45 protein-coding genes and 1 pseudogene (1 of these 46 running past the window's edge) are annotated in these 57671 nt (G+C 62.1%); 16 read left to right on the top strand and 30 right to left on the bottom strand.

The features are described 5' to 3' along the window. Positions 1-225: 225 nt before the first annotated feature. From AACW30_RS11220 to AACW30_RS11230, 3 genes are all read right to left on the bottom strand, one after another. Positions 226-993 carry an N-acetylmuramoyl-L-alanine amidase gene (locus AACW30_RS11220; RefSeq protein ID WP_200625032.1) on the bottom strand — a complete coding sequence of 256 codons (768 nt, stop codon included), beginning with the start codon at positions 991-993 and terminating at the stop codon, positions 226-228. Between the two features lie 123 nt (positions 994-1116). Continuing rightward, on the bottom strand, positions 1117-2436 hold the full coding sequence (locus AACW30_RS11225) for an ATP-binding protein (RefSeq protein WP_106576502.1): 1320 nt from the start codon (positions 2434-2436) through the stop codon (positions 1117-1119). Beyond that, a complete protein-coding gene (locus AACW30_RS11230; protein WP_106576501.1) occupies positions 2436-3131 on the bottom strand; it encodes a response regulator in 696 nt (231 codons plus the stop codon). The genes AACW30_RS11225 and AACW30_RS11230 overlap by 1 nt, the downstream gene beginning before the upstream one ends. Positions 3132-3308: 177 nt before the next feature. Here AACW30_RS11230 and dsbD point away from each other — a divergent pair, with 177 nt between their 5' ends. The 3 genes from dsbD to dsbG are packed head-to-tail and all read left to right on the top strand — an operon-like array spanning position 3309 to position 6618. Further along, on the top strand, positions 3309-5036 hold the full coding sequence (gene dsbD, locus AACW30_RS11235) for a protein-disulfide reductase DsbD (protein WP_200625033.1): 1728 nt from the start codon (positions 3309-3311) through the stop codon (positions 5034-5036). Then, entirely contained in the window at positions 5036-5881 is an 846-nt protein-coding gene (locus AACW30_RS11240) for a TlpA disulfide reductase family protein (RefSeq protein ID WP_200625034.1), read from the top strand. Before dsbD ends, AACW30_RS11240 begins: the two co-directional genes overlap by 1 nt. Continuing rightward, positions 5857-6618, top strand: coding sequence for a thiol:disulfide interchange protein DsbG (gene dsbG / locus AACW30_RS11245; protein ID WP_200625035.1), 762 nt, complete (start codon positions 5857-5859; stop codon positions 6616-6618). The genes AACW30_RS11240 and dsbG overlap by 25 nt, the downstream gene beginning before the upstream one ends. Before the next feature lie 267 nt (positions 6619-6885). Here the strand turns inward: dsbG and AACW30_RS11250 are convergent. From AACW30_RS11250 to AACW30_RS11265, 4 genes and pseudogenes are all read right to left on the bottom strand, one after another. Further along, positions 6886-7884 (bottom strand): annotated as a pseudogene (locus AACW30_RS11250) (chitinase); the annotation flags it as partial. A 40-nt stretch (positions 7885-7924) separates the two neighbouring features. Continuing rightward, the gene (locus AACW30_RS11255) at positions 7925-8560 is read right to left on the bottom strand and encodes a lytic polysaccharide monooxygenase auxiliary activity family 9 protein (RefSeq protein WP_119742343.1); all 636 of its coding nucleotides are present in this window, start codon (positions 8558-8560) and stop codon (positions 7925-7927) included. Between the two features lie 519 nt (positions 8561-9079). Continuing rightward, complete coding sequence (locus tag AACW30_RS11260; protein ID WP_200625037.1) at positions 9080-21976, bottom strand: non-ribosomal peptide synthetase; 12897 nt, start codon at positions 21974-21976, stop codon at positions 9080-9082. 51 nt (positions 21977-22027) lie between these two features. Continuing rightward, entirely contained in the window at positions 22028-22780 is a 753-nt protein-coding gene (locus AACW30_RS11265) for a thioesterase II family protein (RefSeq protein WP_200625038.1), read from the bottom strand. 337 nt (positions 22781-23117) lie between these two features. Between AACW30_RS11265 and AACW30_RS11270 the strand changes: the two genes are divergently transcribed. Then, entirely contained in the window at positions 23118-23669 is a 552-nt protein-coding gene (locus tag AACW30_RS11270) for an RNA polymerase factor sigma-70 (protein WP_032904207.1), read from the top strand. A gap of 228 nt (positions 23670-23897) precedes the next feature. On the opposite strand, the gene AACW30_RS11275 is transcribed toward AACW30_RS11270, so the two are convergent. Together AACW30_RS11275 and AACW30_RS11280 are read right to left on the bottom strand one after the other, a co-directional pair. After that, a complete protein-coding gene (locus AACW30_RS11275) occupies positions 23898-24686 on the bottom strand; it encodes a substrate-binding periplasmic protein (protein WP_200625039.1) in 789 nt (262 codons plus the stop codon). 93 nt (positions 24687-24779) lie between these two features. Next, positions 24780-25403 (bottom strand): TetR/AcrR family transcriptional regulator, encoded by a 624-nt coding sequence (locus AACW30_RS11280; RefSeq protein WP_106576492.1) that lies wholly within the window; start codon positions 25401-25403, stop codon positions 24780-24782. 153 nt (positions 25404-25556) lie between these two features. Here AACW30_RS11280 and AACW30_RS11285 point away from each other — a divergent pair, with 153 nt between their 5' ends. From AACW30_RS11285 to ppnP, 8 genes are all read left to right on the top strand, one after another. Next, entirely contained in the window at positions 25557-27335 is a 1779-nt protein-coding gene (locus AACW30_RS11285) for an acyclic terpene utilization AtuA family protein (protein ID WP_200625040.1), read from the top strand. Between the two features lie 13 nt (positions 27336-27348). After that, the gene (locus AACW30_RS11290) at positions 27349-28221 is read left to right on the top strand and encodes an SDR family oxidoreductase (protein WP_169367328.1); all 873 of its coding nucleotides are present in this window, start codon (positions 27349-27351) and stop codon (positions 28219-28221) included. 3 nt (positions 28222-28224) lie between these two features. Next, entirely contained in the window at positions 28225-29841 is a 1617-nt protein-coding gene (gene atuC / locus AACW30_RS11295) for a geranyl-CoA carboxylase subunit beta (RefSeq protein WP_200625041.1), read from the top strand. Between the two features lie 15 nt (positions 29842-29856). Further along, on the top strand, positions 29857-31014 hold the full coding sequence (gene atuD / locus AACW30_RS11300; protein WP_200625042.1) for a citronellyl-CoA dehydrogenase: 1158 nt from the start codon (positions 29857-29859) through the stop codon (positions 31012-31014). Further along, complete coding sequence (locus tag AACW30_RS11305; RefSeq protein WP_200625043.1) at positions 31011-31778, top strand: enoyl-CoA hydratase/isomerase family protein; 768 nt, start codon at positions 31011-31013, stop codon at positions 31776-31778. Before atuD ends, AACW30_RS11305 begins: the two co-directional genes overlap by 4 nt. A 111-nt stretch (positions 31779-31889) precedes the next feature. After that, positions 31890-33818, top strand: coding sequence for an acetyl/propionyl/methylcrotonyl-CoA carboxylase subunit alpha (locus AACW30_RS11310; protein WP_200625044.1), 1929 nt, complete (start codon positions 31890-31892; stop codon positions 33816-33818). A 66-nt stretch (positions 33819-33884) separates the two neighbouring features. Beyond that, positions 33885-34427 carry an exonuclease domain-containing protein gene (locus tag AACW30_RS11315; protein ID WP_119742324.1) on the top strand — a complete coding sequence of 181 codons (543 nt, stop codon included), beginning with the start codon at positions 33885-33887 and terminating at the stop codon, positions 34425-34427. A 177-nt stretch (positions 34428-34604) separates the two neighbouring features. Further along, on the top strand, positions 34605-34886 hold the full coding sequence (gene ppnP / locus AACW30_RS11320) for a pyrimidine/purine nucleoside phosphorylase (RefSeq protein WP_106576484.1): 282 nt from the start codon (positions 34605-34607) through the stop codon (positions 34884-34886). A gap of 64 nt (positions 34887-34950) precedes the next feature. Here the strand turns inward: ppnP and AACW30_RS11325 are convergent, their stop codons facing one another. Beyond that, positions 34951-35757 carry an MOSC domain-containing protein gene (locus AACW30_RS11325; protein WP_200625045.1) on the bottom strand — a complete coding sequence of 269 codons (807 nt, stop codon included), beginning with the start codon at positions 35755-35757 and terminating at the stop codon, positions 34951-34953. Between the two features lie 313 nt (positions 35758-36070). Continuing rightward, a complete protein-coding gene (locus tag AACW30_RS11330) occupies positions 36071-37006 on the bottom strand; it encodes a chemotaxis protein CheV (protein ID WP_017134971.1) in 936 nt (311 codons plus the stop codon). Positions 37007-37613: 607 nt separating this feature from the next. Between AACW30_RS11330 and AACW30_RS11335 the strand changes: the two genes are divergently transcribed. From AACW30_RS11335 to AACW30_RS11345, 3 genes are all read left to right on the top strand, one after another. After that, entirely contained in the window at positions 37614-38063 is a 450-nt protein-coding gene (locus AACW30_RS11335; RefSeq protein ID WP_177410068.1) for a hypothetical protein, read from the top strand. Positions 38064-38414: 351 nt separating this feature from the next. Next, entirely contained in the window at positions 38415-39308 is an 894-nt protein-coding gene (locus tag AACW30_RS11340) for a sensor histidine kinase (RefSeq protein ID WP_200625046.1), read from the top strand. Next, positions 39305-39964 (top strand): response regulator, encoded by a 660-nt coding sequence (locus AACW30_RS11345; protein ID WP_200625047.1) that lies wholly within the window; start codon positions 39305-39307, stop codon positions 39962-39964. Before AACW30_RS11340 ends, AACW30_RS11345 begins: the two co-directional genes overlap by 4 nt. Here the strand turns inward: AACW30_RS11345 and yegS are convergent. After that, entirely contained in the window at positions 39923-40843 is a 921-nt protein-coding gene (yegS, locus tag AACW30_RS11350) for a lipid kinase YegS (protein ID WP_200625048.1), read from the bottom strand. The two genes, AACW30_RS11345 and yegS, sit on opposite strands and share 42 nt — an antisense overlap. A gap of 35 nt (positions 40844-40878) precedes the next feature. On the opposite strand from yegS, the gene AACW30_RS11355 reads away from it, so the two are divergent. Continuing rightward, positions 40879-41073 (top strand): hypothetical protein, encoded by a 195-nt coding sequence (locus AACW30_RS11355; RefSeq protein ID WP_339385054.1) that lies wholly within the window; start codon positions 40879-40881, stop codon positions 41071-41073. A 136-nt stretch (positions 41074-41209) separates the two neighbouring features. On the opposite strand, the gene AACW30_RS11360 is transcribed toward AACW30_RS11355, so the two are convergent. The 18 genes from AACW30_RS11360 to fliR all read right to left on the bottom strand — a co-directional run. Next, positions 41210-41602: a DUF2802 domain-containing protein gene (locus tag AACW30_RS11360; RefSeq protein ID WP_200625049.1), complete on the bottom strand. Its 393-nt coding sequence runs from the start codon at positions 41600-41602 to the stop codon at positions 41210-41212. Next, complete coding sequence (locus AACW30_RS11365) at positions 41603-42088, bottom strand: chemotaxis protein CheW (RefSeq protein ID WP_106576477.1); 486 nt, start codon at positions 42086-42088, stop codon at positions 41603-41605. Positions 42089-42167: 79 nt separating this feature from the next. Continuing rightward, complete coding sequence (locus tag AACW30_RS11370; protein WP_200625050.1) at positions 42168-42962, bottom strand: CheW domain-containing protein; 795 nt, start codon at positions 42960-42962, stop codon at positions 42168-42170. Beyond that, the gene (locus AACW30_RS11375) at positions 42962-43750 is read right to left on the bottom strand and encodes a ParA family protein (RefSeq protein WP_014719332.1); all 789 of its coding nucleotides are present in this window, start codon (positions 43748-43750) and stop codon (positions 42962-42964) included. The genes AACW30_RS11370 and AACW30_RS11375 overlap by 1 nt, the downstream gene beginning before the upstream one ends. A 50-nt stretch (positions 43751-43800) precedes the next feature. Then, the gene (gene motD / locus AACW30_RS11380; protein ID WP_106576474.1) at positions 43801-44688 is read right to left on the bottom strand and encodes a flagellar motor protein MotD; all 888 of its coding nucleotides are present in this window, start codon (positions 44686-44688) and stop codon (positions 43801-43803) included. Positions 44689-44716: 28 nt separating this feature from the next. Then, positions 44717-45457, bottom strand: coding sequence for a flagellar motor protein (locus AACW30_RS11385; protein ID WP_005790033.1), 741 nt, complete (start codon positions 45455-45457; stop codon positions 44717-44719). Beyond that, on the bottom strand, positions 45457-46578 hold the full coding sequence (locus AACW30_RS11390) for a protein-glutamate methylesterase/protein-glutamine glutaminase (protein WP_119742312.1): 1122 nt from the start codon (positions 46576-46578) through the stop codon (positions 45457-45459). Before AACW30_RS11390 ends, AACW30_RS11385 begins: the two co-directional genes overlap by 1 nt. 48 nt (positions 46579-46626) lie before the next feature. Beyond that, entirely contained in the window at positions 46627-48831 is a 2205-nt protein-coding gene (locus tag AACW30_RS11395; RefSeq protein ID WP_200625051.1) for a chemotaxis protein CheA, read from the bottom strand. Between the two features lie 11 nt (positions 48832-48842). Then, entirely contained in the window at positions 48843-49631 is a 789-nt protein-coding gene (locus AACW30_RS11400; protein ID WP_106576471.1) for a protein phosphatase CheZ, read from the bottom strand. A gap of 18 nt (positions 49632-49649) precedes the next feature. Continuing rightward, complete coding sequence (locus AACW30_RS11405; protein WP_005790040.1) at positions 49650-50024, bottom strand: chemotaxis response regulator CheY; 375 nt, start codon at positions 50022-50024, stop codon at positions 49650-49652. Between the two features lie 168 nt (positions 50025-50192). Next, complete coding sequence (fliA, locus tag AACW30_RS11410) at positions 50193-50933, bottom strand: RNA polymerase sigma factor FliA (RefSeq protein ID WP_200625052.1); 741 nt, start codon at positions 50931-50933, stop codon at positions 50193-50195. After that, a complete protein-coding gene (fleN, locus tag AACW30_RS11415; RefSeq protein WP_003192912.1) occupies positions 50930-51763 on the bottom strand; it encodes a flagellar synthesis regulator FleN in 834 nt (277 codons plus the stop codon). The genes fliA and fleN overlap by 4 nt, the downstream gene beginning before the upstream one ends. A 106-nt stretch (positions 51764-51869) precedes the next feature. Further along, positions 51870-53186, bottom strand: coding sequence for a flagellar biosynthesis protein FlhF (gene flhF, locus AACW30_RS11420; RefSeq protein WP_169367332.1), 1317 nt, complete (start codon positions 53184-53186; stop codon positions 51870-51872). Between the two features lie 11 nt (positions 53187-53197). Further along, positions 53198-55312 carry a flagellar biosynthesis protein FlhA gene (gene flhA / locus AACW30_RS11425; protein WP_169368676.1) on the bottom strand — a complete coding sequence of 705 codons (2115 nt, stop codon included), beginning with the start codon at positions 55310-55312 and terminating at the stop codon, positions 53198-53200. A gap of 402 nt (positions 55313-55714) precedes the next feature. Further along, a complete protein-coding gene (locus AACW30_RS11430; protein WP_124418162.1) occupies positions 55715-55918 on the bottom strand; it encodes a cold-shock protein in 204 nt (67 codons plus the stop codon). Positions 55919-55960: 42 nt separating this feature from the next. Then, on the bottom strand, positions 55961-56161 hold the full coding sequence (locus tag AACW30_RS11435; protein WP_179676950.1) for a cold shock domain-containing protein: 201 nt from the start codon (positions 56159-56161) through the stop codon (positions 55961-55963). A 320-nt stretch (positions 56162-56481) separates the two neighbouring features. Further along, entirely contained in the window at positions 56482-57618 is a 1137-nt protein-coding gene (gene flhB / locus AACW30_RS11440) for a flagellar biosynthesis protein FlhB (RefSeq protein ID WP_106576466.1), read from the bottom strand. A gap of 3 nt (positions 57619-57621) precedes the next feature. Next, positions 57622-57671: the 3' end of a flagellar biosynthetic protein FliR gene (gene fliR, locus AACW30_RS11445; protein ID WP_169367334.1), read on the bottom strand. The gene runs 736 nt beyond the window's last position; only the last 50 of its 786 coding nucleotides appear in the window; its start codon lies beyond the right edge, outside the window — the gene reads right to left on this strand; the stop codon is at positions 57622-57624.

Raw genomic sequence — 57671 nt, forward strand, 5'->3', positions numbered from 1 at the left:
GTTGGGCCATGGATGGCCCGTCGCGGCGGCCCACGGATTCAAGCCGGAGTGAGGGCACACCGAGCCTAAGCGAGGTGCCGAGTGGTGGGGCAAAGACCTTTTGGTTACTTTTGGCTGGGCCGGCATTCCGGGCGTTTGCCAAAAGTGACCCGCTGTAAGAGCGGAACCCTAAGCCGCCGTGACCGCAGCAACGGATATGTACACCCTCCCCCCAAAAAAACGCACTCAAAGCCCCCGATACCGATCATTCAACGCATACAAAATCGCACACGTCTCCCCATCCAAAACCCCACCATAATCCCGACTCCGAAAGTGCATCTGAAACGCCCGCGTCCTCAGCTCAAACGCCCGGCGATTCTGGGCCGGCTTATACCCATACCGCTGAAACGCCCGCTCCACCTCAACCTCCGGCGGCAACCCAAGACAAAACCGCCGCTGAAACATGCCCCGCGTCGTCTCATCAAACCAGGCCCCGACCCCAGCCTCGAACAAACGCTGCCAAGGCAACCGAGGCCCCGGATCGCTCTTGCGCCAATACGCAACATCCGAATGCCCAAGCACATCGGCAGGCCCAATCTGCGGATAGCGCCCAAGCACATCGCGAACCAACGCAATCAGCACATCAACCTGTTCTTCGCCATACGCTGGAAACGTAAACACGCCCCCCTCATCCCGCGCCAGATTAACAACCTCGACACCAATCGACCGGCTATTGAGATCATCCCGCCCACCCCAATGACTGACCCCGGCGTGCCACGCACGCTTATCCTCGTCCACCAGCCGAAACACCCGCAATTCGTCATATCCGGTGGCGCGGTAGCCAGGGTCATCCGGATCCGGCAGCAAGTAGTGAGCGCTGACACCGTCTTGCGTGAGCGTACGCAGGGATGAAGCAAAAGGCGCTGCGGTGTAATGCAAAACCACGTGCCGCACGGGCTCAGCGTTACGCTCATTGAAACCCCTGGCAGGGAAACTGCTATCGACCACCAACATAAGAACCGTCCTTTTCAGTACAGGCCGAGTCATTCAGCCCGCTCAAGCGCAAAAAAATTACCGCCATCCTGAAGGGAAGAATGTCAGGCAGGCGGTAACTATTTGGTGCTTGAAGAAAAGTACTCAGCGCCGCAACGGCATCCCCAGATCGACCCGCAAACCATCCGCCTGGCTGTCGAATTTCAGCGAGCAGGAACAGCGCTGCACGATCGCCTGAACAATCGCCAGACCCAGCCCGCAGCCCTCACTGCTGCCATTGCGCCAGAAGCGTTGGGTCAGGTATTGCAGGTCCTCACTGGAAATCTGCTTGCCATGATCACGCACGCGGAACACCACCGTGTCGGCAGTGGTGAACACACTCAGTTCAACACGGGTATCAGCCGGCGTATGGCGCAGCGCGTTATCGAGCAGGTTGCGCAAGGCCGCGACCGCCAGGGCCACCGGCATTTCCACCGGCGTCTCGGTGAGGTTGGCCGACAGGATCAGGTCGATACGCCGGTTGTCGCCGGCGTTGGCATCCTGGATCGCCAGCCGTGCGACTTGTTCAGCGCTCGATTGCAGGCCGTCATCAAACGACAGGCTGCCTTCCACCCGCGCCAGCAGCAGCAATTGCTCCAGGGTGCGGTGCAGGCGGTCGGCGCCCTCCTCGGCGTGGGCCAGGGATTGGTCGCGCGCCGCGCCGTCGGTCATGCGCGCCACTTGCAGGTGGGTCTTGATCGCCGTCAGCGGGCTGCGCAACTCATGCGCGGCATCACCGGTGAGGCGGCGCTCACGCTCGATGGTCTTGGCGATGCGCTGCAACAGTTGGTTCTGGGTGTCGAGCAGCGGTTTAAGCTCGCTGGGCAGGGGATGAATCTGCAAGGGTTCGAGCGAATCGGCACTGCGGCGCATCAACGCGTCACGCATGCGGTTGAGCGGCAACAGACTCTGGCCGATGCCCAGCCACAGCAGGCACAGGCAACCCAACAAGGCCACGCCGACCGGCACCGAAGCCGCCAGCAGGATCGACAGGTTCAGCGCCTCGCGCTCCACCTGGCGGTCGGCCGTTGTGATCAACAAGTCACCCCGGGACAGGGTGAAACTGCGCCAGCCGACGCCGTCGATGACTTGATCGCGAAAGCCACTCTTGCGCGACTCCAGGCCTTCATCCGGGGTCATGTGGCTGCGCGCCAGAATTTCCCCACGCAGGGAGCTGACCTGACAGGCCATGCCCCCCGGCACATTCAGTTGCTCGGTGCGCAGGTGCGTACCGCCACTCACACTGGCCAGGCCCGGCATCTGCTCGGTCAGCCCCGCGACCATGCGCGCCGACGCCACCAGACGCTGGTCGAGGGAAAACATCATCTGGTTGCGTAGATCGTTGAGCATCCAGGCCGCCGCCAGCAGCCAGATCAGCACGAAAGCAGCGCCCAGCTTGAACGTCAGGCGCAGGCGCAGGCTCATCACGAGGCGTGTTCTCCATCATCGGCCACGCCACCGTCGGCCGTGCCCAGGCGATAACCGAGGCCGCGCACGGTCTCGACGATGCCGTTGCCCAATTTGCGCCGCAGGTGATGGATATGCACGTTGAGGGCGTTACTTTCCAGTTCGTCGTTAAAACCGTAGACGCTGTCCTTGAGCTGTTCGCTGGACAGCACCCGGCCTTTGTTATGCAACAAGGCCTGCAACAACGCTTGTTCGCGACGGGAAAGATCCACCGGCTCGCCGCCCAGGAAGGTTTCGCGGCTGCTGGGGTCGTAGGCGAGGCGGCCGTGTTCGATCAGGTTGACCCGGCGCCCCGCCACCCGCCGCAGGAGGGTTTGCAGGCGGGCGGCAAGCTCGCGCAGGTCGAAGGGCTTGAGCAGGTAATCGTCGGCACCGGCCTGCAGGCCGTCGACACGGTTGGTCACAGAATCCCGCGCCGTCAGAATCAGCACCGGGATCTCCAGTCCCTGGCTGCGCTGTTGCTGCAGCAGCTTGAGGCCGTCTTCGTCGGGCAACCCGAGGTCGAGCACCATGATGTCGAACGTGGCCGCCTTGAGCATCGCCCGCGCAGCCGCGGCCGTGGCCACGCGTTCGACGGTAAAGCCCTGGGCGCCAAGGCCGGCCACGATGCCGCTGGCGATCAGTTCGTCGTCTTCACAGACCAGTACGTGCATGGTGAACCCTTCATGAAAGATGGGGAGAATTAAAGGTGCAGCGGATTAAGCGCCGATTATGCCGTGAAAAGAGGCGCGCTCAGACACGCCCTTCACTTTAGAATAGCCCCCGGTTAATCATCGGTTAATCAACGCCACACATTGTGTCCCTAACTTGCACCAAACTAAGGCTTGACCATGCGGCATCTGTTTACCTTTCTACTGGTAATGTTCGCGGGATTCGCCCAGGCCGCGCCGGGCAACCCTTTTGAAAGCAAACCCGATTTCCTCCCGGTGGGCAAAGCCTTCACCTTTACCTCCGAACGCCTGGAGTCTGGCGAGACCCAGCTGTATTGGCAGATTGCCGACGGTTACTACCTGTACCAGCAACGCATGAAGTTCGACGGCCTGGCCGACAAGCCGGCGTTACCGCAGGGCGAAGCCCACAGCGACGAGTTCTTTGGCGAACAGCAAGTGTATCGCCAGGGCCTGGAAGTGAAGATTCCGGCCGGCGCCACCGGCCAGGTCAAGCTCGGCTGGCAGGGTTGTGCCGATGCGGGGCTGTGCTACCCGCCGCAGTCGATCACCGTGGACCTGGGCGGCAACCCCGCCGTCGCCGCCACCGCACAAGCCCAGGACCAGAGCCTGGCCAGCGGCCTGCAACAGCGCAGCCTCGGCTGGAGCCTGCTGGTGTTCTTTGGTCTGGGCCTGCTGCTGGCATTTGCTCCGTGTTCGCTGCCGATGCTGCCGATTCTGGCAGGCCTGGTGGTCGGCAGTGGCGCGAGCCCGCGTCGTGGTTTCGCCCTGGCCAGCAGCTACGTGATATGCATGGCGCTGGTATATGCAGCGCTGGGCGTACTGGCCGCGCTGCTCGGCGGCAACCTCGCTGCATGGCTGCAAACGCCTTGGATTCTTGGCAGTTTCGCCGCGGTGTTTGTGATCCTCGCCCTGCCAATGTTTGGTTTCTTTGAACTGCAATTACCGGCCTTCCTGCGTGATCGCCTGGACAACGTCAGCCGTCAGCAAAGCGGTGGCAGCCTGGTGGGCGCCGGCATGCTCGGTGCGCTCTCCGGCTTGCTGGTGGGGCCGTGCATGACTGCGCCACTGGCCGGCGCGCTGCTGTATATCGCCCAGAGCGGCAATGCGTTGCACGGTGGCCTGATCCTCTTCGCCATGGGCATCGGCATCGGCATCCCGCTGTTGCTGCTGGTGACGGTGGGCAACCGCTTCCTGCCGAAACCGGGCACCTGGATGAACGTGCTCAAGGGCGTCTTCGGCTTCCTGTTCCTGGGCATCGCGGTGCTGATGATTCGCCCGGTGGTCGGCGAAAGCCTGTGGCTCGGCCTGTGGGGCGTATTGGCCCTGGTGATGGCTTACTGCGGCTGGGGCCTGGCGCGCGAATACGGGCTGGCGGCCAAAGTGTTTGGCGCCGGCTCCCTGGTGCTGGGCCTGTGGGGCGCAGTGCTGGTGGTGGGCGCGGCCGGTGGCAGCGACGACCTCTGGCAACCGCTGAAGGTCTACGGTGGCTCGCGGGTTGCGGCTGCACCGAGCGCCCATGACGCGTTCATGACCATCAATGACCCGGCCGTGCTGCAAACCCAGCTCGACAGTGCCAAGGCCCAGGGACAATGGGTGCTGGTGGATTACTACGCCGACTGGTGCGTGTCGTGCAAGATCATGGAAAAACAGGTATTCGGCCAACCTGAGGTGATGGACGCCCTGAAAGATGTGCGCCTGCTGCGCCTCGACGTCAGCGCCGACAACGCTGCCAGCCGTGAGCTGCTCGGTCGCTACAAGGTGCCGGGGCCACCGAGCTTTGTGTGGATCGGCCCGGACGGTGAAGAACGTCGTGCCCAACGCATCACCGGCGAAGTGGATGCCGCCGCCTTCCTGCAACGCTGGACGCAAACCCGAGACGCACGCTGATGCTGACCCTGACCATCGGCACCTTCGCCATCGCCCTGAATCACATCCTGCTGATCAGCGCATTGATACTCGCCACCCTGGTGGGCTGGCGGGTGGCCAAACGGGGCGGCGAAAACCCAGAATCGGTGCTGTTCACGCTGTTCCTGTTGGGCATGCTGGCCGCGCGCGTCAGTTTTGTCATGATGTACTGGAGCGATTACAGCCGCGATCCCCTGCAGATGGTCGACCTGCGCGACGGCGGTTTCCTCGCCTGGCCCGGCGTGATTGCACTGGTACTCGGCGCGCTGTTATACGGCTGGCGCCGCCCTGCCCTGCGCAAACCGTTGAGCGCCGGCGTGGTCACCGGCTTAGTGTTCTGGGGCCTGACCAGTTTATCGCTGAGCCTGTACGACAAAGGCGCGCAACTGCCGGACATCACCTTGCGCAACGCCAATGGCGACGTGGTGCAACTGGCCGACTACAAAGGCGGCCCGCTGGTGATCAACCTCTGGGCCACCTGGTGCCCACCGTGCCGCCGGGAAATGCCGGTACTGGAGCGCGCCCAGCACCAGCGCCCCGACGTGACCTTCCTGTTCGTCAACCAGGCCGAAAGCATGCAAAGCGTCAGCACCTTCCTCGCGACCCAAGGCCTGACCCTCGACAACGTGCTGTTTGACGCCAGCGGCCGACTCGGCCAGGCCGTGGGCTCCATGGCCTTGCCGACCACGCTGTTCTACCAAGCCGATGGGCGCCTGATCAACAGCCACCTCGGTGAGCTGTCCCAAGCCAGCCTGGCCCGTGCCATGGAACCCTTCGACACCGCCCCTGAAAGGAAACCGACATGCCAAGCCTCCGCCACCTGCTGACCCTGCTGCCGCTGACGCTCGCGGCCACTCTGGCCCAGGCCGAAGACTGGCCGGCACCGATCAAACAGATCGAAGCCAAAGGCGCCAAGATTCTTGGCAAGTTCGATGCGCCCAGCGGTCTCACCGGCTACGCCGCGCAATACCAGAACCGTGGCATGGCGCTGTACCTGACCTCCGACGGTAAAAGTGTGATCGCCGGCAACCTGTACGACGCCGAGGGTAAAGACCTGAGCAGCGCGCCCCTGGAAAAACTGGTGTACGCGCCGATGGCCAAGGAAGTCTGGGCCAAGATGGAACACAGCAACTGGATTCAGGACGGCGATAAAAACGCGCCACGTATCGTCTACCTGTTCAGCGACCCCAACTGCCCATACTGCAACATGTTCTGGGAACAGGCACGGCCGTGGGTAAAAGCCGGCAAGGTGCAGTTGCGCCACATCATGGTGGGCATTATCCGTGAGGACAGCCCGGGCAAGTCGGCTGCGCTGTTCGCCGCCAAAGACCCGCAAAAAGCTCTGGAAGAACACGAAGCCGCCGGTAAAGGCAGCAAATTGCAGGCGCTGGACAAGATCCCGGCGGACATCGAAGCCAAGCTCGATGCCAACATGAAGTTGATGGAAGAGCTGGAATTGTCGGCGACGCCGGCGATTTTCTATCTGGATGACAAGGGCGGGTTGCAGCAACAGCAAGGCGCGCCGTCACCGGACAAACTGGCGAAGATTCTGGGGCCGAAGTAATCGGCGTTTCCCTGAGAATGTTTCAGGCTTGCGCAACGTAAAACGAGCAACGCAAATTCATAAAAAACTGATGAAGACTTGAGCCTTGACGCAGAAAATCCGATGCCCAAACAGGCATCGGATTCTATTTCGTAAAGCCAACGATCAGATCATAAACACAGCTGTTTGAGATCAGGCACGTCTGCCAGATGTCTCTTTGCGCTACCGCCGATTGGCGACGTCGAGATCCGCCTCATCCTCACCGAGGCCAGACAGATGAGTGCCTTGGATCAACGGCCCATAACGGCGGCTGAATTCCCAGTTGTAGGGCACATGGTCTTTGCTGATCCCATTGTCCCAATTCACCGACCATGTCATCAGGCCCTTGATCGGCAACCCTTTGTCGTACAAACGCTTGAATGCATTGGTCACGGCTGCAGGGTTGATCACATAACCGGTGGCGGCTGCGTCGACGTTGGCCGGCAGACCAATGACGAACTTGTCCGCCGGGATTTTGGTAAACCCTCGCGTTCCGCTCACCAGACTCTCGGTCAGGTAAAACAGGAAATCCTCTTTCATCGCGTCGTTGTTCTGGGCAATCCAGGCACCGTTGCCGTTGTTGACCTCCTGCACCCAGATCCCGTCGCCCCCCTGGTTGTAATACTGCGGGGCAATGAAGTCGTAATAGCCTTCCAGCGCCTGGATGTAACCGACGTATTTACCGGCGGTGGTCAGGTAAGGAAACTCCGGCGCCATGCTGATAATGAAGTGTTTGCCTTCACTGGCGTAATGGTCCTTGACCAGTTTCAACGCGGCGGGCAGGACAGTCTTGTTGTCGGCGAAATCAATCGCGCTCTGTTCAAGATCGATGTCCAGGCCATCAAAGCCATAGGTTTCCACCAGGCGGATAATCTCGTTGGCCAGTGGCTGTTCATTGCCTTTATGCAGCTCGATGTGCGCATCGGCGCCGCCAAGGGAAATCAGCACCACCCTGCCCTGGCTGTTTAGCACGCCCACCTGACGGCGGAACTCGGCGTCGGAAAGGTTGTACGGTTTGAACGTCGGGATACCGTTGCCTTTCATGAAGGCCACGGCCACCACGTTGTAATCCTTCGGCACGTCCGACAGGTTCATATTGGCGAATTGGCCACGCTGGTAGCCGTCGCTCGCTCCGGCAGGCCAGTTGTGCCAGAAGCCCATGAGGATCTTTTTGCCGGCAATGCTCGGCATCAGCGAAGCGACATCGTTCAGCGGCGATTTCAATAAGGTGAAGTCAATCTTGGTCATGTTCTAATCCTTCAGAACGTATGGGTTTAACGGCGCGGGCTTATTTGAAGTCCACGTCGAAGGCTTGATAAAACGCGTTGCCGGTGTTGGCGACGATCCACATCAACACGATCACATGCTTGCCCTTTTTGTTGGCCGGCAGTTTCACTTCGTGATTGACCTTGGCCTTCAGTTCACCTGCATGGCTGAAGTACGGCACCTGGGTATAGAAGTCTTCGGCGAACGGCTGGGTTTCCAGTTGTGCGCGGGTGATGCGCTGTTTCGGATCCCAGCCATCCTTGGTGATCAGCCAGCGATAGCCACGTGTAGTGTGCGGCGCGGTGTATTCCCAGGTGACCTTGAAGGTCTGACCCGGGTCGACATTGAGCAGCGGCCAGGTGAAGGCGCGGTTGAGTTTCTTGGCCATTTCCTCGTTGGTGAAGTTGACGCAGTCACGCGCATCGGTCTTGCCGCCGCTGAGGATGAAGCCGTCGGCTGGTGGGGTGACGCTGTCACTGTCGGTTTGATAAGGCGCCGGGAACGGACCGGCAATCAGTGCCGGAAAGTTCTTGCCGCCTTCCATTTCATTGACCTGCCAAGTAGCCAGCAGGCCGAGATCCACGGCGACGGCGCCACGGCTGGAAGGGGACGTGACACGACCATGACGAAGAGGTGTCTGGGTTTGTGGTTGGTTCATTTTCGACTCCATTGATTTGATTAAGAACTCTCCTTTCTTGAAGGAGAGAACCTCAAACTAACGAAGCTGCTTTTTTTTTCCACCGGCCCGTTTCTCGCTCATTTTCTTCTGATGAGACGACCACCCCCAAAACACTGTATATAAAAACAGTATTATGGAAATAACCTACGCAACTAGAGGGCAATTTCCTACAAATCAAGGCGCAAATAACCACACTTTCGCTCAAAATCGCCTTTGCCCTCTCGTAAGTGATGCTCGTGCGCATGTGATGAGGCATTGGCCTGGCGGCGAGACAGATCGGTGCCCGCGCTAAGGCACCCTCGTCGATGCCGCGATTATTCATGCTCCCAACTCACCCAAGAATGCGGCAGGCCAGCGTGACTCTGAGAGGCAGCACACCCACGCGCCACCTGGCTAAAGGCCCCTATCGGCGCCGATGTGGATGCTGCGTTGAGCAATGCTGAAAGTCGTTTTCGTTCCGACTCACAGCACGCTCACCGCCAGGGGTTCCAGGTTTCCTTAAAGCCCCTCCAACTCCGCCATCAAATCACTCAACCGATCCACCTTCTCGGCGCTGATATCATTCGCCGCCAACCCCTCGATGTACTCGGCCAACTCCGCCACCGTGCTGCACTCGAACATCGCCCGCAACGGTACATCCCGCTGCAGGCTTTTCTGCACCCGAGAGGCAATCTGTGTGGCCAACAACGAGTGCCCACCCAGCTCGAAGAAGTTGTCCTGTACGCCCACCCTGTCGACTTTCAGCACCTCGGCCCAGATAGCCGCCAACGTGGTTTCCAGTGCGTTGCGCGGCGCCAGGTAGTCCTGGCTGTGCAACTGGCCGATCTCCAGGGTCGGCAAAGCCTTGCGGTCGAGTTTGCCGTTGGCGTTCAGCGGCAGGCGCTCGAGCCATAACCAGTGCAGTGGCACCATGTATTCCGGCAGCTCAGCACGCAGGCGTTGCTTGATGCGGTCCAGGCGATCGCTCGGGTTGAGGCTTTCATCCGCCGCCACCAGGTAACCCACCAAGTGCTTGCCGTTGACGCCCTCTTGTACCCCCACCGCGGCGTCACGTACCTGCGGCTGTTCATGCAGACGCGCTTCGATTTCACCCAGCTCGATGCGGTAGCCGCGAATCTTCACCTGGTGGTCGATACGCCCCACATATTCCAACACGCCATCGCTGCGCCGACGTGCCAGGTCGCCGGTGCGGTAGATGCGCTCGCCGGGTGCGCCAAACGGGTTGGGCACAAACACCTGCGCCGTGCGCAACGGGTCGCTGACGTAACCACGGCCCACACCGGTACCTGCCACACACAGCTCGCCGACCGCGCCCTGTGGCACCAACTCCAGTGCGCCATCGAGCACGTATAACCGGTTGTTGTCGGTCGGGGTGCCAATCGGCAAATAAGTGCCTTGGGTTGACGCCAGGTCAACACGGAAGAACGCCACGTCATCCGAACATTCCGCCGGGCCATAAGCGTTGACCAGGCCTATGTCTGGATAACGCAGCAACCATTGGTGCGCCAGCTCCGGCGGCATCGCTTCGCCCGTCGGCAGCATCCAGCGCAGGCCGTCCAGGCTCATGCGTTCCTGGGCGAGCATGCCCTGGATCAGCGACGGTACGCTTTCCAGCACAGTAATGCCCTGGGCCTGTACATGGGCCAGCAAACCTTGCGGGTCATGGGCAAGGGTGTTCGGCACGATATCGACCCGCGCGCCAAACAGCGGCGCAGCGAGGAACTGCCACACGGAAATATCGAAGCTTTGCGAAGCGGTCTGGGCGATCACATCCGTCGAGCTCAGGTCCAGATAAGGCACCTTGCTCAACTGGTTATTGAGCATGCCGCGCTGTTCGACCATCACGCCCTTGGGCAGGCCGGTGGAGCCCGACGTGTAGATCACGTAGGCGAGGTTGTCCGGGCCACTGTAGACACCTGGATTTTCCCCACGCCCCGGCACTTCCTCCCAGACCAATAGCTGGCAGTCGGTACCGTCCAGCAGCTCAATCGCCTGCTCGCGGCACGCCTCGGTGCACACCAGCAACGGCGTACGGCTCAAGTCGATAATCCGGCTCAAGCGCTGGCTGGGCAGGCCTGGGTCCAGCGGCAGGTAACCGGCGCCGGCCTTGAAGCTGCCGATGATCATGCCCAGCAGGTCGAGGTTACGCTCGGCCAGCAACGCCACCGGCTGGTCCAGGCCAACGCCTGCTGCGATCAGCGCGTGACCCAAACCGTTACTGCGCCGGTTCAACTCGTCATAGGTCCATTGCTGGTCAAGGCAGCTGGCGGCGATGCGCTGCGGATGCTCGGCCACCTGCGCCTCGAACAGCTCGACATAGCTGCGCTCCAGCGGGTAGTCATGCGCGCTCTGGTTACACCCCTCCAGCAGGAATTCACGCTCTTGCTCGCCGATCAGCGGCAGGTCGGCCATGTCGCCATGAAAGCCCTGCACCAGCGCCAGCAGCAAGCGCTTGAACTCGCCGAGCATGCCCTGCACGGTGCTTTCGTCGAAGTAACGCTGGTCGTAGGACAGGTGCAAACCCAGGTCATCGCCCGGGTAGCACACTGCGGTCAACGGGAAGTTGGTGTGGGTGCGGCCGGAATCCGAGGTGGCGTTCAGGCTTTGCGCGCGGTCCAGCACCGAGACCTCCACCGGCGCGTTCTCGAACACGAACAGGCTGTCGAACAGCGGTTGGCCCTTGGGCAATTCGCTGTGTTCCTGGATGGTCACCAGCGGCAGGTACTCGTACTCGCGCAGCTGCATGTTGCTGTCTAGCAAGCCGCTCAACCACTGGCGCACGCTGCAGCGCTGACCGTCTTCAGGCAGTTTCACCCGCAGCGCGATGCTGTTGATGAACAGGCCGACAGTGCGTTGCATCTCGGGCATGTCCACCGGGCGCCCGGCCACGGTAACGCCGAACAACACGTCACGCTCGCCACTCAAGCGACGCAGCACCAACGCCCATGCCGCCTGGGCGAAGGTGTTGACGGTCAGTTGATGGGCCTGCGCCAGTTCTCGCAGTTGCGCACCGTCGCGTGCCTCAAGGCGGGTGTAACAGTCGCCCACCACCATGCCGCCGCTGTGGCCCGCATGTTCACGCAGGAACGGCCGGTCGCTCGGGATCGGTGTGGTGCGCTCGAAACCTTGCAGGTTGTGCTGCCACCACTGGCGTGCCTGGGCGAGGTTCTGGCGTTGCAGCCAGGCAATGTAATCGCGATAGCGCGGCGGTGTGGCCAACTGTGCTTCGCGACCTTCGCCCAAGGCCATGTAAATTTCAAAGAAGTCATTCATCAGCAGCGAACGGCACCAGGCATCGATGAGGATGTGGTGGTTGCTCATCATGAACCAGTAGCGCGCTTCACCGACGCGGATCAGGCGCAGGTGAAACGGCGCCTGGTTGAGCAGATCGAAACCGGCTTCCCGCTCGGCCTTGAGCAAGGCTTGCAGACGGGGTTCCTGTTCACTTTGCGGATCGGCGCTCCAGTCCAGGTACTCGATCGGCGTGCTGCCCGGCTTGTGGATCACTTGCAGCATGTCTTCGCCGACGTTCCAGCAGAACGATGCGCGCAAGGCTTCGTGACGCGCGATCACCGCCTGCCAGGCTTGGGCAAACCGCTGCGGGTCGAGCGCACTGTTGATGCGGTAGCGGTCCTGCATGTAGTAAAGGCCCGTGCCGGGTTCCAGCAGGGTGTGCAGCAGCAGGCCTTCCTGCATCGGCGTCAGCGGGTACACGTCTTCGATGGCGCTGGCCGGCACCGGCAGGCTGTCGAGTTGTGGCTGAGTCAGGTGCGCCAGCGGGAAGTCCGACGGCGTGAGGCCGCCGGCAGCGTCGCTCAGGCAATGCGCGATCAGGCTTTGCAGTTCTTCCAGGTAAGCCTGGGCCAGTTCGCGAATGGTCTGTTGATCGTGGCGCTCGCGGCTGAAGGTCCAGCGCAGCACCAGTTCGCCGCCGTACACCTGGCTGTCGACGCTCAACTCATTGGGCAACGGCGCCTCTGAGTCATGCGCCAGGCCGGCGGGCTCATCCAGCGGGTGGAACAGCGCATCGGCACCGAAGCTCTGGTCGAACTGGCCGAGGTAGTTGAAGGTGATGTCGGCGCTTGGCAGTGCAGCCATGGTCTGCTTGCACAGATCGTCCGCCAGGTAACGCAGCACGCCATAGCCCAGACCTTTGTGCGGCACGCCGCGCAGTTGCTCCTTGATCGCCTTGATCGAAGCGCCCTGCTCTGCTTGCGGGGTCAGGCGCAGTGGGTAAGCACTGGTAAACCAGCCGACGCTGCGGGTCAGGTCGATGTCATCAAACAAGGTTTCACGGCCATGGCCTTCCAGCTGGATCAGCGCGCAATCGTGACCACTCCAGCGGCACAGCACACGGGCAAGGGCCGTCAGCAGCAGGTCGTTGACCTGAGTGCGATAAGCGCTTGGCGCCTGTTGCAGCAACTGGCGGGTATGTTGCGCGTCCAGGCGCACGCTGACCGTGTCGGCATCACGAGTGAGCAGCGAACCGTGTGGGCGATCCACCGGCAATACCGCCGCAGGACCGGCCAACCGGTCTTGCCAGAGGCTCAACTCTTCACGCAGGGATTCACTGCTCGCATAGGCCTGCAAACGCGCAGCCCAATCGCGCAAGGCGCTGGTCTTCGCCGGCAAGCTGACCGATTGGCCGTCGCTCAGTTGGCGATAGACCGCTTGCAGGTCTTCAAGCAATACGCGCCACGACACGCCATCCACCACCAAGTGGTGAATCGCGATCAGCAGGCGTTGCTGACCCTGCGGGCCATCTACCAGTAAGGCGCGCAGCAGCGAGCCGTGTTCGAGGTCGAGGCCGCGTTGGGTGTCGGTGAACAGCGCGGTGCACTGCGCCATATCGCGCACTTGCGCCTGCATCAGCACGCCACCTTGCGGCACGGCCATGTGCTCGGCGTGCCATTGGGCATCACGCGGCGTAAAGCTCAGGCGCAGGGCGTCGTGGTGTTCCAGTACCGCCAACAGCGCTTGCTCCAGGCGATGAGGGTCGAGCAGTTGCAGCGGTTTGAGCAGCAACGCCTGGTTCCAGTGCTGACGATTCGGCATCGCGGTATCGAAGAACCAATGCTGGATCGGCGTCAGGCCGGAGCTGCCCGTCAGCACCCCTTGTTCGGCGCTGACCCGCTCGGACCGCGTGGCCACCGCCGCCAGGGTTTGCACGGTCTGGTGCTGGAACAGGTCGCGCGGGCTGAAGTGAATCCCGGCCTGCCGCGCACGGCTGACCACCTGGATCGACAGAATCGAGTCGCCGCCCAGTTCAAAGAAATTATCGTCCAGGCCGACTTGCTGCACGTTCAACACGGCGCACCAGATCGCGGCCAGGGTGTGCTCCAGTTCGTTGCGTGGCGCCACGTAGTGTTGGCGGTTCGCCTCCGGGTCCGGTTGCGGCAAGGCGCGGCGGTCGAGTTTGCCGTTGGCGGTCAGCGGCATGCTGTCCAGCACGATCAGGTGCGCAGGCACCATGTAGTCCGGCAGTTGCGTCTTGAGGTGTGCCTTGAGCGCGTCGCGCAGCGTGGCGTGGTCGGCGTCGCTGACCAGGTAAGCCACCAGCTGTTTGCCGCTCGGCGAATCCAGTGCCAGCACCACCGCTTCGCGCACCGCTTGGTGTTCCAGCAGGCGGGTTTCGATTTCGCCCAGCTCAATGCGGAAACCGCGAATTTTCACCTGATGGTCGATACGGCCCAGGTACTCCACCAGCCCGTCGGCGCGTTGGCGCACCAGGTCGCCGGTGCGGTACAAACGCCCGCCATTCGTAGCAAACGGGTCGGCGACAAAACGCTCTGCGGTCATGCCCGGGCGTTGGTGGTAACCCTGCGCCAGACCGGCCCCGCCGACATACAACTCGCCGGTCGCGCCTTGCGGCACCAGCGCCAGGTCGGCGTCGAGAATGTAGGCCACGCGGGCGCCGATGATGCTGCCGATTGGCACGCTGCCAGCGCCCTCTTCCAACTGCTCCGGCGCCAGACTGGCCAGCGGCATGACCACGGTTTCGGTCGGGCCGTAGGCGTTGAAAAACACCTCGGGCTGGAAGGCTGCGCGGATACGCTGCAGGTGTTCGCCGGTCAGCGCCTCGCCGCCGGTGATGCACATGCGCACCGGCAAGGTTTGCTGCTGAGTCGCCAGCCACTGCGCCAACTGGCTGCCATAGCTTGGGGTGAAGCCGAGGATATTGATGCGATGGGTGCGAATCAGCGCACAGATTTCTTCGGCATCCCACTGGCCCTGGGCCCGCACAACCACCTGCGCACCGCTGAGCAGCGGCACCAGCAAGCGCTCGGTGGCGGCGTCGAAGTTGATCGAATAAAAGTGCAGTTCGCAATCGTCCGCACGCATGCCAAAGCGCTCGATCACCGCCTGGCAATGCATGGCGATTTCACCGTGGGACACCACCACGCCTTTCGGCTTGCCGGTGGAACCTGAGGTATAGATCAAGTACGCCTGATGCTGCGGCAAGCTGATAAAGGGCAGCTCGTCGGCCGGGTAATTGGCGAGCACCGGCAGGTCATCTTCCAGGCACCAGCACGCCACCGTCGCCGGCAGTTCACCGAGGGCTTCGAACATCGCCGCATCACTGAGCAGCAGCCCGATGCCGCTGTCTTCGATCATGTAGTGCAAGCGGTCCAGCGGGTATTCCGGGTCCAGCGGCACGTAGGCGCCACCGGCCTTGAGAATCGCCAACAAGCCAATCACCATTTCCAGAGAACGCGGCAACGCCAGGCCGACGCGCACCTGTGGGCCGACGCCACGCTCGCGCAGCATCCACGCCAGGCGATTGGCGCGGGCGTCCAGTTCGCGGTAGGTCAGCGTTTCTCCTGCAAAAGTCAGCGCCGGTGCATCGGCACGCTGGATCGCCTGCTGACTGAACAACTGATGGATGCACTGATCGAGGCGATGCTCACCCGCCTCCACACCGAGGCTGTCCTGCAACACGCGCTGCTCGACAGCGGTCAGCAACGGCAGTTCGCTGAGACGCTGTTGCGGGTTGGCAATCAACGCTTCCAGCAGGTTGCGCCAATGCTCGGCCATGCGCGCAATACGCGGCGCGTCGAACAGGTCGGTGCTGTAGGTCAGGCAGCAACCCAGGCGATGGTCGAGGTCGGTGACTTCCAGGTTGAGGTCAAACTTGGTCGCGCGCGCATCGTTGGCTAGGTACTCGACGGTCATGCCGGCCAGTTGGCGGCTCTGCTGGAATTCCCAACGCTGCACGTTGCACATCACCTGGAACAGCGGGTTGTAGGCCGCGCTGCGCGGGGGTTGCAGGGCTTCCACCAAATGATCGAACGGCAGGTCCTGATGGGACTGGCCTTCGATCACGGTGTGGCGTACCTGCTCGAACAATTCAGCGACATTCATCTGCCCATTGAGCTGGCAACGCAGCACCTGGGTGTTGAGGAACGCGCCGATCAGCCCTTCGCTTTCCGGGCGAATCCGGTTGGCCACCGGCGCGCCGATGCGCAGGTCGGTCTGGCCGCTGTAGCGGTAGAGCAACACGGCCAGGGTGGCGGTCATGGTCATGAACAGGGTCAGGCCGCGTTCGGCATTGAAGGCGCGCACGCGGGCGGCCAGTTCATCGCTCAGGTCAAAGCGGTACAGCTCGCCCTGATGGCTTTGCACCGGCGGACGCGGGCGGTCGCCGGGCAGTTCGAGCAGTGGATGCTCATGCCCAAGCTGCCCGATCCAGTAGTCCAGTTGGCGCTGGCGCTCACCGGACTCCAGCCATTGGCGCTGCCACACGCTGTAGTCGAGGTACTGCACCGGCAACGGCGCCAGCGGCGAGTCGCGCTCGTCGATAAAGGCCTCGTACAGCGCGCTGAGTTCACGCGCGAAGATGTCCATCGCCCAGCCTTCGGTGACGATGTGGTGCAGGGTCAGCACCAGGTAGTGTTCCTGCTCGCCGGCCTTGACCAGACACGCGCGCAGCAATGGCCCGGTTTCCAGGTTGAAAGGCGTATGGGCTTCGTGGTCGGCCAGTTGTTGCAGGCGCAGCTGACGCTCGGCTTCATTGAGCGCCGAGAAATCCTGCCAATCCATGCGCAGTCCGGTTTGCCTGGCGACCTTTTGCTGGGCCACGCCGTCGACGCTCGGGAAGGTTGTGCGCAAGGTTTCGTGACGCATGATCAGGGCTTGCAACGCCGCCTCGAACCGCCCCACGTCCAGCACGCCACGCAGGCGCGCCATGCCACCGACGTTGTAGGCCGGGCTGTCCGGCTCCATCTGCCACAGGAACCACATGCGCTGTTGGGAATAGGACAGCGGCACCGGCGCGCTACGGTCGACCTTGGCGATAGCGGTTTGCTGGTTGCGCTGGCCCGAGGCTTGGATCAGGCCGACTTGCTCGGCAAAGGCGCCCAACTCGCTGGCTTCGAACAAGGTGCGCAGCGGCAGCTCGACGTCGCAGGCCTGGCGGGTGCGCGAGATGATTTGCGTGGCCAGCAACGAGTGGCCACCGAGGGCGAAGAAGTCGTCGCCCAGGCCAATGCGAGGCAGGCCGAGGACTTCGCGCCAGATCGCCGCAATCTGCTGCTGCAATGGGGTTTGGGGTTCGATGTGTTCACGGGTTAGCCACACCGGCGCCGGCAATGCACGGCGGTCCAGTTTGCCGCTGGGGCTCAGCGGCATCGCATCCAGACGCATCAGTTGCGCGGGCACCATGTATTCCGGCAGCTCGGCGGCCAGGGCGGTTATTACCTGCTGCTCGTCCAGTGCGGTGCTGGCGGTGTAGTAGCCGATTAACTGCTGGTCACGCACCAGCACCACGGCTTGGGTGATGCCGTCCATGGCCAACAGGCGTGCTTCGATTTCTTCCGGTTCCACGCGAAAGCCACGCAGCTTGACCTGCTGATCGAGGCGGCCGAGGTATTCGAGTACGCCGTCAGCGCTCCAGCGCACGCGGTCACCGGTGCGGTACAGGCGTGTGCCCGCCTCGCCCGATGGGTCGGCGACGAAACGTTCGGCGGTCAGCCCGGCGCGGCCGAGGTAACCGCGCGCCAGGCCGATGCCGCCGATGCACAATTCGCCCGGCACACCGGCCGGCAATGGGTTGAGGTGTTCGTCCAGCACGCGACAGATCACATTGCCCAGCGGCCGGCCAATCGGCGAGCGTTCGCCGTCTTCGGCCTGGCACTGCCAGTGGGTGACGTTGATCGCGGTTTCCGTCGGGCCATAACGGTTGTGCAGTTGCACCGCCGGCAACTGTGCCAAGACGCGGTTGCGCAGTTCGGCGGGCAACGCTTCACCGCCTGAGAACAGGCGGCGCAAGCTGGTGCATTCGGCCACCAGCGGCTCATCGATAAACAGCTGCAACAGCGGCGGCACAAAGTGCAGGGTGGTTACGCCGTGTTCCTGCACCAACTGCGCGATGCGGTGCGGGTCGCGATGCTCGCCGGGGCCGGCCAACACCAGGCGGCAACCGGTGATCAATGGCCAGAAGCACTCCCACACCGACACGTCGAAACTGATCGGCGCTTTTTGCATCAGCACATCGGTGTCGTTGAGTTGATACGTGGCTTGCATCCACTGCAAACGCTCGGCCAGCGCCGCATGGGTATTGCCCACGCCCTTGGGTTGGCCGGTGGAGCCGGAGGTGTAAATCACGTAGGCGAGGTTGTCGCCCTGCAGATGCAAACCCGGTGCATGGGTCGGCCAGCTGTCGAGGTGCAGGCTGTCCATGGCGATCACGCACACGCCTTCGGGTGCCGGTAGCAACTCGAGCAGTGCGGTTTGGGTCAACAGCAGGTGCACGCCGCTGTCCTGGAGCATGTAGGCCAGGCGGTCGGCGGGGTAATCCGGGTCGAGCGGCACATAGGCGCCACCGGCCTTGATGATCGCCAGCAGGCCGATCAACAGTTGCGGCGAGCGTTCGGCGGCGATGGCCACGCACACATCCGGGCCAACGCCCTTGTCGCGCAGGTAATGGGCCAGGCGATTGGCCTGGGTGTGCAGTTGGGCGAAGCTCAGGTTGCCGTCCTTCCAGACTAGCGCGGTGTTGTCCGCGGTGTGTTGGCTGAGCAGCTCGGGCAGCCACTGTTGCGCCGGCGTGCACGGCGATTCACTCCACGGCTGTTGTTCGTCGGTTTGCATCAGCTGCAAGTCGCCGATGGCCTGTTGCGGTTGCTCGCACACGGCGTGCAGCACGTTGATGTAGTGCTCGGCGAGACGCTGAATGGTTGCGCGGTCGAATAATTCGTCGGCGTAGTCGAACGACAGGCTCAAGCGCCCGTTGCGGTCTTCTTCGCTGTGCAGTTGCAGGTCGAACTTGGCTTCGCGGCTGTGCCATGGCAACTCATCGGCGAGCATGCCCGGCAGGCGGCGCAAGGCACTCAGGTCGCGTTGCTGGTGGTTGAACATGACTTGGAACAGGCCCTGTTCGCGGGCGTGCGGGAAGGCTTCCAGCAGTTGCTCGAACGGCAGGTCCTGATGCGCCTGGGCGCCCAGCGCAGCCTGACGGGTGGCCGCCAACAATTGATTGAACGGCAGGCGCCCGTCCAGCTCGGCGCGCAGCACCAGGGTGTTGATGAAGAAACCGATCAGGCCTTGGGTTTCCTGGCGCGGCCGGTTGGCATTCGGCACGCCGATGCGGATATCGCGCTGGCCGCTGTAGCGGTAGAGCAGGCTTTGAAACGCCGCCAGCAGCAGCATGAACGGGGTGGCTTGGTGGTCTTGGGCGGTCTGGCGAATCGCTGCACTGAGGCCGGCATCCAGGCGCACGCTATGGCGCGACGCGCTGTGGCGTTGTTGCGCCGAGCGCGGATGGTCGGTGGCCAGGCTCAGGCTCGGATGCTCCTCGCCCAACTGGGTTTTCCAGTACGCCAGTTGCCGCTGGCCTTCGCCTTCAGCCAGCCATTGGCGCTGCCAGCTGCCGTAGTCAGCGTATTGCAGGGCCAGTGGCGGTAGCTCCAAAGTCTGGCCTTGCGTCGCGGCGGCATACAGGCGCGAGAATTCGTCGATGAGAATATTCAGCGACCAACCGTCGGCGATGATGTGGTGCAGCGTCACCAGCAATTGGTGGTCTTCATCGTCCAGGCGCACCAGGGTCACCCACAGCAGCGGGCCTTTTTCCAGGTCGAACTGGGTGCTCGCTTCGTCTTCGCGGATCTGCTGCGCGCGAGCCTCACGCTCGGCGTCAGGCAGGTCGCTGAGGTCGATAATTTGCAGGTCGAATTCGGCGCTTGCCTGCACACGCTGGAAGGCCTGACCGTCGCGCTCGTAGAAACGCGTACGCAGGGCTTCGTGACGCTCGATCAAGTGCTGGAAGCTGGCGCGCACGGCGCCTTCGTCCAACTCGCCGCGCAAACGCAAGGCGCCGGGGATGGTGTAGGCGCTGCTCTGCGGGTCGAGTTGCCAGGTGATCCACAGGCGGTTTTGCGCCAGGGATTGCGGCAAGTCGTCCTGGCGCGACAAGGCATGAATCGCGCCTTGAGCAACGCCGCCGTCCTGCTGCAATTGCGCAACGCTTGCGGCAAAGCTCGCAAGGGTCGGCGCTTCGAACAGCATGCGCAGGTTCAGCTCCAGCCCCAGGGTTTCGCGCAGGCGCGCGACCACTTGGGTGGCGGTGATGGAGTTACCGCCGAGCAGGAAAAAGTGGTCATCGGCGGCGACGTTTGCGAGCTGCAACTGCTCGCACCAGATTGCGCCGATCTGGCTTTGCAGTTCGGATTCCAACACCGCATCGCTCACGTGCGCTTGCAGCTCGGGGAACTGCGCATAGCTGTCGAGGCTGCCGTCGGCGTGGCGGATCGCGCAGGCTGAACGCTGCACCTTGCCGCTGGACGTCTTCGGCAAGGCGCCGGGGTTGAGCAGTACCACCACGCTCGGGGCTTGTTGATACGCCTCGGCCACGGCCTGGCGGATGGCTTTGATCAGCGCCTCGGGCGGCAGGATTTTCTGCACGCTGCGGCTGATTTCGGCGGCGATGCCGATGCCTTCCAGGCCCTGGTCATTCACTGCAAAAGCGGCGACGCGGCCCTTGCGCACCACTTCCACTTCGCGCTCGATGGTGTGTTCGATGTCCTGCGGGTACAGGTTATGGCCGCGCACGATCAGCAGGTCTTTGAGGCGGCCGGTGATGTACACCTGGCCCTCGCGGATAAAACCCAGGTCGCCGGTGCGCAGCCAGGTGCGGCCGGCGTGCTGTACAAACGTCTTGGCCGACGCTTGCGGGTTGCGCCAGTAGCCGTGGGCGATGCTCGGGCCGCTGGCCCACAGTTCGCCGACGTGGTTATCCGGCAGTTCGCTCAGCGTGTGCGGGTCGGCGATCAACACCGCGTGCTCCGGCTGGCTGGTGCCGCAGCTCATGATCGCGTTGCCCTGCCCCGGTTCGGCGCGGTTGGCGGCCAACGCCTGTTCATCCAGGCGCAAGGCCGGGATGCCGTGGCCGCGGGTACCGCCAGCGACGAACAGGGTCGCCTCGGCCAGGCCGTAGGAGGCGAAGAAATTGTTCGGGGTGAAGCCACACGTCGCGAACTTCTCGGCGAAGCGTTCCAGGGTATCGAGGCGGATCGGCTCAGAGCCCGAATAGGCCACGCGCCAGGTGCTCAAGTCGAGGCGCTCCAGGGCTGATTCGCTGACCCGCTCGCTGCACAGGCGGTAGGCGAAATCCGGGCCACCGCTGATGGTGCCGCGGTATTCACTGATTGCCTCCAGCCAACGCAGCGGCCGGCCAAGGAAGTACGCCGGCGACATCAACACGCACGGCACGCCGCTGAAGATCGGTTGCAGCAGGCCGCCGATCAGGCCCATGTCGTGGTACAGCGGCAGCCAGCTGACGATCACGTCATCCGGGTTGAGGTCGATGCCGAAGCCACGACGGATCAGCACTTCGTTGGCCACCAGGTTGCCGTGGCTGACTTGCACGCCTTTGGGCAATGCGGTGGAACCGGAGGTGTATTGCAGGAAGGCGATGTCATCGGCGTGCAGTTCGGGTTCGACCCAGCGCTCGGCGAGCTGTGCCTCCAGGGTGTCGACGCTCAGCACCGGGGGTGCGTTTTCGATCTGCGCCAGGCCGTCGCCGAGGCTGGCAATGGTCAGCAGCACGCGCGGTTCGGCGTCACTGATGATCGACAACAAGCGCTCCTGGTGATGCCGGCGCGTGGACTCTGGCGGATACGCCGGCACTGCGATGACCCCGGCGTACAGGCAGCCGAAAAACGCCGCGACGTAGTCCGGGCCGCTGGGGAACAACAGCACCGCGCGCTCGCCCAACGCCACATTGGCCTGCAAGGCGGCGGCGATCGTGCGGGCGCGCTGGTCCAGGTCACGGTAGCTGAGCACAACGTTTTGCTCGGCGCAGTCGGCGAGGAAGCGCAGGGCCACCTGGTCCGGGGTCTGCGCGGCGCGACGTTGAAGAGACTGGACCAGAGTGCGGGGAAGTTCGAAGGCGTCCATCATGGGGTTCCTGCCTGAAATCGGCTTACGGGAAAATCGAGAAATAGAGAGCGCTTAGCCGGCGACCAGCTGCCGCGCCGCGCCATTGCGCCAGCGTGCGAGGTGCTCCTCGGCGTAGCGCCGCAGGCAACGCAGCACGGCGCTTTCGTGCTGCACGAGAAAGAAGTGGTGGCCGTCGAACATGTCCAGAGAGAAGCCGCTGGCGGCGTCGGCCTGCCAGTCAAGCAACTGGTCGGCGCGTACGCTGTCTTGCTTGCCGCCAAACACGTGGATCGGCATGCCCAGCGGTTCGCGCTGGCCGTAGGTGAAGCTGCCGCAGAGCAGGAAGTCGGCGCGCAGAATCGGCAGCATCAACTGCATCAATTCGGGGTTGGCCAGGGCCTCTTCAGCGGTGCCCTGCAGTTCGCGCAGGCGGGCGATCAGTTGCTGGTCAGTTTTTTCAATGGCGTAGTCACTCACATCACGGCGCGCCGGGCCGGCGGTGCCGGAGGCAAACAACGCCAGCGGCTCAGGCACACCGCGCTCGCGCAGGGCGTGGGCCAAATCGAAGGCGAGCAGGCCGCCGAGACTGTGGCCGAACAGGGCATACGGGCCGTTCAGGTCACGGCTGATTTCATCCGCCAACTGCGCTGCCAAGGCCTTGATGTCGCGCTGCAACGGCTCATCCATACGCATGCCGCGCCCCGGCAATTCCAGTGGGCACACTTGCAACCACTCCGGCAGAGTCCGACGCCAACGCGCATAGACCATGGCGCTGGCCCCCGAATAGGGCAGGCAAAACAGGCGCAGTCGCGTGGCGGCACTCATCGGCTGAGCGCTCTCATCAGGCTGAGGGTGCCCGATAGGCTAAAGGCTCCAAACTGAAACACGCTGTATGCACCGTACAAACCCATGTCGTCCTCCTGCGGGCGCTGATCCTTGGCCGTTTGTTAACGGACCTGTCACCCATGAGAACGGACGGTGCCGGCAAATAATTAGTCTGCGGGCAAGCGCGAGACCGGGTTCACACCTTTCAGGGAGGCATAAGATTAGTTCGTCTTCTCATTTGACAATCATTATCATTAAGCATAATTTGTTGCCCGATGTGTAGGAGGCCTCAGCACGGACGCCCTCCCCTAACCTCTTTTGCGACAAGGTGATTTCCATGACGGAACAAGTATCCACAGGCAGGTGCGACTCACCGCTTCTCCAGGCATTCGTCGACAATCGTTTGATTCTGGTGAAGATCGCGGCACGCATTACCGGCTGCCGCTCGCGCGCCGAAGACGTGGTGCAGGACGCCTACTTCCGACTGCAATCGGCGCCGACGATCACCTCATCGTTCAAGGCCCAACTGAGTTATCTGTTCCAGATCGTGCGCAACCTGGCGATCGATCACTACCGCAAGCAGGCCCTGGAACTCAAGTACTCCGGGACCGAAGAGGAAGGCTTGAATGTGGTCATTCACGGCGCTTCACCGGAAACCTCGCACATCAATTTCAACACCCTGGAAAACATCGCCGACGCCCTGACGCAATTGCCCCAACGCACCCGTTATGCGTTCGAGATGTATCGCCTGCACGGCGTGCCGCAAAAGGACATCGCCAAGGAACTCGGCGTCTCGCCGACCCTGGTGAACTTCATGATCCGTGATGCGCTGGTGCATTGCCGCAAGGTGTCGGGCAGCCACAGCGATACGTTTGCGCGGCGAGTCTGAGTGTGGGGAAAGGGCTCGTTGTGGTGAGCGAGCTTATTCTGGTGAGCGGGCTTGTTGTGGCGAGCGGGCTTGCCCCGCGTTGGGCTGCGCAGCAGCCCTGAACCAGACACGACGGTCTGACTGAAAACCTGCGGTGGCTTTAGTGGGGCCGCTTCGCAGCCCTACGCAGGGCAAGCCTGCTCGCCACACCAAGCCCGCTCGTCACAACAGCCTCTCAACAAAAAGACTTCAGGACGCGGGCATCACATCAATGCGATACGGCTCGAAGATCTTCAACAGTTGCCCGTTATCACGCAGGCGCTTGAGCATCTCGGCAAACGCCGCCCCGGTAATCGGTGCCTTTAGCCGCAGCAACGCGTAGTGGTGGTACACCTGGTCAATCCGCTCCGAGACCAGGAACTGCCCGGCCATGTCCGCGTTGCGCACCATGAAATCACTCAAGTACGAACGTGTGACCAGCGCGATGTCCGCACGCCCGCGCGCCACCATCAGCAAGTTGCTGTCATGGGAATAGGTCAACGTGGCGTTGAAATGCTCGGTCATGTACTTGGGGTCGGGGTTGAAGTTGGCAAAGGCGTAGTGATAACCGCTGAACACGGCCAGGCGCTTGCCGTTGAGGTCGGCGAAATAGCGCTGATCGCGACCGGGCTCACGTTGGGCGACGAAAATTTCCGCGTCTTCAAGCCCCATGTCCACGGCAGTGTGGGCAATGTTCCGCCAGCCCCAGTCGGGGTTTTCGAAGATCGCCATGTCGACCCGGCCCTGCTCGAAATCGCGAAAACGCCGCGGGATAGACGTCGGCACCAGTACAAATTGGTAATCGCTTTGCGAGGCGTTCAGCGCCTCGACCAGTTGCGGCAGTAAACCGGTGTCGGCACCCTGCTCTGGGCGTACGGTGTAGGGCGGAAAATGCGCGGCGGCGATCCTCACCAATTGCGCAGCCGAAGCCGGCATCCACCCCGCGGTGCCCAGTGCCCATAAAGTTAGTCCTGCAGCCAGCCGCCATGGCGAAAACATTGAGGCACACACCGTTTAGTACTCTGATGGCGATAAGCTAGGCGTTTTTGCCAGGTGAGACAACTTTCCATCGGCAAATTAATGGCTTGCGCCTCAATCGGCCTTCAGCACCATCAGCAGGGCTTCTTCGGCCAATTGCTCCAGGGTCAGGCTGCCTTGGGCGCGGAACCACGTGGTGGTCCAGGACAACGCGCCGGTGAGGAAACGCCGGGTGATAAAAACATCGCCCCTGATGTAACCGGCGGCCTTGGCCTCGCCCAGCACCTGCAACCAGATGTCTTCGTACACATCACGCAGCGCCAGCACCTGGGCCTGGCCATCGGCCGACAGCGAACGCCATTCATAAACCAGCACCGCCATGGCTTCGCCGCTGCCGCCCATGATCGACTGCAATTCACAACGAATCAGCGCCAATACGCGTTCCCGCACGTTGCTCGCTTCCTCGAGTGAAGCGCGCATCAACGCAGTGTTGTAGTGGATGGTTTCCTCCATCACCGCGCGCAGGATCTCGTCCTTGCTCTTGAAGTGATGAAAGATGCTGCCGGACTGAATGCCCACCGCGCTGGCCAGGTCACGCACGGTGGTACGCTCAAAGCCTTTGTTGCGAAACAGGTGAGCTGCGGTTTGCAGCAATTTGCCCCGGGCACTGTCGGGGTCGGTCAATTGGCCGGCATCGACCATGGTGCGCATCACCCTCAGGGCTTTTTGCTCATCCATGCCTCTCTCCTTCACGTGTGCTGACGTCGTGGGCGGCAATTTAGGCCGTGGCCGCCACCCAAGCAAGCGCTTGGGCAAAACTTGTGCACGGAGTTTACAAACCAAGCGCTTGCTTGGTAGTCTCGACGCCAGCCATTCGAGGACGGATTTCTCATGAGCAAGACGGTACGTATCGGCTGCGCCAGCGCCTTCTGGGGTGACACCTGCACCGCCGCCGCCCAGCTGGTGCATGGCGGCGCGCTGGATTACCTGGTGTTCGACTACCTGGCGGAAGTCACGATGTCGATTCTCGCCGGTGCGCGGATGAAAGATCACCAAGCCGGGTACGCCACGGATTTCGTCGAAGTGCTCACGCCGCTGCTGGGCGACATCCAGCGCCAGGGCATCCGCGTGATCAGCAATGCCGGCGGCATCAACCCGCACGCTTGCGCCGCCGCCCTGCAAGCGGCCTGCGACAAGGCGCAAATCCCGCTGAAAATCGCCGTGCTGTTGGGCGATGACCTGCAACCGCAGCTCAAGCATCTGCACGGCGTCACCGATATGTTCAACGGCGCGCCGCTGCCGCCGATGTGCGTGTCGGCCAACGCCTACCTCGGCGCGCCAGGCATTGCCAAGGCACTTGAATTGGGCGCCGACATCGTGATCACCGGCCGGGTGGTCGACAGCGCGGTGGTCAGCGCCGCACTGGTGCACGAATTCAACTGGTCATGGCAGGACTATGACCGTCTCGCCCAAGCCGCCCTCGCCGGGCACATCATCGAATGCGGCGCACAGTGCACCGGTGGCAACTTCACCGATTGGCGTGACGTGCCGGACTACGAGCACATTGGTTTTCCCATCGTCGAGGTCAGTGCCGACGGCCAGTTCACCGTCAATAAAGTCGACGGCACGGGCGGGCTGATCAGCGAACTCAGCGTGGCCGAACAGCTGCTGTATGAAATCGGCGACCCGCGCGCCTACCTGCTGCCCGATGTGATCTGCGATTTCAGCCAGGTCAAACTGCAGCAGCAAGGCAAAAACCAAGTGCGCCTGCACGGCGCCAAAGGTTTGCCGCCCACCGATCAGTACAAGGTCAGCGCCACCTACCCGGACGGTTTTCGTTGCACCGCCAGTTGCCTGATCGCCGGGATCGACGCGGTGGCCAAGGCCGAGCGCGTCAGCCAGGCGATCATCAACAAGACCTCCCAACTGTTCAGCCAGCGCGGCTGGGCGCCCTACACCGAGTTCAACATCGAGTTGCTCGGCAGCGAAGCCACCTACGGCGCCCACGCCCAGCGTCAGGATTGCCGCGAAGTGGTGATGAAACTGGCGGTGCGGCACCCGAGCAAACAGGCGCTGGTGCTGTTCGCCCGCGAGATCGCCCAGGCGGCCACTGGCATGGCGCCCGGCTTGACCGGCATCGTCGGCGGGCGGCCGACGGTGTATCCGCTGATTCGGCTGTTTTCGTTCCTGATCGATAAAACCGCCTGCGAGCTGGTGATCGACTTCCAAGGCCAGCGTCACGCTATTGAACTGCCCGCCTCTGCGCCACTGATCACCCCGGCCGCGCCGATTGACCCGCCCAAGCCCCAAGGACGCGCCGACGCCAACGTGCCGCTGGTAAAGCTGGCCGTGGCGCGCTCCGGCGACAAGGGCAACCACAGCAATATCGGCGTGATCGCCCGCCACCCCGACTACCTGCCGTGGATCGCCGAAGCGTTGACCCCGCAAGTGATCGTCGACTGGATGAGCCACGTGCTCGACCCCCTCCACGGCCGCGTTGAACGCTGGTACTTGCCCGGCAGCCACAGCCTGAATTTCCTGCTGGAAAACGCCCTGGGCGGCGGCGGTATCGCCAGCCTGCGCATCGACCCGCAGGGCAAAGCCTTCGCCCAGCAACTGCTGGAAATTCCCATTGCCGTGCCGCAACACATCGCCGATCAACTCAAATAAAAGGAGCGTTGCCGTGGCCTTCGACTCAATCTTCAAAGCCGACCTGTTCCACGGGCAAACCGTGATCGTCACCGGTGGTGGCAGTGGCATTGGCCGCTGCACCGCGCATGAACTCGCGGCCCTCGGCGCTCAAGTGATTCTGGTGGGGCGCAAACCGGAAAAACTGCAAACGGTGGCCGCGGAAATCGCCGAAGACGGCGGCACGGCCCATTGGCAGGCTTGCGATATACGCGATGAAGAGGCGGTGAAGGCGCTGGTCACGCAGCTCCTCCACGCACACGGGCCGATTCACGGGCTGGTGAATAACGCCGGCGGCCAATACCCGTCGCCCCTGGCCTCGATCAATCAAAAGGGCTTTGAAACCGTGCTGCGCACCAACCTGGTCGGCGGTTTCCTGATGGCACGGGAAGTGTTCAACCAGTCGATGAGCAAGCACGGCGGCGCCATCGTCAACATGCTCGCGGACATGTGGGGCGGCATGCCCGGCATGGGCCACTCGGGCGCCGCGCGTTCGGGCATGGACAACTTCACCAAGACCGCCGCCTTCGAATGGGGCTACGCCGGGGTGCGCGTCAACGCCGTGGCGCCGGGCTGGATTGCCTCCAGCGGCATGGACACCTACGAAGGCGCCTTCAAGGCGGTGATCCCGACCCTGCGCGAGCACGTGCCGCTCAAGCGTATCGGCACCGAATCGGAGGTCAGCGCGGCTATCGTGTTCCTGCTCAGCCCCGCCGCCGCGTTCATCAGCGGCAGCACCTTGCGCATCGACGGCGCCGCCAGCCTGGGCAGCCGCGCCTGGCCGCTGCCCAAGGCGCAACCGCCGAGCGAGCCGTTCAATGGTTTCCACCGCGCCTACCTGCCCGATGTGCTCAAGGCGGAGCAATAAACCATGCCGGCAATTGAAAGCTTGATCGACGCCCACAGCCCGCAGTTCGCGCAAAACCGCGAGGCGATGCTGGCCGCCATCGCGCAGCTGCGCCAGCTGGAGCACGCCCTGCTCAGCAAGGCGCAGGAAGCCAAACCCAAGTTCGACACGCGCGGCCAACTGCTGCCCCGCGAGCGCCTTAACCTGCTGCTGGACCCTGGCGCGCCGTTCCTGGAGCTGGCCAGCCTGGCCGGCTACAAACTCCACGACGACAAAGACGGCAGCGCGGCCGGCGGCGGCTTGATCGCCGGTATTGGCTACGTCAGCGGCGTGCGCATGCTGGTGGTGGCCAACAACAGCGCGATCAAGGGCGGCACCATTTCCCCCACGGGGCTGAAAAAATCCCTGCGCCTGCAACAGATCGCCATGGAAAACAAACTGCCGGTGGTGACACTCGCCGAAAGCGGCGGTGCCAACCTCAACTACGCCGCCGAGATTTTCGTCGAGGGCGCCCGCAGCTTTGCCAACCAGGCGCGCATGTCGGCCATGGGCCTGCCGCAAATCACCGTGGTGCACGGCTCGGCCACGGCCGGCGGTGCATATCAGCCGGGGCTGTCGGATTACGTGGTGGTGGTGCGCGGCAAGGCCAAGCTGTTTCTCGCCGGACCGCCGCTGCTCAAGGCCGCCACCGGCGAACTGGCCACCGATGAGGAACTCGGCGGCGCCCAGATGCACGCGCAAACCGCCGGCACCGCCGAATACCTGGCCGAAAACGATGCCGACGGCGTGCGCATCGTGCGCGAGATCGTCAGCCTGTTGCCTTGGGATGAGCGCCTGCCGCGTGCGCCAAAACGCGCTTACACAGAACCGCTGTACCCCATCGAAGAACTGTTGGGGCTGATCCCCGACGACCCGAAAAAGCCCTACGACGTGCGCGAAATCCTCGCGCGCCTGGCCGACGGTTCCAACTTCCTCGAATTCAAGGGCGAGTTCGACGCCCACACCGTCTGCGGCCATTTGCACATCCAGGGGCGCGCCGTCGGCGTGATCGGCAATAACGGCCCGATCACGCCCAAAGGCGCGAGCAAGGCCGCGCAATTTATCCAGCTGTGCGACCAGAGCCGCACGCCGCTGCTGTTCCTGCACAACACCACCGGTTTCATGGTGGGCACCGAGTCGGAGCAACACGGCGTGATCAAGCACGGCGCGAAGATGATCCAGGCGGTGGCCAATGCGCGGGTGCCTAAACTCACAGTCGTGGTCGGCGGCTCCTACGGCGCCGGCAACTACGCCATGTGCGGCCGCGGCCTGGACCCGCGCTTTATCTTCGCCTGGCCCAACAGCCGCACGGCGGTGATGGGCGGCGCGCAGGCGGGCAAGGTGCTGCGCATCGTCACCGAGGCCAAGCAATTGAAGGCGGGTTTGGTGCCCGACCCCAAGGTGCTCGACATGCTCGAACAGGTTACCGCGCAGAAGCTCGACAGCCAGTCCACCGCGCTCTATGGCAGCGCAAATCTGTGGGACGACGGGCTGATCGATCCACGCGATACCCGCACGCTGCTGGGTTACCTGCTGGATATTTGCCATGAGGCCCAGATGCGGCAGTTGCAACCCAACAGCTTCGGCGTGGCGCGTTTCTAAAGGAGAACAACCACAATGATTTTTACCCAGGAACATCAGGAACTGCGCCGCACCGTGCGCGCCTTCGTCGATCGCGAGATCAACCCGCATGTGGACGAATGGGAAAAAGCCGGGCGCTTCCCCATTCACGAAATCTTTCGCAAGGCCGGCGATCTCGGCCTGCTGGGCATTTCCAAGCCGGAGCAATTCGGCGGCATGGGCCTGGATTACAGTTATTCCATTGTGGCAGCTGAAGAATTCGGCACCATTCGCTGCGGCGGCATCCCGATGTCCATCGGCGTGCAGACCGACATGTGCACGCCCGCCCTCGCCCGCTTCGGCAGCGATGAACTGCGCGACGAGTTCCTGCGCCCGGCCATCAGCGGCGAGCAGGTCGGCTGCATCGGCGTCTCGGAAACCGGCGCCGGCTCCGACGTCGCCGGGCTGAAAACCCATGCCCGCAAGGACGGCGACGACTACGTGATCAACGGCAGCAAAATGTGGATCACCAACTCGCCCAGCGCCGACTTCATTTGCCTGCTGGCCAACACCTCCGACGACAAGCCGCATATCAACAAGTCGCTGATCATGGTGCCGATGAACACGCCAGGCATCAGCGTCAGCCCACCGCTGGAAAAGCTCGGCATGCACAGTTCCGAGACGGCCCAGGTGTTCTTCGACGGTGTGCGCGTGCCGCAGCGCAATCGCATCGGCCACGAAGGGGCGGGTTTCATGATGCAAATGCTGCAGTTCCAGGAAGAACGTCTGTTTGGCGCGGCCAACATGATCAAGGGCCTGGAATACTGCATCGACAGCACCATTGAGTACTGCAAAGAACGCCAGACCTTCGGCAAAGCGCTGATCGACAACCAGGTCATTCACTTTCGCCTGGCCGAGCTGGCCACTGAAATCGAATGCCTGCGCGCGCTGGTCTACCAGGCCACCGAGCAGTACATCAACGGCCAGGACGTGACCCGCCTGGCCTCCATGGCCAAGCTCAAGGCCGGGCGCCTGGGCCGCGAGGTCAGCGACAGCTGCCTGCAATACTGGGGCGGCATGGGCTTTATGTGGGACAACCCGGTGGCCCGCGCCTACCGCGACGTACGGTTGGTATCGATTGGCGGCGGCGCCGACGAAATCATGCTGGGCATCATCTGCAAATTGATGGGCACGCTGCCCGGGAAAAAATCATGAACACCTTGCTGCTCGAACCGCATAACGGTGTGCTGCACATCACCCTCAATCGCCCGGCGCATCGCAATGCCATGAGCCTGGAGATGGTCAACGAACTGCGGGCGGTGTTGGCGCAGCTCGACAGCCAGGTGCGCGCGCTGGTGATCAGCGGCGCGGGTGGGCATTTCTGCGCGGGGGCGGATGTGAAAGACATGGTCACCGCCGGCGGCACGGCGCAGTTGCAGGCGCTGAACCGCGCGTTTGGCACCTTGCTGCAAGAAGTTGAGGCGGTGCCGCAAGTGGTGATCGTGGTGCTGCAAGGTGCAGTGCTGGGGGGTGGGTTTGGGCTGGCGTGTGTGAGTGACATTGCGATCGCCGATCACCAGGCGCGATTCGGCTTGCCGGAAACCAGCTTAGGCTTGTTGCCAGCGCAGATCGCGCCGTTTGTGGTCAAGCGGATCGGCCTGACCCAGGCGCGCCGGCTGGCGCTGACCGCGGCGCGGTTTGATGGGCTTGAGGCGCAGCGCTTGGGCGTGGTGCATTTTGCCGAGAGCGATGCGCAGGCATTGGCGCAGCGCCTGGATGAAGTGTTGGGACAAGTGCTGCAGTGTGCGCCGGGCGCGAATGGGCGGACTAAAGCGCTGTTGCTCGCCAGTACCGACGAGCCGCTTGAGGCGGTGCTGGATCGCGGTGCGCAGTGGTTTGCCGAGGCGGTGACGGGCATGGAAGGGATAGAGGGGACGCAGGCTTTTGTGCAAAAGCGTAAGCCAGGTTGGTGCAAATGACGCCATCGCAGGCAAGCCAGCTGCCACCGGGAGAACGCCTTTCACATGGTGAGAGCTGGTTTGCCTGCGATGGGGCCAGAACATTCACCCCGTGCGCCAAGGGATAAACCAATGCCCACATTCAGCAAAATCCTGATCGCCAACCGCGGCGAAATTGCCTGTCGCATCCAGCGCACCGCCCAGGCCCTGGGCTACCGCACCGTGGCGGTCTACAGCGATGCCGACGCCCAGGCCCTGCATGTGCAGATGGCCGACGAAGCCGTCAACATAGGCCCGGCGCCCGTTCAGCAGTCGTACCTCAACATCGCCGCCATTCTCAACGCAGCCAACATCACAGGCGCCGACGCCATCCACCCCGGCTATGGCTTTCTCTCCGAAAACGCCGACTTCGCCCGCGCCTGCCAACACGCGAACATCACCTTCATCGGCCCAAGCGTTGAGGCCATCGAACTGATGGGCAGCAAACGCCTGTCCAAACTGGCCATGCTCGAGGCGGGCGTGCCGTGCATACCCGGTTACCAAGGCGGCCGCCAAGACGACGCCACCCTGCAAGAGCAAGCCAAGCGCATTGGCTACCCTCTGATGATCAAGGCCAGCGCCGGCGGCGGCGGGCGCGGCATGCGCCTGGTGCAAGACAGCAGCCAGCTGCTCGACTCACTGCGCACCGCCCGCTCTGAAGCGATGAACGCCTTCGGCAGCGACGAACTGATCCTCGAGCGCGCGCTGATCGACCCGCGCCATGTCGAAATTCAATTGTTCGGCGACAGCCACGGCCAGCTCATCTACCTGGGCGAACGCGATTGCTCGATCCAGCGCCGCCACCAGAAAGTCATTGAAGAAGCCCCCTGCCCCGTGATGACCCCGCAACTGCGCCAAGCCATGGGCGAAGCCGCCCTGAAAGCCGGGCGGGCGGTCAATTACGTGGGCGCCGGCACGGTGGAATTCCTGCTCGACCGCGACGGCCAATTCTATTTCCTGGAAATGAACACGCGCCTGCAAGTGGAGCACCCCGTTACCGAGCTGATCACCGGCCTCGACCTGGCGGCCTGGCAACTGCACATCGCAGCCGGTGAAGCGCTGCCACTCACACAGGCCGACGTGACCTTAAGCGGTCACGCCCTGGAAGTGCGCCTGTACGCCGAAGACCCGGCGCAGGGCTTTGTGCCGCAAACCGGTGACGTGCTGCGCTGGGAGCCTGCCGTCGGCGTGCGGACCGACCACGGCGTACTCGAAGGCCAACGCATCAGCCCGTTCTACGACGCCATGCTCGGCAAGATCATCGCTCACGGCGCCACCCGTGAAGAAGCTCGGCGCAAACTGCTGCGAGCAGTGCAAGACACGGTATTGCTGGGCGTAACGACCAACCAGCGATTGCTCGCCGATCTGCTTGAACACCCGGACTTTATCGCCGGCGATTTCAGCACCGGATTCATCGCCAAGCACTTCAGCGAGATTCCCCGTCAGGCAGCCACAGATGAACAGATCGCCCTGGCCGCCGCGCTGTTTTATCACCACAGCGCCGGTACCCACCACTCAGGTTTAACGGGCTGGCGCAACAACGCCAGCGTGCCTTGGACTTATCGCCTGGATATTAACGACGCACCCCACGAGGTCGCCGTGAGCGTGCTGCACGCCAACCACCTGCAGGCCAACGGCATCGACATTCGCAACCTCAGCACCGATGGCCGCCGGGCCACGCTGGAGATCAACGGCGTGCGCCGCCGCGTCGCCTACCACCTCGACGATGCCCAGCTCTGGCTGCCCGGCGTGCGGGTGATCAACCGTACCCAGCAGGTCGCCAGCCGCCAGGTCGATGCCGGCAGCGGCACCGTCAAGGCGCCGATGGACGGTGCCATTGTCGATATTCGGGTCAGCGCCGGTCAGCGCGTCACCCAGGGTCAATTGCTGCTGGTGCTCGAAGCGATGAAGATGGAGCATCCGCTGACGGCCGGCATCGACGGCGTGATCAAAAGCGTGCAGGTGATTGCAGGCGCTCAGGTGCGCAATCGCCAGGTTTTACTGGAGATCGAAAAGGCCTAGGCGGAACTACACGGCCCGGCTACGCTCTATCCCCATCAGGAAGGGACGAGTACGGGAACCTGCGCGATGCCTCATTGGCTGATTATTGACCTTGAAGCCACAACGGATGAAGGCGGCTGGCCCGTGACGGAGATGGAAGTCATCGAGATCGGCGCGAGCCTGGTGAACCGCCAAGGCCGTGAACTGGATCACTTCCAGCGCTTTGTGCGGCCGCTGCGTCGGCCGTTGCTGACGCCGTTCTGCCGACAGCTCACCCACATCACCCAGGCCAACATCGACGCCGCTGCACCGATGACCGACGTGTGGCCACTGTTCGAACGCTGGCTGGGCCAGCATCACACGCGCCTGGAAGGCTGGGCCAGCTGGGGCGACTACGATCGCAAGCAGCTTGAACTCGAATGGCAACGCCATGGCCTGGCCAGCGCGCTCGCGCAAACGCCGCATGTGAACCTCAAGCAGCGCTTCGCCAAGGCCCGGCGCCTGGATAAGCCGCTGGGTCTCAACGGCGCGCTGCAATTGGCGGGGATGCAGTTTCAGGGTCAGCAACACCGGGCGCTGGAAGATGCGCGCAACACCGCGCGCCTGCTGCCGTTGATTTTGCCGGTCTAGGCAGCGCGCAAAGGCTTGGGCATACTGGCCGGCCTTTTCCAATATCCTGCTGTTCTGTAGGAGCCGGCGTGCCGGTCATGGCGTGCGCCTGAGCGAAGCCAGGCCCAAGGGCCTCATCGCAGGCAAGCACGTCCATACAGAGCAGGAAGCCTTAATCCACTTTTCGAGGATTCACCCATGTTCAAAGTCAACGAATACTTCGACGGCACCGTCAAGTCGATCGCTTTCGGCACCGCAGAAGGTCCGGCGACCATCGGCGTGATGGCCCCGGGTGAATACGAATTCGGTACCGCCCAGCGTGAAATCATGCACGTGGTGTCCGGCGCCCTGACCGTGAAACTGCCCGACGCCGACTGGGAAACCTTCGCTGCCGGCAGCCAGTTCAATGTACCGGCCAACAGCAAGTTCCAGCTGAAGGTCGCGGTAGACACTGCTTACCTGTGCGAATACCGCGGCTAAGGGTTGCACCGGTCAAAAAAATGCCCGTCTCGCAGGAGACGGGCATTTTTTATGCGCGAACGTGTTACTCGATGACGGTCACCGGCATGCCCACTTGCAGAAGGCCCAGGTCATCGTTGACCAGGTTCTGGCCGAACAGGGCGCCGTGTTCCGTCTTGCGATAGGCATCGAGCGTGGCGAAGGGTTCGCGATCGGCACTGCGTTCGCCGGTCGCCGGGTCAATCGTGGTGAGAATGCAACGAGCACAGGGCTTGACCACTCGGAACTCAACGTCGCCGATACGCAGGCGCTTCCAGCCATCTTCGGCGTACGCTTGACTGCCTTCGATCACCAGATTGGGGCGAAAGCGCAGCATTTCCATGGGCCGGCCAACCTGCCGGGAAAGGTCGTCCAGGGACGCCTGGCCGATCAACAACAGCGGGTAGCCGTCGGCAAACGCCACCTGGTCCTCATCTTTGCCGAAACCGGCCTCGGTGGTGCGTGCACGGGCCAGTGGCATCTGCACCAGCCGCGTGGCTTTGCCGATAAAGTCACTGACCCAGGCAGCCGCCGCATCGCCAGCATCCGGCACACGCAGGGTATCGTGCCAGATCGTCACCCCGCGCAGTTCGGCGTCGCTGCCAGGCAAGGCCACCTCCAGCGGCGCCTTGCCTGGCGTACTCAGGGTCAAGCCACCGGCGCTGTTCCACAACGCCGACAACTGGCTCATCTTCGCCACCGCCCGCTGCGTCAGAAATCGCCCGCTGGCTTCGTCGACCAACATCCAGCGTCGATCCCCGTCCAGCCCGAGTTGATCCAGACCGACCTGCTGCAAGGCTTCGGCCTTGCCGGACTTCAAGGGATAACGGTACAGCGCGCTGAGACGAAGCATGAGCCTGCGTTCCTGAGGGGACAAAGCGCCACCCTATAGCAGGCAGCCCCGGAATCAAAGGGCGACGCCCCCACAGTCAACAAGCAGGTGCAACGCGCAGACTCGCCGCGCCCCCCAGACTTACTCTGGCCAGCGACTTACCGTGGCGAGCGGGCTTGCCCCGCGTTGGGCTGCGAAGCAGCCCCAAAGCCAGACCCCGCAGTTCTGCTGAGACACCGCAGCGTCCTTAAGGGGCCGCTGCGCAGCCCAACGCAGGGCAAGCCTGCTCACCACAAAGAGCCGGCTCACCCAACCCTAAGTTCCTCACAAAGAATCAGGCCGGCACTTCATCCAGCATCAGGCGTTGGCGCACCACATCCACCAGCTTGTCGGGCTGGAATTTGGACAGGAAGTTATCGCAACCGACCTTTTTCACCATTGAGTCGTTGAAGCTGCCCGACAGCGAGGTGTGCAGCACCACGTAAAGCCCTCGCAGGCGCGGATCGTTGCGAATTTCGGTGGTCAGGCGGTAGCCGTCCATCTCGGGCATTTCGGCGTCGGTAAAGATCATCAACAGTTTGTCGGTCATCACCTGGCCGCTGTCGGCCCAGGCCTTGAGCATGTTCAGCGCCTTGAGGCCATCACTGGCGATGTGCATCTTCACCCCAAGCTGGCCAAGGGTGTCGCGCAGTTGCGACAGGGCCACATTGGAGTCGTCCACCAACAGCACTTCGCGGCCACGGGCGCGCTCCAGCACCGGGTCTTCGAGTTTCTCGCGGGAGACCTTGGCGTTGTACGGCACGATTTCGGCGAGGACTTTTTCCACGTCGATGATTTCCACCAACTGGTCATCGACCTTGCTGATGGCGGTGAGGTAATGCTGGCGACCGGCGCTGGCCGGTGGCGGCAGGATGGCTTCCCAGTTCATGTTGACGATGCGGTCCACACCGCCCACCAGGAATGCCTGCACCGAGCGGTTGTACTCGGTGACGATAATCGTGCTGTTGGGCCCCGGCACCAGCGGACGCATGCCAATCGCCTGCGACAGGTCGATCACCGGCAGGGTCTGGCCGCGCAGGTTGACCACACCACACACAAACGGGTGACGCTGGGGCATCAGGGTCAGCTTGGGCAACTGCAGGACTTCCTGCACCTTGAACACGTTGATCGCGAACAGCTGCCGCCCGGCCAGGCGAAACATGAGAATCTCCAGGCGATTCTCACCCACCAGTTGCGTGCGTTGATCTACCGTGTCGAGAATGCCGGCCATTAAAAGCTCCTGATGTGGTGTGTGTGCGGCTGGTTCAAGCGGGTCGGGTATCGCGACCCTGCCGACCAATGCGCCGTCTTTGAATTGTTCGCGAGCACGCTTGCGCCTATGCTCGTTATCGGCGGCGATCGCCAGAGCTTGACCCCGGTAAAATGCCACGTAAATTCATTGATGTCACACTGACATCATGGTTTACTGCAACGGCCTCTTCAAACGGCACTCCAGCAACGTCGCGCGACCTTCAAATCGACGCGAGGTTCCGCTGCGTAAGGGAATCCCCTATGCACAATCAGGCCCAACCTGATATTCGCGATATCTAATAGCCATTAATGTGACGCCATTCTCATTGCATGAATGGAGTCAGGCTTTTGTTTGCCATCCCAAGCCCTCGGCCCACGGGTCTTTCAGAGATTGCCGTGGCGGCATCCAAAGTTGTGCAAGCGACCCGAATGATCAGGGCCACTCACGGCTATCGTGATCATTCAAATAACGGTCCTACTGGAATTTCGGAAGCGGGCTACAGATTTCAGTCATATTTCAGCGGTAGGTTTACGCCATTCACCCGGTGCGGCATCTCATCACCCGAGCTTATGTTACGGAGACATGCATGATGAATAACGCAAACGAATGGCAAACTGCACTTCCCGAATTCCTGCTTGAGGCCGAGATGCTCCTGGCCAAGTCGCAAGAGTGCTTGAACCACTTGCATCTGATCCGCAACGACAGCGATGCCATCGACTGCATGAAAATCAGTCTGAGCAAACTGGCTGAAAAGGCCGAGGGCCTGGCCCTGCAGGCGATCAGCGAATTCTCTCGGCATATTCAATACCTGATTGCCAATGCCGCCTGCCCCATGGAACTGCATGATCAGGCGCTCAATGCCTTGCATGACTGCCTGACACTGCTGGCCTGGCAACTGGAATTGATCGACACCCGCACCGGCGAACTGGCCCTGGATGAAAGCGAACAAACTAAATTGATCGCGACAGTAACCTTGCAGATCCCGCAAAAAGACTTCGGTTATAAACCGCAGCAACGCTTACATCACACCTCATGATGGGCGTAGAGGTCGTATTTAGTCAGTGAGTTATCTAATAACGACAGCAACATATCAATTAGCCATCAGCGCTATAACTCTGCCCACCCACTTCCTTAATACAACGGCCTGCTGTTTCAACTCCGGGACCCTTTAACGCGCAGATTAGGGCCCTGGGAATGTATGCGTGGTTAATAACCCATGAGGCGAGTCGCCAGGCGACCAACGGTAATAGTGGTGGTACTATGCCCCGCTCGAAGTGACTCAACTTCATGATGTATAAAAGATGTTTCGGCACCGCATTCCAAACAGAGCCCCGTCAGCCGCCGTGACCGGTCTTCCCGCAGCGAACCTTCATTGGCTCCATCCGCTATGTACGCCAGCCTAAAGTCACTCATCGCAGGAGCCGTGTCCCGCAGCAATGCCCGCCGCATCGTTCTCGCCCTGTGCCTTTGCTCCTTGCTGGTCAGCCTGTGGGCCTATACCCGTTCCGCACCGTTGCCGTTGTTGATCCCTTTGCTCAACCTGGCCACGTTGCTGGTGGTGGGCGTGCAACAGTGGCGCTCGCGCAAATCGATAAAATTCCAGCCGCAGGAATTGGCCGATCGCTTGCTGCAAGTGCAAGAAAACGAACGGCATCGCCTCAGCCGCGAATTGCATGACGACATCGGCCAACTGCTCACTGCCGCCAAGCTGCAAAGCGAATGGCTCAAGCGCCGCTTGCCGCCAGACCTGCAAAGCCAGTGCACGGTGCTGTGCAACACCTTGAATGAAACCCTGGCCAAAGTGCGCGACGTCTCGGCCATTCTCAACCCGAGGCAGCTGGCTAGCCTGGGGTTGGAAGCCAGCCTGCGCGCGCACCTGCTCAAGACCCTGGAAAACACCCCGGTGCACTGGAGCCTGGAATGCCAGCAACGGCTGACCGGCATTCCCGAAGAGATGGCCGTGGCGGCCTTTCGGATCACCCAGGAAGCGGTGACCAACATGCTTCGCCATGCCCAGGCGCACAACCTGCTGGTGCGCCTGCAACGCCTGCCCGAAGGCCTGTCGCTGATGATCTGCGACGACGGCCTGGGCTTCTCGCCTGCCATCAACCCTGGCCTGGAAGGCCAACGGGGCATGGCCGGCATGTCCGAGCGGATAGATCAGTTGGGGGGCACTTTGTCCGTCAACAGCCAGCCTGGCAAAGGGACCCGGATCGACGCGCTTTTCCCCTGGGCGCCGCGCGCCCTCGAACGGGCCAGTTCCCCTAAGGTTCTCGAGTGACCTGCAATTTACTTCTGGTGGATGACCACGCACTGATTCGGGCCGGCGTGCGCGCGCTGATCCAGGATATTCCCGGCTACACCGTGATCGGTGAAGCCAGTGACGGCGCGCAGTTACTGGAAAAGTTCAGCGCGCTGCAGCCGGATATCGTGCTGCTGGACCTGTCGATGAAGCACGTCGGTGGCCTGGACGCATTGCAGCAACTCAAGGCGGCCTACCCCAAAAGCAAAGTACTGATCCTGTCGATGCACACCGACCCGGAGCTGATCATGCGGGCGCTGGAGTCCGGCGCCCATGGCTACCTGCTCAAGGACACCACCGCCAACGAGTTGGAACACGCCCTGCTCGCCTTGCGCAACAACGAGCGCTACCTGAGCCCGGCGATTGCCCACACCGTGATCAATCAGGCGCTGCTCCGCAGCCAGGGGCCGACGTCCCCCGTCGCCCACAGCCACAACCTCACGGCGCGTCAGCTGGAAATTCTGCGCCTGATCGTGCGCGGCAAATCCACCCGGGAGATCGCCCACGGCCTGGGCCTGAGCATCAAGACCGTGGAGGCGCATCGCTCGCAAATCATGAAGCGCCTGCAGATATTCGACGTGGCAGGCCTGGTGCTATTCGCCGTTCGCGAGCAGATCATCAGCCTGGACGATTAGCGGCGAGTTCAGCGGCAGGTGTACACGCAAGGCTTTGGGCAGTGCAGAGAACCGCAGGTCATCGCCTTTTAACGGTTCACCGTCCAGGTTGATATACAGCCCTTCGGCCACTTTGATCTCGACCCACGGCAGGCGCGCGCGCACGAACATGTTGTCCAGGCCCCAGCCGTCGCTCATCAGCGTCATCAGCGTGCCAACCACCTCCTGAGGTGCCGGCAGAATGCTGATATCCAGCAAGCCATCGTCGGCCAACGCGCCAGGGCACAGCACATGCCCGCCGCCCGCCTGACGACCGTTGCCGATCCCCAGCGCGAGCAGGTCGCCCTTCCAATGGAAGCCCGGCCCTTCCAGCTCGCCATAGGCAGCCTTCAGCTCACTGAAACGCGTCAACCCGGTGAACAGGTAGGCCGCGCCGCCGAGGACTTTTTTCAGGTCTTCGGAGGTGTTGGCCGTGACCTGGCTGCCAAACCCGCCAGTGGCCATATTGAGGAACATTTGCCCGCCAGCCTGGCCGAGGTCGATGGCTTTGGGCGGTACGTCCAGCAGCGCCAGCGCATGCGCAGGCTGCAGCGGCACACCGGCGGCGCGGGCAAAATCATTGGCGGTGCCCAACGGCACCAGCACCAGGCTGGCGTCGGTCTTGGCCAGCGCCATGGCTTCGGCCACATCGCGCAACGTGCCGTCGCCGCCACCGGCGATCAGGTGGGTATAGCCGTCGGCCAGGGCCTCATTGACGATGCGCTGGGCGTCGCCGCCCTCCCAAGTGACCCGCACCGCCAGCTCCCAGCCCTGCTCACGACGGGCCTGCACGGCGGCGCGCACGTCCTCGTTGAGGGCTTGCTTGCCGTGCAGGATCAACAGTGCCTTGGGGGTGGTCATGCGGGGATTCTCCTGGGTTCAAAGGTGCTTGAAGGATGTGGACCTTGGCCGGAGGAAAAAAAGCCATCGGAGACGCAAATTTATTGGCCGCCTGGAAGTTATCGATCGCGTTGCACATCGATACCTTGCCGTTGGGCACAGGTTCTACGGCATCCCATTGCTTGCCGTCGGCAGACAGCGCATGCCGCTGGATTGAACAGTCGGCGCAAATGCTCGCCTGCACGCTCTAACCCGTCCGAGGGCGAGGCACAAATGTCAGATGGCATCTATCGAGTGTGCCTCGTGTACCGAGGTATCCGCATCGCAGGCAAGCCAGCTCCCACAGCAAAGCCTGCCAGCAACGTCGGACAGGTGCAGCAACCTGCGTCAGCTTTTGTGCAACTTACTCATCAATTGCGCTTCAGCCTGGGTCAAGCCACACGACTGCGTCAGCTCATCCACGGTCGCGCCCATGCCCACCAGCTTCGCCGCCTGGGCGAACGACAGGCTCGAAGGGTCGCGTTGTTCGATCTGCGCCAGCTTGTCCGGCAGCGGCCCGAGAATCGCGCGCAGTTCATGCACCTCGTCCCCGACCTTTACCGCAGTCTGCTGGAAGTGATCCACGCGCTTGACCAGGTCAAGAATGCGCCGGTCACGCACGGTATCGCGCTCGGCCTGTTGCTGGGCCAATTCGCGTTGCTGGCGCATATAGCGCAGCAGAAACGCCAAGGTCCCGGCCCACAACAGGGCCAGGACAATCACCGCCGCTTCAAGAAACAATCAGATGTTCTCCAGGTCCTGCCATTCTTCTTCGCTCATCATCTTGTCCAGCTCAACCAGAATCAGCAGTTCGCCGTTCTTGTTGCACACGCCCTGGATGAACTTGGCCGATTCCTCGTTGCCCACGTTCGGCGCGGTTTCGACTTCCGATTGGCGCAGGTAAACCACTTCGGCCACGCTGTCGACCATGATCCCGACCACTTGCTTGTCGGCCTCGATGATGACGATACGCGTGTTGTCGTTAACCTCGGTCGGCACCAGGCCAAAACGCTGGCGGGTGTCGATCACGGTCACCACGTTGCCGCGCAGGTTGATGATGCCCAGTACGTAGCTCGGCGCACCCGGTACCGGCGCGATCTCGGTGTAGCGCAACACTTCCTGCACGCGCATCACGTTGATGCCGTAGGACTCGTTGTCCAGTTTGAAGGTTACCCATTGCAGGATTGGATCATCGACCAAACCTTGTGCGGATGCTGACTTGTTCATTCCTCGGACCCCTTCAAATACCGTTTTCACGGCGTATGTACTTCGCTGACCGCACTCGCATGCGGGCCTTATTGTTCAATCAACTGCGTTTGTTCTGCGGCATCGCTTTTACCGCGCCGCTGGCGATCAACTCAGCCAGTTCGGCGACGTCGAGCAACGCGCACATGTGTTCAATCACGGTGCCGGCCAACCACGGCCGTTGGCCCCGGTGGCTGCGCCATTTGATTTCATTGGGGTCCAGGCGCAACGAGCGGCTGACTTGATGCACCGCCAGCCCCCACTCGTAGCCCTGAACAGAAATCACATACTGCAAACCCTGGCGAAAATCATCGCGGTAGCGGTCGGGCATTACCCAGCGCGCGGTGTCCAGCACCTTGAGGTTGCCGGCCTGGCTTGGCAGGATGCCGAGAAACCACTCCGGTTGCCCGAACAGCGGCGTCAGCTCCTGGCCTTCCAGCGAATAGATCGAGCCCAGGCACACCAGCGGCACCGCCAGGGTCAACCCGGCGACATCGAACAACAGGCATTCGAACGGCTCGGCGGCCCACGCCGGGCGGCCATCTCCGGTGACTGGCGGCGGGGTGATGCTCGGCGGCAGATGGACTTCCACCACCGGCTCGACCACCACGGGCGCCACCACCGCTGGCGCAATCGGCTCTATCGGCTCAACCACAGGCGCCAGGTGCGCATCGCGGGCTTGTTCTTCGAGCACTGCCAACTGGAACTCATCCAGCGTGCTTTCGGCTTCTACCACCGGTTCAAGCAGCAGAATCGGTTCGGGCAGTTGCTCCGCGGTCGCGTCCTGCAGCAAGGCATCCAGGTAGGATTCCAGCGCCAGTTGCGGCCGGGTCTTGAGTTCAACGGGACGGTTCATCACGCCACCTGCGCCACAAGCTGTTGCGACAGCAAATGCTTGAGCAACGCGCGGTACGCCAGCACGCCACGGCTTTTGCCATCGAACTGCGAAGGCGTCAGGCCCGCGCGGCTGGCGTCGCGCAGGCGCGTGTCGACCGGGATGTAGCCATTCCAGATGGTGTCCGGGTAGGCATCGCGCAAGACCCGCAAGGTGCCAAGGGACGCCTGGGTACGACGGTCGAACAACGTCGGCACGATGCTGAACGGCAGCGCCTGCTTGCGCGAACGGTTAATCATCGCCAGCGTGCTGACCATGCGCTCCAGGCCTTTGACCGCCAGGTGCTCGGTCTGCACCGGGATCACCAACTGCTGGCTGGCCGCCAAGGCGTTGACCATCAGCACGCCCAGCAACGGCGGGCTGTCGATGATCGCGTAGTCGAAGTCTTGCCACAGCTGCGCCAGGGTCTTGGCGATCACCAGGCCCAAACCGCTCTGCCCCGGCGACTGCCGCTCCAGGGTCGCCAGCGCAGTGCTGGACGGCAGCAGGGAAATGCTTTCGTTACTGGTGGGCAGCAGCAATTGCCCCGGCAAGTCGGCGGGCACGCTGCCTTTGTGCAGGAACAGGTCGTAGCAGCTGTGTTCCAGCGCATCCGGGTCGTAGCCGAAATAGCTGGTCATCGAGCCATGCGGGTCGAGGTCGACCACGACCACACGCTTGCCCGCCTCGGCCAGCAAGCCGGCTAAGGCGATGGAGGTGGTGGTCTTGCCGACTCCACCCTTTTGATTGGCAACTGCCCAGACTCTCATTCGGTTGGTTCCTCCCGGCAGGCGATGGCGCGACCGAGACATTGCATAAGTTATTGAGCCGGTGACGGAGAATTGACGGCGCTCTGACGAACCGACGGCTTAACGGTTGGCGGTGCAGTTTGTGTGCCAGCCCGCTTCAGTGCCGCATCCGGTGTTGCATTGGCTGTGCCAGTGCCGGTCAGGCTGCGGCGGACATCCAGGTTGCGCGACACCACCAGCACCACACGACGGTTGCGCGCGCGGCCTTCGGCAGTGGCGTTATTGGCCACCGGCTGGAATTCACCGTAGCCCACCGACGCCAGCCGGCCAGGGTTCACGCCCTGCATCGCGAGCATGCGCACGATGCTTGCGGCGCGCGCCGAGGACAGTTCCCAGTTGGTCGGGTACTGCGCGGTGGCAATTGGGAAATTGTCGGTAAAGCCTTCCACGTGGATCGGGTTTTCAAACGGTTTGAGGATCGCCGCCACCTTGTCGATGATGGTGAAGGCCTGGTCGCTCGGCATCGCATCGGCGCTGGCGAACAGCAGGCTGGAGTTCAATTCGATTTCCACCCACAACTCGTTGCCGCGCACGGTCATCTGGTTGGATTTGATCAGGTCGCCAAACGCAGCGCTGATGTCGTCGGCAATGCTTTTGAGCGGGTCACTGGTGCCACCGATGCCGGCGGCGGTTTCGTCGCTGTCGTTGACCAGCGGCTTGGCCGGGGTCACGGTCTTGGGCCGCTCTTCGCCAATGGGGATCGGCTTGAGGGCACGGTCGGCGTCGTTGAACACGCCGATCAGCGCCTGGGAAATGACTTTGTACTTGCCTTCGTTGATCGACGAGATGGAGTACATCACCACGAAAAACGCGAACAGCAAGGTAATGAAGTCGGCGTAGGACACCAGCCAGCGTTCATGGTTGACGTGCTCTTCAGGCTCGCGGCGGCGACGGCTCACAAACTCCCTCCTACACAAAGCATGCCCATCAATCCATGAAGCCCTGAAGCTTCAATTCGATGGAGCGCGGGTTCTCACCCTCGGCAATCGACAAGATGCCTTCCAACAACATTTCGCGGTAACGCGACTGGCGCATGGCAATCGACTTGAGCTTGCTCGCCACCGGCAGCAACACCAGGTTGGCACTCGCCACGCCGTAGATGGTGGCGACAAACGCCACGGCAATGCCGCTGCCCAGCTGCGACGGGTCGGCCAGGTTGCCCATCACGTGGATCAACCCCATCACCGCACCGATGATGCCGATGGTCGGCGCGTAGCCGCCCATGCTTTCAAAGACTTTGGCGGCGTTGATGTCGCGGCTTTCCTGGGTGTAGAAATCCACCTCGAGGATGCTGCGGATCGCCTCCGGTTCGGCGCCGTCCACCAGCAATTGCAGGCCTTTGCGCGCGTAGCTGTCGGGCTCGGCATCGGCCACGCCTTCCAGGCCCAGCAGGCCTTCCTTGCGCGCGGTGAGGCTCCAGTTGACCACGCGGTCGATACCGCCTGGCAGGTCGACGCGTGGCGGGAAAATGATCCACACCAGAATCTGCATGGCGCGCTTGAACGAACTCAGGGGCGACTGCAGCAACGCGGCGCCCACGGTGCCGCCAATCACGATCAGTGCCGCCGGGCCGTTGGCCAAGGCGCCAAGGTGACCGCCTTCAAGGTAGTTGCCGCCGATAATCGCGACAAACGCCATGGTGATGCCAATCAGGCTCAAGACATCCATCAGAGGCAGGCCTCCACCAGATGCTTGCCGATGTCGTCCAGGCTGTAGACGGCGTCGGCCAGGTCAGCCTTGACGATGGCCATGGGCATGCCATAAATCACGCAACTGGCTTCGTCCTGGGCCCAAATGGCGCTGCCGCCCTGCTTGAGCAGGCGTGCGCCTTCACGGCCGTCGGCGCCCATGCCGGTGAGCACCACCGCCAGAACTTTGTCGCCGTAGGACTTGGCCGCCGAGCCGAAGGTGATGTCCACGCACGGCTTGTAGTTGAGGCGCTCGTCACCCGGCAGGATTTTGATCGCGCCACGGCCATCGACCATCATCTGCTTGCCGCCCGGGGCCAGCAGCGCCAGGCCAGGACGCAGGATGTCGCCATCCTCGGCTTCCTTGACGCTGATGCGGCACAGCTTGTCCAGGCGCTCGGCGAACGCTTTGGTAAAGGCCGCGGGCATGTGCTGGATCAGCACGATCGGCGCAGGGAAGTTGGCCGGCAGTTGGGTCAATACCCGCTGCAAGGCCACCGGGCCGCCGGTAGAGGTGCCGATAGCGACAAGCTTGTAGGCTTTGCGCTTGGGCGCAGGCGAATGCGCGCTCGGTGCAGCGGCGCGCACCGGCGGCGCCGCAGGGCGTGCCACGGGCGCAGGGACCGGCCGCGCAAATGACGACGTCGGCGCAGCAGGCGCTGCCACCGGGGCCGGCGCCGGCGCACTGAACAGGCTGCGACGGTTACTGCGCGAAATGCTGTGCACCTTCTCGCACAGCATCTGCTTGACCTTCTCGGGGTTGCGCGAGATGTCTTCGAAATTCTTCGGCAGGAAGTCCACGGCACCCGCGTCCAGCGCATCCAGGGTGACCCGGGCGCCTTCGTGCGTCAGCGAGGAGAACATCAACACCGGAGTCGGGCAGCGCTGCATGATGTGCCGAACAGCCGTGATGCCATCCATCATCGGCATCTCGTAGTCCATGGTGATCACGTCCGGCTTCAACGCAATGGCTTGATCAATCGCTTCTTTGCCGTTGGTGGCCGTGCCGACCACCTGAATCGTTGGATCGGCGGAAAGAATTTCCGAGACGCGGCGGCGGAAGAAACCCGAATCGTCCACCACCAGGACCTTGACTGCCATAAACACTCCGTTAGGCGGGGCGGGCATTACCGCCCTGCCCCACCAGAATCAAATACGCCGTGCGGCGTAACGCTTGAGCATGCTCGGAACATCGAGAATCAGCGCGATCCGACCGTCACCGGTGATGGTCGCACCCGACATGCCCGGGGTTCCCTGCAGCATTTTGCCCAAAGGCTTGATGACCACTTCTTCCTGGCCAACCAGTTGATCGACAACAAAGCCGATGCGCTGGGTGCCCACGGACAAGATCACCACATGGCCTTCGCGCTGCTCTTCATGCTTGGCCGAAGCCACCAGCCAGCGCTTGAGGTAGAACAGGGGCAATGCCTTGTCGCGCACGATCACCACTTCCTGGCCGTCCACCACGTTGGTGCGCGACAGGTCGAGGTGGAAGATCTCGTTGACGTTGACCAGCGGGAAGGCGAACGCCTGGTTGCCCAGCATCACCATCAGGGTTGGCATGATCGCCAGGGTCAACGGCACCTTGATGACGATCTTCGAGCCTTGGCCCTTGGTCGAGTAGATATTGATCGAACCATTGAGCTGGCTGATCTTGGTCTTTACAACGTCCATGCCCACGCCACGGCCGGACACGTCGGAAATCTCGGTCTTGGTCGAGAAGCCCGGGGCGAAGATCAGGTTGTAGCACTCGGTGTCGGTCAGGCGGTCGGCGGCGTCCTTGTCCATCACGCCACGCTTGACCGCGATATTGCGCAGAATCGTCGGGTCCATGCCTTTGCCGTCATCGGTGATCGACAGCAGGATATGGTCGCCCTCTTGCTCGGCCGCCAGAATCACCTTGCCATTGCGGGACTTGCCCGAGGCTTCGCGCTCTTCCGGCGTTTCGACGCCGTGGTCGACGGCGTTGCGCACCAAGTGGACCAGCGGGTCGGCCAGGGCCTCGACCAGGTTTTTGTCGAGGTCGGTTTCTTCACCCACCAGTTCCAGGTTGATTTCTTTCTTGAGCTGACGAGCCAGGTCGCGAACCAGGCGTGGGAAGCGGCCGAAGACTTTCTTGATCGGCTGCATCCGCGTTTTCATCACGGCGGTCTGCAAGTCAGCGGTGACCACGTCGAGGTTCGACACGGCCTTTTGCATGGCTTCATCGCCGCTGTTCAGGCCCAGGCGCACCAGACGGTTACGCACCAGCACCAGTTCGCCGACCATGTTCATGATGTCGTCCAGGCGTGCGGTATCAACCCGTACGGTGGTTTCGGCTTCACTGGCAGGCTTCTCGGCCACTGGCGCCGCGGCAGCCCGTGCAGGCGCCGGGGCGGCTGCGGGGGCTGGAGCGGGTTTGGCGGCGGCCGGTGCGGCGGCTTTGGCTGGGGCAGGTTTCGCGGCTACCGGGGTGGCAGTCGCCGCGGCGGCCGGGGCCACTTCGGTGAACTTGCCTTTGCCGTGCAATTCATCCAGCAAGGCTTCGAATTCGTGATCGGAGATCAGCCCGTCGCCAGCCGGTGCTGCCGTGGCAGCAGGTGCGGCGGCGGTGGCCGCGACTTCCGGCAAGGCTTCGGCCGCAAAGGTGCCCTTGCCATGCAACTGGTCGAGCAACGCTTCGAATTCGTCGTCGGTAATGTCGGTGTTGGCAGACGCCGCCGGTGCCTGCGGCGCAGCGGCAGGTGCCACGGCGTCGGCGGCAAACTGGCCCTTGCCATGCAACTGGTCAAGCAGGGACTCGAACTCGGCGTCGGTAATGTCTTCGCTGGTCGGCGCCGCGGGCGCAATGGGCGCTTGCGGTGCTTCAGCTTCGGCCTTCACCGCACTGAGGGAGTTGAGCAACTGCTCGAACTCGCTGTCGGTCACATCCGGCTCAGCCTCGACAACCGGCTCAGGCGCCGCTGCCACAGGTGCCGCCGACGTGGCCGGTTCTGCCAGGCGTGCCAGGGCCGCCAGCAGTTCTGGCGTGGCCGCAGTGATCGGTGCACGTTCGCGCACTTCGCTGAACATGCCGTTGACCGCATCCAGTGCTTCGAGAATCACGTCCATCAGTTCCGAGTCGACGTGCCGCTCACCCTTGCGCAGGATGTCGAACACGTTCTCGGCGATGTGACAGCACTCCACCAGCTCATGGAGCTGGAGGAAGCCGGCGCCCCCTTTTACAGTGTGAAAACCGCGAAAAATTGCATTGAGCAGGTTCGCATCATCCGGTCGGCTTTCCAGCTCGACCAGTTGCTCGGACAGTTGCTCTAAAATTTCGCCGGCCTCTACAAGGAAATCCTGAAGGATTTCTTCATCGGCGCCGAAGCTCATGTGGGTGCTCCTTAGAAGCCTAAACTGGATAACAGGTCATCTACGTCATCCTGACCTGACATAACGTCTTCACGTTTATCGGCATGAATCTGCGGACCTTCACCCTTGGCGAGATGTTTTTGTGGATCTTTTTCCGAGAGGATCGCTTCGCGGTCATGTTCGATGCCGGCAAAACGGTCTACCTGGCCGGCCATGAGCACCAGTTTGAGCAGGTTGCTTTCCACTTCGGTGACCAATTGGGTCACGCGCTTGATCACCTGACCGGTGAGGTCCTGGTAATCCTGGGCCAGCAGAATGTCATTGAGGTTGCTGGAAACCGTGCGGTTTTCCTGCTCGCTGCGTGACAGAAAAGCGTCAACCCGACGCGCCAACTCACGAAACTCTTCAGCCCCCACTTCACGACGCATGAAGCGGCCCCAGTCAACGCTGAGCGCCTGAGCTTCGGTGGCCATGCCATTGACCAGCGGCGTGGCGTTTTCCACCAGGTCCATGGTGCGGTTGGCCGCCGCCTCAGTCAGCCTGACCACATAGGACAGGCGTTCGGTGGCATCGGTGATTTGCGAAATTTCTTCGGCCTGGGGCATGTGCGGGTCAATCTGAAAATTGACGATCGCACTGTGCAGCTCGCGTGTGAGCTTGCCCACTTCCTGGTACAGGCCGCGGTCACGGGTCTGGTTAAGCTCATGGATTAACTGCACCGCGTCGCCGAACTGGCCTTTTTCAAGGCTTTCGACCAACTGGTGAGCATGCTTTTTCAGGGTCGACTCAAAGTCGCCCTGTGACGTTTCTTTATGCTCCATAGCTCCCCCGTGGCAGCATCAATGACCGATGCGTTCGAAGATTTTTTCGATCTTCTCTTTCAAGGCCAGTGCAGTGAATGGCTTGACCACGTAGCCGTTTACCCCGGCTTGGGCGGCTTCGATGATCTGTTCACGCTTGGCTTCGGCGGTCACCATCAACACAGGCAGGCTGCGCAGTTTTTCATCGGCGCGCACGTGACGCAGCAAGTCGATACCGGTCATGCCCGGCATGTTCCAGTCGGTTACCAGAAAGTCGATGCTCCCGCTGTTGAGGATCGGAATCGCCGTAATGCCGTCATCCGCCTCGACCGTGTTGGTGAACCCAAGGTCACGCAACAGGTTTTTTATGATCCGCCGCATCGTTGAGAAGTCATCAACGATGAGGATTTTCATGTTCTTGTCCAATTCGACCTCCAAGCAGTCTTAAACGCGCCCAGCACCTGGACGCGCCATTTCAATCAACAGGCGTTACACAAAAAGGACTGCCCAGGGCACCACGGTACGAACCCGCGAAGGCATGAAGCCTTCGCGGTAGCGTCTGCAGTGTCCCCACACTGCCTGTCAGCGCGCGCGCCACTCTCCTAATCGCCCCCGCAAGCGGGCTGCGCACTGGCTGTGCAACTGGCTGACACGCGATTCGCTGACCCCCAGGACCTCACCGATTTCCTTGAGGTTCAGCTCTTCGTCGTAGTACAGCGCCAACACCAGTCGCTCACGCTCCGGCAAATTGGCAATCGCTTCCGCCAGCGCACCCTGGAAACGTTCGTCCTCCAGGTCGCGTGACGGTTCGAGATGAGCACTCGCGCCGTCCTCGTGCAGCCCTTCGTGTTCGCCGTCCTGCAACAGGTCGTCGAAACTGAACAGGCGGCTGCCCAAGGTATCGTTCAAAATCCCGTAGTAATCGTCGAGACTCAATTGGAGTTCGGCCGCAACTTCATGATCTTTAGCGTCACGACCGGTTTTTGCTTCAATTGCGCGAATTGCGTCACTGACCATGCGCGTATTGCGGTGTACCGAACGCGGCGCCCAATCCTCTTTACGCACTTCATCGAGCATCGCGCCACGGATACGGATACCCGCATACGTCTCGAAACTCGCGCCTTTGCTCGCGTCGTATTTGGTCGACACTTCGAGCAGACCGATCATGCCGGCCTGGATCAGGTCTTCGACCTGCACGCTGGCCGGCAGGCGTGCCAGCAAGTGATAGGCAATGCGCTTGACCAGGGGCGCATAGCGCTCGATCAATTCGCCCTGGCTGTCACGTGCCGACTTTTTGTAAAGGTTGTAGCCGCTGGATGTCATAGCACCGGTCCTGCGCTCGTCTGATGCACCAATCGCTCGACGAAAAACTCCAGATGCCCCCGAGGGTTGGCGGGCAACGGCCAAGTATCGACCTTCTGGGCAATAGCCTTGAACGCCAGTGCGCACTTCGAACGAGGGAACGCTTCGTAGACCGCACGCTGCTTTTGCACAGCCTTGCGTACACACTCGTCATAGGGAACTGCGCCTACATATTGTAAGGCGACATCCAGGAAGCGATCCGTGACCTTGGTCAACTTGGCGAACAGGTTGCGCCCTTCCTGCGGGCTTTGGGCCATGTTGGCCAGCACGCGGAAGCGGTTCATGCCGTAGTCACGGTTAAGCAGTTTGATCAGCGCATAGGCGTCGGTGATCGAGGTGGGTTCGTCGCAGACCACCAGCAGCACTTCCTGGGCGGCGCGCACGAAGCTGACCACGGACTCGCCGATGCCGGCGGCGGTGTCGATCACCAGCACGTCGAGGTTATCGCCGATATCGCTGAACGCCTGGATCAGGCCGGCGTGCTGCGCCGGGCTCAGGTGCACCATGCTCTGGGTGCCCGAGGCGGCCGGCACGATGCGAATGCCACCGGGGCCTTGCAGCAGCACATCGCGCAGCTCGCAGCGGCCCTCGATCACATCGGCAAGGGTGTGTTTGGGTGTCAGCCCCAGCAGAACGTCGACGTTCGCCAGGCCCAGGTCAGCATCCAGCAGCATGACGCGACGGCCAAGCTCTGCCAGGGCCAGGGACAAATTCACTGACACGTTAGTTTTCCCGACGCCACCTTTGCCGCCGGTCACCGCGATCACCTGTACGGGATGCATGCTGCCCATTTTATTTCTTTACCTTGTCTTGCTTAGACGCAGGCTACATGGCTTGGCCGCGTGAATCGCTTGCAGACCATCGATGTAGATACATTTCATGGTGTTCATCCTGGCCTTAACCGACCCGTTTGGCGGGGTTGTGGTAAAGGTCGGCGAACATATCGGCCATCGCTTCCTCGCTAGGCTCTTCTTGCATTTGCACGCTGACAGCACGGCTGACCAACTGATGACGGCGCGGCAGATGGAGATCATCCGGGATCCGCGGCCCGTCGGTCAGGTAGGCGACCGGTAATTCATGACTGATGGCCAGGCTCAGCACTTCACCCAGGCTCGCGGTTTCATCGAGCTTGGTGAGGATGCAACCGGCCAGGCCGCAACGCTTGTAGCTGTGATATGCAGCGGTAAGAACCTGTTTCTGGCTGGTGGTTGCAAGCACCAGGTAATTTTTTGACTTGATGCCGCGCCCGGCCAGGCTTTCGAGCTGCATGCGCAGCGCCGGGTCACTGGCTTGCAGGCCGGCGGTGTCGATCAGCACCACGCGCTTGCGCAGCAGCGGATCGAGGGCGTTGGCCAGCGACTGGCCCGGGTCAACGTGGGTCACCGTCACGTTGAGGATGCGGCCCAGGGTCTTGAGCTGCTCCTGGGCGCCAATGCGGTAGCTGTCCATGCTCACCAGCGCGATATTCTGCGCGCCGTACTTGAGCACATAACGCGCTGCCAGTTTCGCCAGGGTGGTGGTCTTGCCCATGCCGGCCGGGCCGACCATGGCAATCACACCGCCCTCTTCCAGGGGTTCGACTTCCGGGGTGACGATCATGCGTGCCAAGTGCGCCAGCAACATGCGCCAGGCCTGGCGTGGTTCTTCAACTTCGGCGGTCAGCGCCAGCAGGTCGCGGGACAACGGGCCAGACAGACCAATGCGTTGCAGGCGACGCCACAGGTTGGCTTGTTGCGGCTTGCTGCCTTGCAACTGGTTCCACGCCAGCGAGCCCAGCTGCACTTCGAGCAGCTCACGCAGGCCGTTGAGTTCAAAGCGCATCGAGTCGAACACGCGCTGGTCGACTGCCGCAGCCGGGGCCGGCGCTGCAGGACGTGGCGGTTCTTTGAAGGTCGGTTCAACCAGCGGCTCGGCAGCGGTCAGCGGCAGGCCGGCGAACAACTGGCGGTTGGTGCTGGCATCGCTGTCGCCACGCATGCTCAATTCAGCCTGGGCCGAGACAATCCGCGAGGCCGTCTTGCGCAGCTCGTCTTCGAGCTCCATGTTCGGCACACGCGGCGCCAGCGCCGAGGGGGTGTAATCCAGGGCAGCCGTCAGCTCGACACCGCCGGCAATACGACGGTTTCCGATAATCGCGGCATCGGCGCCCAGCTCATCACGTACCAGTTTCATGGCCTGACGCATATCGGCGGCGAAAAAACGCTTAACTTGCATAACCCACTACCTCAGCCGTTGGGCCCTACTGTCGCGACAATAGTCACTTGCTTGTTGTCAGGAATTTCCTGATAAGCCAAAACGTGCAAATTCGGCACTGCCAGACGTCCAAACCGCGACAACATCGCGCGGACAGGGCCCGCCACCAGGAGAATCACCGGGTGACCCGCCATTTCCTGGCGCTGCGCGGCTTCAATCAATGAACGCTGCAGTTTTTCCGCCATGCTTGGCTCCAGCAGAACGCCCTCTTCCTGGCCTTGTCCTGCCTTCTGAATACTATTGAGCAATATTTGTTCCAACCTTGGCTCCAAGGTGATCACAGGCAGCTCAGACTCAATCCCTACAATGCTTTGCACGATTGCACGGGACAATCCGACCCGCACCGCCGCCACCAGCGCGGCGGTATCTTGACTCTTGGCGGCGTTGTTCGCGATGGCCTCGGCGATGCTGCGAATGTCGCGCACCGGCACCTGTTCGGCGAGCAAGGCCTGCAACACCTTGAGCAATTGCGACAGCGAGAGCACGCCCGGTACCAGTTCTTCGGCCAGTTTTGGCGAGGCTTTGGCCAGCAAACCCATCAATTGCTGGACTTCCTCGTGGCCGATCAGCTCGTGGGAGTGCTTGTACAGAATCTGATTGAGGTGCGTGGCGACCACCGTGCTGGCGTCTACCACGGTGTAACCCAGCGATTGCGCCTGGCTGCGCTGGCTGACTTCGATCCACACCGCTTCCAGGCCAAAAGCCGGATCTTTGGCGGTGATGCCGTTGAGCGTGCCGAACACCTGGCCGGGGTTGATCGCCAGTTCGCGGTCGGGGTAAATCTCGGCTTCGGCGAGGATCACGCCCATCAGGGTCAGGCGGTAGGCGCTGGGCGCCAGGTCGAGGTTGTCGCGAATGTGTACGGTGGGCATCAGGAAGCCCAGGTCCTGGGACAGCTTCTTGCGCACGCCCTTGATCCGCGCCAGCAATTGGCCGCCCTGGTTGCGGTCTACCAGCGGAATCAGGCGGTAGCCGACTTCCAGGCCGATCATGTCGATCGGGGTTACGTCATCCCAGCCCAGCTCCTTGGTTTCCTGGGCGCGGGCCGGCGACGGCAGCAGGTCCTGCTGACGGGCGATTTCCTGCTGGGCCTGCACCTTGACCAGGTTTTGCTTACGCCAGAACAGGTACGCGCCGCCAGCGGCCATGGCCGCCATGCTCAGGAACGAGATATGCGGCATGCCCGGCACGATACCCATGATCGCCATGATGCCGGCGGCCACGGCCAGCGCCTTGGGCGAGGCAAACATCTGACGGCTGATCTGTTTGCCCATGTCTTCGGAGCCCGAAGCACGGGTCACCATGATCGCGGCGGCTGTGGATAACAACAGTGATGGCAATTGCGCCACTAAACCGTCACCGATGGTCAGCAAGGCGTACACCTTGCCCGCATCGCCGAAGGTCATGCCGTGCTGGAAGATACCGACGGCCATGCCGCCGATCAGGTTGATGAACAGAATCAACAGGCCGGCGATGGCGTCACCGCGCACGAATTTGCTCGCGCCGTCCATGGAACCGTAGAACTCGGCTTCCTGCGCCACTTCCAGACGACGGGCCTTGGCCTGGCCCTGATCGATCAGGCCGGCGTTGAGGTCGGCGTCGATCGCCATTTGTTTGCCGGGCATGGCGTCGAGGGTAAAGCGCGCGCTCACCTCGGAAATCCGCCCGGCACCCTTGGTCACCACCACGAAGTTGATGATCATCAGGATCGCGAACACCACGATACCGACCACGTAGTTACCGCCGATCACCACTTCACCGAACGCCTGGATCACCTTACCGGCGGCGGCATGGCCGTCCTGGCCGTGGAGCATCACCACCCGCGTGGACGCCACGTTCAGCGCCAGGCGCAGCAGGGTCGCAATCAGCAGGATGGTGGGGAATACCGCGAAATCCAGCGGCCGCAGGGCGTACACGCAGACCAGCAGCACGACGACGGACAGGGCAATGTTGAAGGTGAAAAACACGTCGAGCAGGAACGGCGGCATCGGCAACATCATCATTGCCAGCATCACCAGCAACAACAACGGCACACCCAGGTTGCCCCGCGACAGATCAGTCAGGGTGCCACGGGCCGTGTTGAGCATTTGAGAGCGATCTACCACCGGTATTCCTCGTGTTCCTTGAAGCAAAGTTTTGACGCTGAAGCGCGTCCTGAAGGCGGTATTGCAAGAAGCCTTCCAACTTTTGCTTTGAGGCTCAGATGACCGAACAAGCGACCGCGCCTACCGGGTGTCAATCGATTCAGAAATGTGGGAGCGGGCTTGCTCGCGAAGGCGGTGGTTCAGCTTGAACATTGCTGAATGACACACCGCTTTCGCGAGCAAGCCCGCTCCCACATTTGGATCTGTGTACATCTGCAGCTATCGAGGGAATTTCCGAGACGGTTTTGAGGTTGTCCCTAGGAGACTCGCTTTCTAGTCTTCGTACACCGCTCCCCCACCGTATTCTTCACCCTCGCCGACAGCATCAGCACCCAAAACCTGTGCCTAAAGGATTTCAACGTGCTCAGCCTGCGGCCCTTTCGCCCCCTGAGCGACGTCGAACTTTACTTTTTTACCTTCTTCAAGCGTCTTGAACCCTTCACTGACGATGGCCGAAAAGTGAACGAACACGTCAGACCCGCCCCCATCCTGAGTAATGAAACCAAACCCCTTCTCCGCGTTAAACCACTTCACTGTGCCTGTTGCCATTGCCGCTCTCCTTGGATCGGGTTCCATGACCCGCACGGGTCGCTAGATAATCCTGATATGCGCCGCGAAGACGCCCTTGGGCCGATGGATCCTCGCGAATTGCACCCGCAGGCCCTTTTTCAACCAAACCCCGCACGAACTCTTGAGATCCACGTGCACCGGCTCATCGCCGCCATCCAGTGCAATCAAGCCTTCCCCGGTTTTCCGGCTATAGGATTTGATCGTGCCCGTTACCGCTTCCATTACCGCTCCCTCTGCATCTCTACAACGACCTGTGTGCAGTGTGCCGCCATGGAACCGCGAGCAGGCGGCGCTGGCTACTGTCAGAGTTGACAGGTAGACGGGGGTTAACGACGAGTGGTAGCCGATGGCGCGACGAACGTATCGTGGCGAGCAGACGTTTTTGTAGCGAGCGGGTTTGCCCCGCGCGGGGCTGCGAAGCGGCCCTGAAACCGGATGCTGCGGTGGGTCCGAGGGAATGCGGTGGCTTATTGGGGCGGCTGCGCAGCCCAACGCGGGGCAAGCCCGCTCGCCACGAGAAGCCGCTCGCTAACCATTCAGAATCAGGAATCGCGGCGCAAATCCGGCGGGATCGGCAGATCCTTGAGCGGGTCAGGCCGCTTGCCCTTGCCCGCCCTGTACTGGCGGATCTGATAGACATAGGCCAACACCTGCGCCACGGCCAGGTATAAGCCCGCCGGAATTTCCTGGTCGAGGTCGGTGGAGTAGAAGATCGACCGCGCCAATTCCGGCGACTCCAGCAACAGGATGTCGTTGGCCACGGCAATTTCGCGGATTTTCAGCGCCGTAAAGTCGCTGCCCTTGGCCAACAGCATCGGCGCGCCGCCTTTCTCCGGGTCGTACTTGAGGGCCACGGCGTAGTGAGTCGGGTTGGTGATGACGACGTCGGCATCCGGCACCGCGGCCATCATCTTGCGCTGGGACATTTCGCGCTGCAGCTGGCGAATGCGCTGCTTGACCTCGGGGCGACCTTCCTGGTCCTTGTGCTCGTCGCGCACTTCCTGCTTGGTCATCAGCAGTTTCTTGTGGCTTTCCCACAGCTGGATCGGCGCATCCACGGCGGCGATGATGATCAACCCGCAGGCCATCCACAGCGCGCTCCAGCCCACCACCTGCACGCTGTGGATGATCGCCGACTCCAGCGGCTCATGGGCGATGCGCAGCAAGTCGTCGATGTCTGACGACAACACCGTCAACGCCACAAACAGAATCAGGATGAATTTGGCCAGCGCCTTGAGCAGTTCCACCAGCGCCTTGGTGGAAAACATGCGCTTGAGCCCAGGCCCGGGGTTCATGCGGCTGAACTTGGGCGCCATGCTGCCGGCGGCAAACAGCCAGCCACCGAGGGACACCGGCCCGATCAACGCCGCCAGCAACAAGGTGATGAGCACCGGCTGCACCGCCAGAATCGCAATCTTGCCCGAGTGCAGCAGGTACTGGCCCATGGCGCCGGGGCTGAGCAGCACTTCACGCGGCAGCGAGAAGTTGAGCTTCATCAACTCCATCATGTCCAGCGCCAGGCCACCGCCGTAAATCAACAGGCCACCGGAACCGGCAAGCATCACGGCGAGGGTATTGAGCTCTTTGGAGCGGGCAATCTCACCCTTTTCCCTGGAGTCCTTTTTGCGTTTCTCCGTGGGGTCTTCCGTTTTGTCCTGACCACTCTCGCTCTCGGCCATGGCTCAACGCGCCCGTGCCAGATCACGTAAGAACTGCAAGGCGTCGGTCGCCA

Origin of the sequence: Pseudomonas sp. MF6747 (assembly GCF_963890955.1) — a bacterium.
Taxonomy (GTDB): Bacteria; Pseudomonadota; Gammaproteobacteria; order Pseudomonadales; family Pseudomonadaceae; genus Aquipseudomonas.

Bases quoted from the DNA above. Each gene is read 5' to 3' on its own strand.
- AACW30_RS11315 (WP_119742324.1), top strand. From the start codon at position 33,885: ATGCCTCATTGGCTGATTATTGACCTTGAAGCCACAACGGATGAAGGC.
- AACW30_RS11395 (WP_200625051.1), bottom strand. From the start codon at position 48,831: ATGAGCTTCGGCGCCGATGAAGAAATCCTTCAGGATTTCCTTGTAGAG.
- AACW30_RS11305 (WP_200625043.1), top strand. From the start codon at position 31,011: ATGAACACCTTGCTGCTCGAACCGCATAACGGTGTGCTGCACATCACC.
- AACW30_RS11285 (WP_200625040.1), top strand. From the start codon at position 25,557: ATGAGCAAGACGGTACGTATCGGCTGCGCCAGCGCCTTCTGGGGTGAC.
- AACW30_RS11260 (WP_200625037.1), bottom strand. From the start codon at position 21,976: ATGATGGACGCCTTCGAACTTCCCCGCACTCTGGTCCAGTCTCTTCAA.
- ppnP (WP_106576484.1), top strand. From the start codon at position 34,605: ATGTTCAAAGTCAACGAATACTTCGACGGCACCGTCAAGTCGATCGCT.
- AACW30_RS11310 (WP_200625044.1), top strand. From the start codon at position 31,890: ATGCCCACATTCAGCAAAATCCTGATCGCCAACCGCGGCGAAATTGCC.
- fliA (WP_200625052.1), bottom strand. From the start codon at position 50,933: ATGACATCCAGCGGCTACAACCTTTACAAAAAGTCGGCACGTGACAGC.
- dsbD (WP_200625033.1), top strand. From the start codon at position 3,309: ATGCGGCATCTGTTTACCTTTCTACTGGTAATGTTCGCGGGATTCGCC.
- AACW30_RS11355 (WP_339385054.1), top strand. From the start codon at position 40,879: ATGTGGACCTTGGCCGGAGGAAAAAAAGCCATCGGAGACGCAAATTTA.
- AACW30_RS11370 (WP_200625050.1), bottom strand. From the start codon at position 42,962: ATGAACCGTCCCGTTGAACTCAAGACCCGGCCGCAACTGGCGCTGGAA.
- yegS (WP_200625048.1), bottom strand. From the start codon at position 40,843: ATGACCACCCCCAAGGCACTGTTGATCCTGCACGGCAAGCAAGCCCTC.
- AACW30_RS11265 (WP_200625038.1), bottom strand. From the start codon at position 22,780: ATGAGTGCCGCCACGCGACTGCGCCTGTTTTGCCTGCCCTATTCGGGG.
- AACW30_RS11230 (WP_106576501.1), bottom strand. From the start codon at position 3,131: ATGCACGTACTGGTCTGTGAAGACGACGAACTGATCGCCAGCGGCATC.
- AACW30_RS11365 (WP_106576477.1), bottom strand. From the start codon at position 42,088: ATGAACAAGTCAGCATCCGCACAAGGTTTGGTCGATGATCCAATCCTG.
- AACW30_RS11405 (WP_005790040.1), bottom strand. From the start codon at position 50,024: ATGAAAATCCTCATCGTTGATGACTTCTCAACGATGCGGCGGATCATA.
- AACW30_RS11375 (WP_014719332.1), bottom strand. From the start codon at position 43,750: ATGAGAGTCTGGGCAGTTGCCAATCAAAAGGGTGGAGTCGGCAAGACC.
- AACW30_RS11390 (WP_119742312.1), bottom strand. From the start codon at position 46,578: ATGGCAGTCAAGGTCCTGGTGGTGGACGATTCGGGTTTCTTCCGCCGC.
- AACW30_RS11220 (WP_200625032.1), bottom strand. From the start codon at position 993: ATGTTGGTGGTCGATAGCAGTTTCCCTGCCAGGGGTTTCAATGAGCGT.
- AACW30_RS11275 (WP_200625039.1), bottom strand. From the start codon at position 24,686: ATGTTTTCGCCATGGCGGCTGGCTGCAGGACTAACTTTATGGGCACTG.
- AACW30_RS11385 (WP_005790033.1), bottom strand. From the start codon at position 45,457: ATGGATGTCTTGAGCCTGATTGGCATCACCATGGCGTTTGTCGCGATT.
- AACW30_RS11430 (WP_124418162.1), bottom strand. From the start codon at position 55,918: ATGGCAACAGGCACAGTGAAGTGGTTTAACGCGGAGAAGGGGTTTGGT.
- atuD (WP_200625042.1), top strand. From the start codon at position 29,857: ATGATTTTTACCCAGGAACATCAGGAACTGCGCCGCACCGTGCGCGCC.
- AACW30_RS11255 (WP_119742343.1), bottom strand. From the start codon at position 8,560: ATGAACCAACCACAAACCCAGACACCTCTTCGTCATGGTCGTGTCACG.
- AACW30_RS11280 (WP_106576492.1), bottom strand. From the start codon at position 25,403: ATGGATGAGCAAAAAGCCCTGAGGGTGATGCGCACCATGGTCGATGCC.
- AACW30_RS11335 (WP_177410068.1), top strand. From the start codon at position 37,614: ATGATGAATAACGCAAACGAATGGCAAACTGCACTTCCCGAATTCCTG.
- AACW30_RS11325 (WP_200625045.1), bottom strand. From the start codon at position 35,757: ATGCTTCGTCTCAGCGCGCTGTACCGTTATCCCTTGAAGTCCGGCAAG.
- AACW30_RS11270 (WP_032904207.1), top strand. From the start codon at position 23,118: ATGACGGAACAAGTATCCACAGGCAGGTGCGACTCACCGCTTCTCCAG.
- AACW30_RS11435 (WP_179676950.1), bottom strand. From the start codon at position 56,161: ATGGAAGCGGTAACGGGCACGATCAAATCCTATAGCCGGAAAACCGGG.
- flhB (WP_106576466.1), bottom strand. From the start codon at position 57,618: ATGGCCGAGAGCGAGAGTGGTCAGGACAAAACGGAAGACCCCACGGAG.
- atuC (WP_200625041.1), top strand. From the start codon at position 28,225: ATGCCGGCAATTGAAAGCTTGATCGACGCCCACAGCCCGCAGTTCGCG.
- dsbG (WP_200625035.1), top strand. From the start codon at position 5,857: ATGCCAAGCCTCCGCCACCTGCTGACCCTGCTGCCGCTGACGCTCGCG.
- AACW30_RS11330 (WP_017134971.1), bottom strand. From the start codon at position 37,006: ATGGCCGGCATTCTCGACACGGTAGATCAACGCACGCAACTGGTGGGT.
- flhA (WP_169368676.1), bottom strand. From the start codon at position 55,312: ATGCTCAACACGGCCCGTGGCACCCTGACTGATCTGTCGCGGGGCAAC.
- AACW30_RS11225 (WP_106576502.1), bottom strand. From the start codon at position 2,436: ATGAGCCTGCGCCTGCGCCTGACGTTCAAGCTGGGCGCTGCTTTCGTG.
- flhF (WP_169367332.1), bottom strand. From the start codon at position 53,186: ATGCAAGTTAAGCGTTTTTTCGCCGCCGATATGCGTCAGGCCATGAAA.
- AACW30_RS11240 (WP_200625034.1), top strand. From the start codon at position 5,036: ATGCTGACCCTGACCATCGGCACCTTCGCCATCGCCCTGAATCACATC.
- AACW30_RS11340 (WP_200625046.1), top strand. From the start codon at position 38,415: ATGTACGCCAGCCTAAAGTCACTCATCGCAGGAGCCGTGTCCCGCAGC.
- fleN (WP_003192912.1), bottom strand. From the start codon at position 51,763: ATGGGCAGCATGCATCCCGTACAGGTGATCGCGGTGACCGGCGGCAAA.
- AACW30_RS11400 (WP_106576471.1), bottom strand. From the start codon at position 49,631: ATGGAGCATAAAGAAACGTCACAGGGCGACTTTGAGTCGACCCTGAAA.